The organism is Nonomuraea sp. NPDC003754, assembly GCF_053605785.1.
The window spans coordinates 113198-167934 of the sequence record NZ_JBSGJX010000017.1 but is presented as its reverse complement, the minus strand read 5'-3'; the positions used below and the strand labels follow the sequence as shown (position 1 = coordinate 167934).

56 protein-coding genes and 1 riboswitch (2 of these 57 running past the window's edge) are annotated in these 54737 nt (G+C 71.9%); of the genes, 31 read left to right on the top strand and 25 right to left on the bottom strand.

The features are described from left to right. On the top strand, positions 1–135 hold the 3' portion of the coding sequence (locus ACWEVS_RS22535; RefSeq protein ID WP_452412908.1) for a sensor histidine kinase. The gene continues 1035 nt to the left of window position 1, outside the view; only the last 135 of its 1170 coding nucleotides appear in the window; the start codon falls outside the window, past its left edge; its stop codon occupies positions 133–135. Beyond that, entirely contained in the window at positions 132–782 is a 651-nt protein-coding gene (locus ACWEVS_RS22530; protein ID WP_449921454.1) for a response regulator transcription factor, read from the top strand. The genes ACWEVS_RS22535 and ACWEVS_RS22530 overlap by 4 nt, the downstream gene beginning before the upstream one ends. Here the strand turns inward: ACWEVS_RS22530 and ACWEVS_RS22525 are convergent. Beyond that, positions 777–1805 (bottom strand): phosphotransferase family protein, encoded by a 1029-nt coding sequence (locus tag ACWEVS_RS22525; protein WP_449921328.1) that lies wholly within the window; start codon positions 1803–1805, stop codon positions 777–779. The two genes, ACWEVS_RS22530 and ACWEVS_RS22525, sit on opposite strands and share 6 nt — an antisense overlap. 123 nt (positions 1806–1928) lie before the next feature. Between ACWEVS_RS22525 and ACWEVS_RS22520 the strand changes: the two genes are divergently transcribed. Together ACWEVS_RS22520 and ACWEVS_RS22515 are read left to right on the top strand one after the other, a co-directional pair. After that, entirely contained in the window at positions 1929–3251 is a 1323-nt protein-coding gene (locus tag ACWEVS_RS22520; protein ID WP_452553116.1) for an NYN domain-containing protein, read from the top strand. 101 nt (positions 3252–3352) lie between these two features. Then, complete coding sequence (locus ACWEVS_RS22515; RefSeq protein ID WP_452412909.1) at positions 3353–4309, top strand: NlpC/P60 family protein; 957 nt, start codon at positions 3353–3355, stop codon at positions 4307–4309. Here the strand turns inward: ACWEVS_RS22515 and ACWEVS_RS22510 are convergent. Next, positions 4273–5202, bottom strand: a complete 930-nt coding sequence (locus tag ACWEVS_RS22510) for a LysR family transcriptional regulator (RefSeq protein WP_452553114.1) — start codon at positions 5200–5202, stop codon at positions 4273–4275. The two genes, ACWEVS_RS22515 and ACWEVS_RS22510, sit on opposite strands and share 37 nt — an antisense overlap. Positions 5203–5542: 340 nt before the next feature. Next, positions 5543–5685: riboswitch (cyclic di-AMP (ydaO/yuaA leader) on the top strand. Between the two features lie 73 nt (positions 5686–5758). On the opposite strand from ACWEVS_RS22510, the gene ACWEVS_RS22505 reads away from it, so the two are divergent. The 4 genes from ACWEVS_RS22505 (at position 5759) to ACWEVS_RS22490 (ending at position 9664) form a co-directional block, all read left to right on the top strand. Continuing rightward, complete coding sequence (locus ACWEVS_RS22505) at positions 5759–6319, top strand: C40 family peptidase (RefSeq protein ID WP_452553112.1); 561 nt, start codon at positions 5759–5761, stop codon at positions 6317–6319. A 117-nt stretch (positions 6320–6436) separates the two neighbouring features. Continuing rightward, the gene (locus tag ACWEVS_RS22500; RefSeq protein ID WP_452553110.1) at positions 6437–7252 is read left to right on the top strand and encodes a hypothetical protein; all 816 of its coding nucleotides are present in this window, start codon (positions 6437–6439) and stop codon (positions 7250–7252) included. Continuing rightward, on the top strand, positions 7249–8472 hold the full coding sequence (locus tag ACWEVS_RS22495; RefSeq protein ID WP_449921318.1) for a M48 family metallopeptidase: 1224 nt from the start codon (positions 7249–7251) through the stop codon (positions 8470–8472). Before ACWEVS_RS22500 ends, ACWEVS_RS22495 begins: the two co-directional genes overlap by 4 nt. A gap of 103 nt (positions 8473–8575) precedes the next feature. Next, positions 8576–9664: a glycosyltransferase family 4 protein gene (locus ACWEVS_RS22490; RefSeq protein WP_452553108.1), complete on the top strand. Its 1089-nt coding sequence runs from the start codon at positions 8576–8578 to the stop codon at positions 9662–9664. 32 nt (positions 9665–9696) lie between these two features. Here ACWEVS_RS22490 and ACWEVS_RS22485 read toward each other — a convergent pair whose 3' ends face one another. The 7 genes from ACWEVS_RS22485 to ACWEVS_RS22455 all read right to left on the bottom strand — a co-directional run bounded on the left by ACWEVS_RS22485 (position 9697) and on the right by ACWEVS_RS22455 (position 15415). After that, positions 9697–9900 (bottom strand): hypothetical protein, encoded by a 204-nt coding sequence (locus ACWEVS_RS22485; protein ID WP_449921316.1) that lies wholly within the window; start codon positions 9898–9900, stop codon positions 9697–9699. Positions 9901–9946: 46 nt separating this feature from the next. Beyond that, positions 9947–10741, bottom strand: coding sequence for a DUF4097 family beta strand repeat-containing protein (locus ACWEVS_RS22480; protein ID WP_452553106.1), 795 nt, complete (start codon positions 10739–10741; stop codon positions 9947–9949). Positions 10742–10776: 35 nt separating this feature from the next. Next, positions 10777–11349, bottom strand: coding sequence for a toxin-antitoxin system HicB family antitoxin (locus ACWEVS_RS22475; protein ID WP_452553105.1), 573 nt, complete (start codon positions 11347–11349; stop codon positions 10777–10779). Between the two features lie 47 nt (positions 11350–11396). After that, positions 11397–12275, bottom strand: coding sequence for an NAD-dependent epimerase/dehydratase family protein (locus ACWEVS_RS22470; protein WP_452553102.1), 879 nt, complete (start codon positions 12273–12275; stop codon positions 11397–11399). Between the two features lie 73 nt (positions 12276–12348). Then, a complete protein-coding gene (locus ACWEVS_RS22465; RefSeq protein ID WP_452553100.1) occupies positions 12349–13263 on the bottom strand; it encodes a carbohydrate ABC transporter permease in 915 nt (304 codons plus the stop codon). Continuing rightward, positions 13260–14126 (bottom strand): carbohydrate ABC transporter permease, encoded by an 867-nt coding sequence (locus tag ACWEVS_RS22460; protein WP_449921309.1) that lies wholly within the window; start codon positions 14124–14126, stop codon positions 13260–13262. The genes ACWEVS_RS22465 and ACWEVS_RS22460 overlap by 4 nt, the downstream gene beginning before the upstream one ends. Next, entirely contained in the window at positions 14126–15415 is a 1290-nt protein-coding gene (locus ACWEVS_RS22455; protein WP_354919369.1) for an ABC transporter substrate-binding protein, read from the bottom strand. The genes ACWEVS_RS22460 and ACWEVS_RS22455 overlap by 1 nt, the downstream gene beginning before the upstream one ends. A gap of 168 nt (positions 15416–15583) precedes the next feature. Here ACWEVS_RS22455 and ACWEVS_RS22450 point away from each other — a divergent pair, with 168 nt between their 5' ends. Together ACWEVS_RS22450 and ACWEVS_RS22445 are read left to right on the top strand one after the other, a co-directional pair. Next, positions 15584–16189 carry a PadR family transcriptional regulator gene (locus tag ACWEVS_RS22450; protein ID WP_449921307.1) on the top strand — a complete coding sequence of 202 codons (606 nt, stop codon included), beginning with the start codon at positions 15584–15586 and terminating at the stop codon, positions 16187–16189. After that, a complete protein-coding gene (locus ACWEVS_RS22445) occupies positions 16176–17393 on the top strand; it encodes an FAD-dependent oxidoreductase (protein WP_449921304.1) in 1218 nt (405 codons plus the stop codon). The genes ACWEVS_RS22450 and ACWEVS_RS22445 overlap by 14 nt, the downstream gene beginning before the upstream one ends. Positions 17394–17403: 10 nt before the next feature. Here the strand turns inward: ACWEVS_RS22445 and ACWEVS_RS22440 are convergent, their stop codons facing one another. Continuing rightward, positions 17404–19155, bottom strand: coding sequence for an AMP-dependent synthetase/ligase (locus tag ACWEVS_RS22440; protein WP_452553098.1), 1752 nt, complete (start codon positions 19153–19155; stop codon positions 17404–17406). A gap of 168 nt (positions 19156–19323) precedes the next feature. Between ACWEVS_RS22440 and ACWEVS_RS22435 the strand changes: the two genes are divergently transcribed. The 7 genes from ACWEVS_RS22435 to ACWEVS_RS22405 are packed head-to-tail and all read left to right on the top strand — an operon-like array spanning position 19324 to position 24893. Further along, positions 19324–20091: a metallophosphoesterase family protein gene (locus ACWEVS_RS22435; RefSeq protein ID WP_354919357.1), complete on the top strand. Its 768-nt coding sequence runs from the start codon at positions 19324–19326 to the stop codon at positions 20089–20091. 21 nt (positions 20092–20112) lie between these two features. Further along, positions 20113–20550 carry an SRPBCC family protein gene (locus tag ACWEVS_RS22430; RefSeq protein WP_354919355.1) on the top strand — a complete coding sequence of 146 codons (438 nt, stop codon included), beginning with the start codon at positions 20113–20115 and terminating at the stop codon, positions 20548–20550. Then, on the top strand, positions 20547–21710 hold the full coding sequence (locus tag ACWEVS_RS22425) for an ArsA family ATPase (RefSeq protein WP_452553096.1): 1164 nt from the start codon (positions 20547–20549) through the stop codon (positions 21708–21710). Before ACWEVS_RS22430 ends, ACWEVS_RS22425 begins: the two co-directional genes overlap by 4 nt. Beyond that, complete coding sequence (locus tag ACWEVS_RS22420; protein WP_449921294.1) at positions 21703–22092, top strand: DUF5304 family protein; 390 nt, start codon at positions 21703–21705, stop codon at positions 22090–22092. The genes ACWEVS_RS22425 and ACWEVS_RS22420 overlap by 8 nt, the downstream gene beginning before the upstream one ends. Before the next feature lie 29 nt (positions 22093–22121). After that, a complete protein-coding gene (locus tag ACWEVS_RS22415; RefSeq protein WP_449921293.1) occupies positions 22122–23054 on the top strand; it encodes an ROK family glucokinase in 933 nt (310 codons plus the stop codon). A 9-nt stretch (positions 23055–23063) separates the two neighbouring features. Further along, complete coding sequence (locus ACWEVS_RS22410; RefSeq protein ID WP_452412920.1) at positions 23064–23756, top strand: endonuclease/exonuclease/phosphatase family protein; 693 nt, start codon at positions 23064–23066, stop codon at positions 23754–23756. A gap of 36 nt (positions 23757–23792) precedes the next feature. Beyond that, complete coding sequence (locus tag ACWEVS_RS22405; protein WP_449921289.1) at positions 23793–24893, top strand: hypothetical protein; 1101 nt, start codon at positions 23793–23795, stop codon at positions 24891–24893. A gap of 31 nt (positions 24894–24924) precedes the next feature. On the opposite strand, the gene ACWEVS_RS22400 is transcribed toward ACWEVS_RS22405, so the two are convergent. After that, positions 24925–25368, bottom strand: coding sequence for a hypothetical protein (locus ACWEVS_RS22400; RefSeq protein WP_449921287.1), 444 nt, complete (start codon positions 25366–25368; stop codon positions 24925–24927). 42 nt (positions 25369–25410) lie between these two features. After that, complete coding sequence (locus ACWEVS_RS22395) at positions 25411–26169, bottom strand: alpha/beta hydrolase (protein ID WP_354919334.1); 759 nt, start codon at positions 26167–26169, stop codon at positions 25411–25413. 166 nt (positions 26170–26335) lie between these two features. On the opposite strand from ACWEVS_RS22395, the gene ACWEVS_RS22390 reads away from it, so the two are divergent. Together ACWEVS_RS22390 and ACWEVS_RS22385 are read left to right on the top strand one after the other, a co-directional pair. Continuing rightward, a complete protein-coding gene (locus ACWEVS_RS22390) occupies positions 26336–27037 on the top strand; it encodes a lysophospholipid acyltransferase family protein (protein WP_354919331.1) in 702 nt (233 codons plus the stop codon). Positions 27038–27105: 68 nt separating this feature from the next. Beyond that, positions 27106–27888, top strand: coding sequence for a hypothetical protein (locus tag ACWEVS_RS22385; protein WP_452553094.1), 783 nt, complete (start codon positions 27106–27108; stop codon positions 27886–27888). Here ACWEVS_RS22385 and mmuM read toward each other — a convergent pair. Then, complete coding sequence (gene mmuM / locus ACWEVS_RS22380; RefSeq protein WP_452553093.1) at positions 27821–28687, bottom strand: homocysteine S-methyltransferase; 867 nt, start codon at positions 28685–28687, stop codon at positions 27821–27823. The two genes, ACWEVS_RS22385 and mmuM, sit on opposite strands and share 68 nt — an antisense overlap. Positions 28688–29143: 456 nt before the next feature. Further along, positions 29144–29656: a fasciclin domain-containing protein gene (locus ACWEVS_RS22375; protein WP_452553137.1), complete on the bottom strand. Its 513-nt coding sequence runs from the start codon at positions 29654–29656 to the stop codon at positions 29144–29146. Positions 29657–29869: 213 nt separating this feature from the next. Between ACWEVS_RS22375 and ACWEVS_RS22370 the strand changes: the two genes are divergently transcribed. Continuing rightward, positions 29870–31381 (top strand): SDR family oxidoreductase, encoded by a 1512-nt coding sequence (locus ACWEVS_RS22370; protein ID WP_452553092.1) that lies wholly within the window; start codon positions 29870–29872, stop codon positions 31379–31381. Positions 31382–31618: 237 nt separating this feature from the next. On the opposite strand, the gene ACWEVS_RS22365 is transcribed toward ACWEVS_RS22370, so the two are convergent. Then, positions 31619–34339: a VIT domain-containing protein gene (locus ACWEVS_RS22365; protein ID WP_452553090.1), complete on the bottom strand. Its 2721-nt coding sequence runs from the start codon at positions 34337–34339 to the stop codon at positions 31619–31621. Then, positions 34336–35460 (bottom strand): MerR family transcriptional regulator, encoded by a 1125-nt coding sequence (locus ACWEVS_RS22360; RefSeq protein WP_452553089.1) that lies wholly within the window; start codon positions 35458–35460, stop codon positions 34336–34338. Before ACWEVS_RS22360 ends, ACWEVS_RS22365 begins: the two co-directional genes overlap by 4 nt. 110 nt (positions 35461–35570) lie before the next feature. On the opposite strand from ACWEVS_RS22360, the gene ACWEVS_RS22355 reads away from it, so the two are divergent. Continuing rightward, complete coding sequence (locus ACWEVS_RS22355) at positions 35571–36038, top strand: Dps family protein (RefSeq protein ID WP_354919314.1); 468 nt, start codon at positions 35571–35573, stop codon at positions 36036–36038. Between the two features lie 132 nt (positions 36039–36170). On the opposite strand, the gene ACWEVS_RS22350 is transcribed toward ACWEVS_RS22355, so the two are convergent. Beyond that, on the bottom strand, positions 36171–38870 hold the full coding sequence (locus ACWEVS_RS22350) for a KAP family P-loop NTPase fold protein (protein ID WP_452553088.1): 2700 nt from the start codon (positions 38868–38870) through the stop codon (positions 36171–36173). A 142-nt stretch (positions 38871–39012) separates the two neighbouring features. Here ACWEVS_RS22350 and ACWEVS_RS22345 point away from each other — a divergent pair, with 142 nt between their 5' ends. After that, on the top strand, positions 39013–40110 hold the full coding sequence (locus ACWEVS_RS22345) for an alkaline phosphatase PhoX (RefSeq protein ID WP_452553086.1): 1098 nt from the start codon (positions 39013–39015) through the stop codon (positions 40108–40110). Here the strand turns inward: ACWEVS_RS22345 and ACWEVS_RS22340 are convergent. From ACWEVS_RS22340 to ACWEVS_RS22330, 3 genes are all read right to left on the bottom strand, one after another. Further along, positions 40092–40670 (bottom strand): TetR/AcrR family transcriptional regulator, encoded by a 579-nt coding sequence (locus tag ACWEVS_RS22340; RefSeq protein ID WP_452553084.1) that lies wholly within the window; start codon positions 40668–40670, stop codon positions 40092–40094. The two genes, ACWEVS_RS22345 and ACWEVS_RS22340, sit on opposite strands and share 19 nt — an antisense overlap. Positions 40671–40679: 9 nt before the next feature. Then, a complete protein-coding gene (locus tag ACWEVS_RS22335) occupies positions 40680–41309 on the bottom strand; it encodes an N-acetyltransferase family protein (protein ID WP_452553082.1) in 630 nt (209 codons plus the stop codon). Positions 41310–41390: 81 nt separating this feature from the next. After that, positions 41391–42314: a bifunctional helix-turn-helix transcriptional regulator/GNAT family N-acetyltransferase gene (locus tag ACWEVS_RS22330; protein WP_452553080.1), complete on the bottom strand. Its 924-nt coding sequence runs from the start codon at positions 42312–42314 to the stop codon at positions 41391–41393. A gap of 22 nt (positions 42315–42336) precedes the next feature. On the opposite strand from ACWEVS_RS22330, the gene ACWEVS_RS22325 reads away from it, so the two are divergent. Beyond that, positions 42337–43272: a lactonase family protein gene (locus ACWEVS_RS22325; RefSeq protein ID WP_452553079.1), complete on the top strand. Its 936-nt coding sequence runs from the start codon at positions 42337–42339 to the stop codon at positions 43270–43272. On the opposite strand, the gene ACWEVS_RS22320 is transcribed toward ACWEVS_RS22325, so the two are convergent. Continuing rightward, entirely contained in the window at positions 43269–43979 is a 711-nt protein-coding gene (locus tag ACWEVS_RS22320; RefSeq protein ID WP_449921246.1) for a Clp protease N-terminal domain-containing protein, read from the bottom strand. The two genes, ACWEVS_RS22325 and ACWEVS_RS22320, sit on opposite strands and share 4 nt — an antisense overlap. Positions 43980–44363: 384 nt before the next feature. Between ACWEVS_RS22320 and ACWEVS_RS22315 the strand changes: the two genes are divergently transcribed. Beyond that, on the top strand, positions 44364–45389 hold the full coding sequence (locus tag ACWEVS_RS22315) for a 6-phosphofructokinase (RefSeq protein ID WP_354910081.1): 1026 nt from the start codon (positions 44364–44366) through the stop codon (positions 45387–45389). A 232-nt stretch (positions 45390–45621) separates the two neighbouring features. On the opposite strand, the gene ACWEVS_RS22310 is transcribed toward ACWEVS_RS22315, so the two are convergent. Further along, positions 45622–46677: an MHYT domain-containing protein gene (locus ACWEVS_RS22310; protein ID WP_449921243.1), complete on the bottom strand. Its 1056-nt coding sequence runs from the start codon at positions 46675–46677 to the stop codon at positions 45622–45624. Positions 46678–46792: 115 nt separating this feature from the next. Here ACWEVS_RS22310 and macS point away from each other — a divergent pair, with 115 nt between their 5' ends. The 3 genes from macS (at position 46793) to thiI (ending at position 49871) form a co-directional block, all read left to right on the top strand. After that, a complete protein-coding gene (macS, locus tag ACWEVS_RS22305; RefSeq protein WP_452412931.1) occupies positions 46793–47902 on the top strand; it encodes a MacS family sensor histidine kinase in 1110 nt (369 codons plus the stop codon). A 25-nt stretch (positions 47903–47927) separates the two neighbouring features. Beyond that, the gene (locus ACWEVS_RS22300) at positions 47928–48563 is read left to right on the top strand and encodes a response regulator transcription factor (protein ID WP_354910087.1); all 636 of its coding nucleotides are present in this window, start codon (positions 47928–47930) and stop codon (positions 48561–48563) included. A gap of 111 nt (positions 48564–48674) precedes the next feature. After that, positions 48675–49871 carry a tRNA uracil 4-sulfurtransferase ThiI gene (gene thiI / locus ACWEVS_RS22295; protein ID WP_449921237.1) on the top strand — a complete coding sequence of 399 codons (1197 nt, stop codon included), beginning with the start codon at positions 48675–48677 and terminating at the stop codon, positions 49869–49871. A gap of 409 nt (positions 49872–50280) precedes the next feature. Here the strand turns inward: thiI and ACWEVS_RS22290 are convergent, their stop codons facing one another. Next, positions 50281–50568, bottom strand: a complete 288-nt coding sequence (locus ACWEVS_RS22290) for a cytosine permease (protein ID WP_452553077.1) — start codon at positions 50566–50568, stop codon at positions 50281–50283. Here ACWEVS_RS22290 and ACWEVS_RS22285 point away from each other — a divergent pair. After that, positions 50456–50812, top strand: a complete 357-nt coding sequence (locus ACWEVS_RS22285; RefSeq protein ID WP_452553075.1) for an amidohydrolase family protein — start codon at positions 50456–50458, stop codon at positions 50810–50812. The genes ACWEVS_RS22290 and ACWEVS_RS22285 overlap by 113 nt on opposite strands. A 60-nt stretch (positions 50813–50872) precedes the next feature. On the opposite strand, the gene ACWEVS_RS22280 is transcribed toward ACWEVS_RS22285, so the two are convergent. Together ACWEVS_RS22280 and aroF are read right to left on the bottom strand one after the other, a co-directional pair. After that, complete coding sequence (locus ACWEVS_RS22280) at positions 50873–51163, bottom strand: YiaA/YiaB family inner membrane protein (protein ID WP_452553073.1); 291 nt, start codon at positions 51161–51163, stop codon at positions 50873–50875. Between the two features lie 118 nt (positions 51164–51281). Continuing rightward, positions 51282–52316 (bottom strand): 3-deoxy-7-phosphoheptulonate synthase, encoded by a 1035-nt coding sequence (gene aroF, locus ACWEVS_RS22275; RefSeq protein ID WP_452553071.1) that lies wholly within the window; start codon positions 52314–52316, stop codon positions 51282–51284. 217 nt (positions 52317–52533) lie between these two features. Between aroF and ACWEVS_RS22270 the strand changes: the two genes are divergently transcribed. From ACWEVS_RS22270 to ACWEVS_RS22260, 3 genes are all read left to right on the top strand, one after another. Next, a complete protein-coding gene (locus tag ACWEVS_RS22270; RefSeq protein WP_449921224.1) occupies positions 52534–53166 on the top strand; it encodes a molybdopterin-dependent oxidoreductase in 633 nt (210 codons plus the stop codon). Between the two features lie 53 nt (positions 53167–53219). Further along, positions 53220–54356 carry a sensor histidine kinase gene (locus ACWEVS_RS22265; RefSeq protein ID WP_449921222.1) on the top strand — a complete coding sequence of 379 codons (1137 nt, stop codon included), beginning with the start codon at positions 53220–53222 and terminating at the stop codon, positions 54354–54356. Positions 54357–54422: 66 nt separating this feature from the next. Continuing rightward, positions 54423–54737, top strand: partial view of a LytR/AlgR family response regulator transcription factor gene (locus ACWEVS_RS22260; RefSeq protein WP_354910099.1) — the start only. 423 nt of this gene lie beyond the right edge of the window; only the first 315 of its 738 coding nucleotides appear in the window; the start codon lies at positions 54423–54425; the stop codon falls past the right edge of the window.

The following is a 54737-nucleotide window of genomic DNA, read 5'->3' as shown; positions in this document are numbered from 1 at the left end:
TCCAGCATCCCCGGCACCGGCACGGGGCTGATCGGGCTGGCCGAGCGGGCGGAGCTGGCCGGTGGCAGGCTGGCCCACCGGCGCGCCGCCGAGGGGGATTTCGTTCTGGAAGCATGGCTGCCGTGGGAGAAATGAAGATCCGGGTACTGATCGTCGACGACGACGCGCTGGTCCGAGCGGGGCTGTCGATGATCCTCGGCGGCACCGGCGACATCGAGGTGGTGGGCGAGGCCGCCGACGGCGACCAGGTGCCGAGGCTGGTCGCCGAGCACCGGCCCGACGTGGTGCTCATGGACATCCGCATGCCGCGCGTCGACGGGCTGTCCGCGACCGAGGCGCTGCGCGGCACGGCGAGCCCGCCGGAGGTGGTCGTGCTCACCACCTTCCACGCCGACGCCCAGGTGCTCAGGGCGCTGCGGGCGGGGGCGGCCGGGTTCCTGCTGAAGGACATCCCGCCGGCCGACCTGGTCGCCGCCATCCGCCGGGTGGCCGCGGGGGAGCCGATCCTGTCGCCCGCGGTCACCAGGCAGCTCATCTCCCACGTGGCCGACGGCGGCGCGGGCACCCGCAGGGACCGGGCGCGGGCGATGCTCGACCGGCTGAGCGAGCGCGAGCGCGAGGTGGCGGTCTCGGTGGGGCGGGGGCGGTCCAACGCCGAGATCGGCGGCGAGCTCTACATGAGCGTCGCGACCGTCAAGGCCCATGTCTCGCGTATCCTCACCAAGCTGGCGCTCAACAACAGGGTGCAGATCGCGCTGCTGGTCCACGACGCGGAGTCATGACAGCATCCGCTCCAGCCGGGCGCGGTGCAGCACCATGTCGTCGGGGTCGTCGGGAGCGGGCTGCTCGCCGAAGTGGATCCGGCGCTGCCAGACGCGGGCCATGACGATGCCGTGCCGCAGCGCCGCGTACACCTCGTAGAAGTCCATGTCCCTGGGCGTGTGGCCGGACAGGTCGCGGTAGGTGGCGCAGACGTCGGCGCGGCGCATGAAGCCGGGCAGGCCGGGCAGCTCGAAGACCTCGGCCAGGTCCTGGAAGAACCGGTGCAGGAAGATCATCCAGGCCAGGTCGAGCTCGCGCGGCCCCACCGCCGCCATCTCCCAGTCGAGCACCGCCACGGGGGTGAAGTCGCGGTACATCACGTTGCCGATCCTGGCGTCTCCCCAGGTCAGCACGTCGGGGCCGGGCTCGGCGGGCCAGTGGTCCTCCAGCCAGTCGAAGGCCCGTTCCAGCAGCGGGATGCGCGAGGGCCCGCGCATCCACTCGTAGTAGGCGCGCTGCGCGTCGACGTGTGCCCGCAGCCCGCGCCGGCCGAGCGGAGCCAGTTCGGCGTCGCTGAAGCGGGTGCCGTGCAGCCGGGCGGCCACGGCGACCGTGGCGTCCTGCAGCCGCCGCCGGTCGTCGGGCGCCGCCTCCAGCAGCCAGCCCTCGAAGGTGTACGGCGGGACGTCGGGCGGCACCTCGCCCTCCTCCCGCTCCATCACGAAGAACGGCGTGCCGAGCGGTCCGGCCGACGGCTCGAACCGCAGCGCCCTCGGCGCGAGCACCCCGGCCCGTTCCCTGGCCAGCCGCATCACCTCGAACTGCGTGCCGAGGTCGTAGGTGGGGAAGACCGGCACCGCCTCCCGCGCGGGCGCCAGCCGGGCCACGCACCTGGTCGTGCCCGCGGTGAAGAACAGCGTCTCGCTGGACATCCCGTTGGCCGAGGGTCGCGAGAGCTGCGAGACCTCCTGCCCGAGCCAGGCGCTCAGCCGCTCGCGCAGCTCGTCGAGGTCCCTGGTGGAGGTGCGCATCTGCTCGGTCACGACCCTGTCGTACGTCTCCAACCAAGCGCTTGTCCATATACGAGTCACGACACGGACATGTGTGTGACACCCTTACCCTTGGTGAGTAGGACAATCGCGAAGGGTCAGTCGAGAGGCAGTGGGATGAGCTCAGCCGGTGATGGCCTGTCTCGTCCGCTTCCCGAGCAGGTGAGGCTCAACGTGGTGGACCTGGCGGCCCAGCTGCTCGGCGCCATGCCGCCCACGTCCGTGCCGGCGCCGCTGCGCGGCATCGCGAAGTTCGACCCCCGTAAACGCGCCAAGCTGGGCGGCGCGCCCATCGCCGCCCAGCTGGAGAACGACAAGACCTTCCGCGAGGCCGTCGCCGAGTCGATCGAGAAGGGCTGGCCCGAGCTGGTCGCCTCGCTGGCCGAGGGGCACGTGCCGCCCGCCGCCGACCCCGTGCTGGTCGCGGCCGCTGCGTACCTGACCAGGCCGCCCGGCTGGGCGGACATGGTGGAGATGGCCAGGGCCGACCTGGAGCAGTCGGCTGTCGCCGCCGAGGGATCGGCGCAGGAGGCGACCGTCACCCGGCTGCGCGAGCAGCTGGCCACCCAGAAGACCGCCGCCAAGGAGGAGTCCGAACGGCTGCGCGAGCAGCTCAAGGCGGCCAGGGCCGAGAACTCCGACCTGCGCCGCAAGCTCCACGACGCCAGGGAGCGGCTCAAGACCGCCGAGCAGCGGGCCGCCGAGCTGGCCCAGACCGCCGAGGATGCCAGGGTGGCGGCGTCCACGGCCGGCAGCGCGGGGGAGGCCGAGCTCCGGCGGACGCGCGAGCGCCTGGTCGACGTCGAGCGGCAGCTCGAGGCCTCGCGCAGGGCGGCCCGTGAGGGCCGCAGCATCGAGGACACCAGGATCAGGGTGCTGCTGGACGCGCTCCAGGACGCCTCCGCCGGGCTGCGCAGGGAGCTCGCCCTGCCCACGACGATCAGCAGGCCCGCCGACTCGGTCGCGGCCGTCGCCCCCGGCGCGCCCACCGTGCGGGGAGTGCCCGCCAGGGCGCTGGCCGACGACGATCCGCAGCTGCTCGACCAGTTGCTCGCGCTGCCCCAGGTGCACCTGATCATCGACGGCTACAACGTCACCAAGACCGGGTACGGCACGCTCACCCTCGCCGACCAGCGCAACCGGCTGATGACGGGCCTCGGCGGCCTGGTCGCGCAGACCAGGGTCGAGGTCACGGTCGTCTTCGACGGCGCGGAGCTCAACGCGCCCGTGCAGGTCGTCGCGCCGCGCGGGGTCCGGGTGATGTTCAGCGCGCCCGGCGAGATCGCCGACGATCTGATCCGCCAGCTGGTGCGGGCCGAACCGCAGGGCAGGGCGATCGCGGTGGTCTCCTCCGACCGCGAGGTGGCCGAGTCGGTGCGCAGGATGGGGGCGCGCCCCGTGCAGTCGGCGCTGCTCCTGCGCCGTCTTGGCCGAGCCTAGGTCACAAATTGGGTGACTTTTTGAGCTGCTAGGCACCGCTTCTGTACTATTTCGCCCCAGGCGTGATCACTGGGAGGCGTGTCGTCGTGAGGTTTGGCCGGGTGCCGGTGGCTGTGGGTCTCGCGCTCGGAGCGCTTTTCCTGCCCTTGGACGGCGCGCTCGCCGATCCCCGCCCCTCGATCTCTCAGGCCAAGGCCAAGCTCGAGAAGCTCAACGACAAGGCCGACAAGGTCGTCGACAGGTACAACACGGCCACCGAGAAGTACAAGAAGGCCAAGAAGACCTACGACGGGCTCAACACCAGGTACAAGAGCAAGCTGGCCAGGGTGGCGGGCCTGCGTGCCGAGGTCGTCGGCATGGCGGTCAACGCCTACCAGGGCGTCGACGCCACCACCTGGTCCTCGCTGATGGGTGACGCCGACCCCACGGCGACCCTCGGCAGCATGGCGCTGATGGGCCAGATGACGGCCGAGCGGGCGCAGACCCTCGCCGCCTTCGACGAGGAGAACCGGCAGCTCAAGGCCGACAAGGAGGAGGCGCAGGGCGCGCTCACCGAGGCCGACAAGCTGCGCGACGACGTCAAGTCGGAGCGGGACAAGATCCTCGAGCTGGTCGAGCAGCAGAAGAAGCTGCTGCGCAGGCTCGGCGCCTACCGGGTGGGCAACCCCAACAGCACCGGCCTCAAGTACACCGGCTCGGCCTCCGGCAACGCCGCCGCCGTGCTGAGCTTCGCCTACGCGCAGATCGGCAAGCCGTACCAGTACGGCGGGACGGGCCCGGGCGGCTGGGACTGCTCGGGACTGACCCAGGCCTCGTGGCGGGCCGCCGGCGTGTCGCTGCCGCGCACCACCTGGGAGCAGTGGGCCTGGGGTGCCAAGCGCAGGGTCTCTCTCGACAAGCTGCAGCCCGGCGACCTCATCTTCAGCTCAGGGCTCGGGCACGTGAGCATCTACGCCGGCGGCGGCAAGATCGTGCACGCCCCCCAGACGGGTGACGTGGTGAAGGTCGCCAGCCTGTCCTCCTACGGCGGGCGGCTGGTCGGCGCCATCCGGCCGTAGCTCTCGCTCATCTCGCGCAGCACCCGCAGGTAGGCGCTCACCGCGGGCGGGCGGCCCGGCGCCGGCAGGACGGCGGCGCTGATCCGCCTGGCGGGCAGTCGCGGCGCGGGCTCGACCAGCCGGATGCCGGAGCGCACGGCCATGCCCGCGATCGACGGGTGGAGCATCACGCCCACGCCCGCCGCCACCAGGCCCTGGCGGCCGTTCCAGTCGTCGCACAGGTGGGCGATCCTCGGCGCGCGTCCCATCGCGGCCCGCAACTGCGCGACGGGGGCCAGGCCGTCGGGGTGCGTGCCGTCGATCCAGGGCTCGGCGGCGAGGTCGGCCAGCCGTACCCGCTCTCCGGCCGCCAGCGGATGCCCGGCCGGCAGGGCGACCAGCAGCTCGTCGTCGAACAGGTCGAGCACTTCCAGCTCCGGGTCGGGGACGGGATCCCACGAGGTCAGCAGGGCGACGTCGGTGGCGCCCTCCACCAGGCCGGCGGTGACGGGGCACGCGACGTCAGGGCCGCCGACCTTGAGGGAGAGCTCGACGCCCGGGTGGTCGGCGGCGAAGCGGCGGAAGCTCTCGGGCACGAACCTGGTGGCCGCGCTCGGGAAGGCGGTGACCCTGACCCGGCCGGTGTCCGCCGTGGCGAAGGCGCGCAGCCTGGTCTCGAACAGGCTCATGCCGTCGAGCACGGCCATGGCCTGCTCGATCGCCGCCCGGCCCGCCTCCGTCGGCTGGACGCCCCTCGGGCGGCGGTGGAAGAGCGTGACGCCGGTGTGGCGTTCGAGCATGGCGATCTGCCGCGAGACGGCGGGCTGCGTCATGGAGAGCACCTCGGCCGCTCCGGAGAACGAGCCGCGCCGTCCGACCTCCACCAGGACGCGTAGCGACCACCCATCAAGCATGCGCCGAGTGTATGTCGCAGGGATTAAGCCTTAATTCTCCTTATACCGGGAGTGTGAGGAAAGTAACGGATGCGATCTGACAGGTCGCCACAGAAGCAACTGTGAGCAGGGTCACATTCGGATAACGAAACCCGGTGTAGAGCAGCGACTCCTCTTCTGACAAGAACCAGTCGGTGATCTTGACAGCTTTGCCCGGCCTTTGCCTGGCCTTGGGGCGCCGGGTACGTTCTCGCATCGCGGCGACCAAGCCATGGCGCCGGAACCGCTCACCGGCCCCCCAACGGCCGGTGCACGCATAAAGATCCGCTGGTCGCCGCGCCGTAACCCCAGACAGGCGTGCGCGGTCGACCCGCCGAGTCCGTGCGGCATGGAGCACGGAGCCGGGGACCCACGTTCCTGGGGTGAATCCGGCCTGCGGGCCGGAAGGGCGACTTCCCCGCCCGAACCCGTCAGCTAACCCGGTAGGCATTGGTGGAAGTCCCAAGGAGACATTCTGTCTACCCCCTCTAGCACAACCCGTCTGTCCTGCCTTGCCCTCAGCGGCGTCGTGGTGGCGATGGGAGGGATCGTCCTCCACGCACCCGCGGCGCAGGCGACAGTGACCCCGGCGACAGCGGCCCCCGCGACCACCACCCTGGTGACCCCGGTGACCACCACCCTGGCGACGACGACGACCGTGAAGACGGCGCCGGCCGTACAGGCGGGCGCGGCGTCAACGGCCGCGGCGACACGGCAGGCCAAGGCGGCTCGACAGCGGCTGAAGGCGGCCAAGGCCGTCGCCACCGCCAAGAAGCAGATCGGCGACCCCTACCGCTTCGGCGGCACAGGACCCGGCGCCTTCGACTGCTCGGGACTGGTCCAGTACTCCTGGGCCAAGGCCGGCATCAAGATCCCCCGCGTCACGTACAGCCAGTACGCGCGCATCAGGAAGAAGGTCAGGTGGAGCGATCTCAAGCCTGGTGACCTGATGTTCTTCCGCGGGAAGGGTCACGTCGGCATGTACGTCGGCAAGGGCCGGATGGTCCACTCGCCGAGCACGGGCAAGACCGTGCGGATCGAGAAGCTCGGCGGCTGGCGCAAGGCGTCCTTCGCCGGCGCGGTCCGCCCCGGCGCGTAACCCCCGGCCGCCGGACGCCCGAAGCCCCGGCGCGTAGCCCCCGGCCGCCGGACAGGCCTAAGCCCCGTCCATCCCCCTCGGACGGGGCTTCGGCCTGTCCGGGCTAGCATCACAGCCGTGGTGACCCGCAGAACCCTGCTGGCGGCCGCGCTGGCCGGACCGGCGATCTGCACGGTGGCCGGGTCCGCGGGACGCCGCCTGCCGCCCGAGGCCCGCGCGCTCGGCGAGTCAGGCGTCGTCGTCGCCTACGGCGCGCGCTCGCTCGTCGTCGGGCACCACACCGCCGCCGCCCTCCTGCGCGACCTGGCCACGCGGGCCGACGCGGCGGCCCTCACCGTCTCGGCGGTCCTGCGGCGCGCCGTACGGCCACGGGTCGTGGTGCCCAGGACCACCGCGGAGGCGGCCGCCCTCGCGGGCACGGGCCCCGTCGACGGGCTGGCCGCGCTGGCCTCGGCGGAACAGGTGATCGTCCTGCCCGGCGCCTTCGCGCGCCTCACACCCGTGGGCCGCGACGTCGTCCTCACCCACGAGCTGACCCACGTGGCCGCCGGAACGGAAGGGCGGCCCGTGTGGCTGCGGGAAGGGTTCGCCGACTACGTCGGCTACCTGCGCTCGGGACTCGCGACGCGGGTGGCGGCGGCGGAACTGGCGGCCGAGGCACGCGCGGGACGGCTGCCCGGCGCGCTGCCCGCCGACGCCGCCTTCGCGCCGGGCACGCCCCGGCTCGCGCAGGTCTACCAGGAGTCATGGCTGGCCTGCCGCCTGATCGCCGCCAGGTACGGCGAGCGGGCGCTGGCCGACCTCTACCAGCGGGCCGCCGGAATGCGGCTCGGCCAGGCGCTCGAGCCGCTGGGCCTGTCGGTCCGCGCGCTCGTCGCGCACTGGCGGGAGTATGTCCGCAACGAGCTGACAGGCGCGGAGGGAGACGGATGAGGCGGCTGGACCGGCAGGCGGGCATCGCGTTGACGGTGCTCGGGGTGGCCATCCTGGTGGTCGTGGTGCTCACCACGCCGTGGGACGTCATGGCGGGGGCGCCCACGGTGCCGCCCGACCCCGCACAGGACTTCACCTCCGCCCAGATCGCCCGCTCCCGCGCCTTCGACGCGGCCACGAGCGTGCCCTCCTACCTGTCGCTCGGCCTGACCGTCGTGTTCGCCGGCCTGCTCGTGGCCACCCCCCTCGGCGCGCGGCTGCTGCGCGGGCTGAGGGGGCCGTGGTGGCTGCGGGTCGTCCTCGGCGTCGTCGTGCTGACCGCCGTCGTCGAGGTGCTGCGCTGGCCGCTGGGCATGTGGTTCGAGACCGAGCTGCGCGCCTTCGGGCTGTCCACCCAGAACTGGTGGAGCTGGACGGGCGACCGGCTCAAGTCCATCGGCGTGCGGGTCGCGCTGCTGTCGGTCATGGTGCTCGCGATCGTCGGCCTGGCCAGGCGCTTCAGGCGGTGGTGGGTGCCCGTGGCGGCCGGCGCGTTCGTGCTGACGGTGGGCGCCTCCTTCGTCTACCCCGTCGTGTTCGAGCCGATCTTCAACGACTTCGCCCCGATGCCCGCGGGAGAGCTGCGTACCGACCTGCTCGATCTGGCCAGGCGGGCCGACGTGCCGGTCGAGGACGTGCTCGTCGCCGACGCCTCCCGCCGGACCACCGCGCTCAACGCCTACGTCTCCGGGTTCGGCGCCACGCGCAGGATCGTCGTCTACGACACGCTGCTGAAGGCGCCGGACAAGGAGGTGGAGCTGATCATCGCGCACGAGCTGGGGCACGCCACGTACGACGACGTGCTCCACGGCACGCTCGTGGGCGGGCTCGGCGCGGCCTTCGGGGCGGTGCTGCTGTTCTGCGTGGCCCCGCTGTGGCGCCGGCCGTTGTCGGACCCGCTGGCGGTGGGGGCCGTCATGGGGTTCCTGTCGCTGGTGACGGTGTTGTCGGGGCCCGCGCAGAACCTCGTCAGCCGTCACGTCGAGGCGAGGGCCGACCTGCACGCGCTGGACCTGACCCGGGACCCGGGGACGTTCATCGCGATGCAAAAACGGCTTGCTGTTACCAACATTTCGGACTTGTCGCCTGATGCTGTGGAATATGTGCTCTATGCCTCGCATCCGACCGCGCCGCAGCGCATCTCCATGGCCCGCTCATGGGAGCTCATGAACGCCCCGTGAGCAGGGCGCTTCTCATGACCTCCGCCCCTGCCGCGCCCCGGCCCCGCCCCGCCTCCCGGCGGACGCGCCGTGCCGGCCGGCCGGATGTGGGCGGGGTGGCGGCGTGACCAGGGTGCTCATCGTCACCAACGACTTCCCGCCCAGGCCGGGCGGTATCCAGTCGTTCGTCCACGGGCTGGCCCTGCGCACCCCCTCCGTGATCGTCCATGCCTCGCGGTGGCGCGGCTGGGAGGAGTTCGACGGGCGCCAGCCGTACCCGGTCGTCCGGCATCCCACCTCCCTCATGCTGCCCACGGCCGCGGTGGCGCGCGCGGCGGCCAGGCTGGTGACCGCGCACGGCGTCGACACCGTCGTCTTCGGCGCGGCCGCCCCGCTCGGCCTTCTCGCCCCCCGCCTGCGCGCCGCGGGGGCGCGCAGGATCGTCATGCTCACCCACGGGCACGAGTCCTCGCCGCTGTTCCGCCCCCTCATGCGGCGGATCGGCGCCCACGCGGACGTGGTCACCTACCTCGGGTCCTACACCCACGCCCGGCTCGTCGGGGTGGTGCCCGCCGCCAAGCTCGTCCGGCTCACGCCGGGCGTCGACCCGGCGCTCTTCCACCCGTCGGTGGAGGCGGCGGCGCTGCGCCGGTCACTCGGGCTCGACGGCAGGCCCGTCGCGGTCTGCGTGTCCAGGCTCGTGCCGCGCAAGGGACAGGACACGCTGATCACGGCATGGCCGCTGGTGCTGCGGGCGGTCCCGTCGGCGGTGCTGCTCGTCGTGGGCGGCGGGCCGTACCACCGGCGGCTGGCCCGCATGGCGGCACCCCTCGGCGGGTCCGTACGGTTCACCGGCGTCGTGCCCCCCGCCGAGCTGCCCTCGTACTACGCGGTGGGCGACGTGTTCGCCATGCCGTGCAGGACCCGGCTGGGCGGGATCGACGTCGAGGGGCTGGGGATCGTGTTCCTCGAGGCGTCGGCGACCGGCCTGCCGGTGGTGGCGGGCGCCTCCGGCGGAGCCCCCGACGCCGTACGGCACGGCGAGACGGGGTTGGTGGTGGACGGCAGGTCGGTGGACGAGGTGGCGGGCGCGCTGATCGACCTGCTGGGCGATCCCGGAAGGGCGCGCAAGATGGGGGAGCGGGGCAGGGAGTGGGTGTCGGGCGAGTGGGACTGGGAGCACGTCGCCGCCCGTTTCCACACCCTCCTGTGACACGGGCCTGTGACGTGTGCCCCGGGCGGGGGTCAGGCCGAGGGGGCGGGATGGACGCCGGTCTGGCGGGACGGGTCGATGGAGTCGGCCAGGCGGTGCAGGCCGAGCGCGAGCGTGTGACGCAGCCCGCCGTCCCGGCCGGCCCGCCACGGTCGTAAGGCGGCCAGGCGCTCCGCCGCGGCGACGCGGTCCCGGTGCGCCGACCGGGTGTACAGGTAGCTCAGCTGGTCGTTCATCGAGCGTCCTCCGTTTTCACTGCCGCCGGCCGGTCGATCCGGTCGTTCATCGTGCGCCCGCGGCTCTGACGATCGCGATGTCGCCGCTCAGCGTGCGTGCCCGCACCTCGACCTTGTCGACGCCCTCGGCGGGCTGCTCCGACTGCCGCAGCTCGGACCGGACGCGCCCGGACAGCGACGACACCTCGAGCCAGGCGGCCGACCCCTCGGCGATCGCGATCCTGATGTCTCCCGAGGCGCTCTCGGCGCCGACCCTGCCGCGCGCGACGCTCTCCACGACCAGGTCGCCGGAGGCCGAGCGGCTGCCGACGTCGCCGCCCGCATGGCCGATGACGGTGTCACCGGAGGCGGTGACGACGGAGATCCCGCCGCCGACGGTGCCGAGCCGCACGTTGCCTGAGGTGGCGTCGACGATCGCGTCGCTTTCGATGACGTCACATCTGACGTCGCCGGAGGCGCTTTTGACGCCGAGTTCGACCGCGTGCGCCACCGTGACGTCACCGGAGGCGCAGTCGACAGCCACTTCCCGCAGTTCGCCCGTGGCGATGACGTCGGCGGAGGCGGTCGTGGCGCGCAGGTTGGAGCGTGAGGGCAGCGCGATGGAGACGTGGAGTGCGGGCGCCCTCCTGAACCGCTGCCGGTCGGGGGCCTTGACGGTGATCACCCCGTCGGCGTGCTCGACGACGACGTCCTGCGCGTACTCGATGTCGGTGGGGCTGCCGGGGTCGGCCGGCCGTATCTCGACGTGGGTGTCGTCGCGGTCGCTCGCGCTGATCCTGATCTGGCCGGCCGGGATGTCGACGTGGGCGGTGACGGGCTCGGGTGTGGAGAAGACGGGCATGACGGAACTCCAAACGTGTGAGAGAAGGACGGCGGTCAGCTCACCCAGCCGCTGATGCGGCGGCCGATCGTGGGGGGCGGCGTGCCGGGCGCGGGCTCGGCGACGGCGCCGGACAGCGCCCTGACCAGCCAGGCGTTGACCGAGACGCCCGAGGCGGCGGCGGCCCGTTCGATGCGGGCCTTCAGCGCCTCCGGCAGCCGGAGCGTCATCCGGGCGGTGCCCTGGTCGGCTTCGCCGGGCGGCGTCGGCGGCTCGGCGGCCTCCGGCGGGAACCCCGGAGCGGCCGGGAAGGGCGGCAGCGGGGCAGCCCCCGGGGCGGGCGGGAAGGGCGGCTGCGGAGCGGCGGGCGTGCCCGCGTGCCAGGCGGGCGGCACGGTGACCACGAACTCCGGCTGCCTGCCGCGGATGCGCACGTCGACGACGCCGGGCTCGATCTCCCGCGTCAGCTCGTCGGCGGCCTCGGAGAGCACCTCGATGAGCGTGAGCCGCAGAGAAGAGTCGAGCAGCCCGGTGAGCCGGTCGGCCATCGCCCGCGCCTCTGGCCCCGCGGCGTCGGCCGCGTCGCCGAACTCGCGGCGCAGGTTCTCGATGTAGTGCGTCAGATCCATGACGTCATCATGGCATCACCATGACGTCAACACAAGAGGGGGTGACGTCAGTGGGCGCGGCCGTCCTCGTCGAGGTAGTCGCGCCACGACCGCTTCGGCCTCCAGCCGAGCATCCTGACCGCCTTCTCGCACGAGATCGCCGAGGCGTCCACCCGGTCGTGCGGGCGCACCTCGACCGCGTCGCCGTACAGCCGGGCGGCCAGCGCGCGCAGGTCGTGGCCGCCGGCGTTGTCGGGGGAGGCGATGTAGAAGATCTCGTGCCCCGGCAGCGAGCACTCCACGGCCAGCACGATCGCGTCGGCCAGGTCGTGGACGTCGACGTAGCCGCCCAGGCTGACGCCGGCCGCCGCGGCGTCCCTGACGACGGGGCCGAGATTGCGCTCGTAGTTGCCCTCGTGCTGCACCCAGCTCGGCCTGATCGGGACGCAGCGCAGGTCGCAGCGGCGCACCGCGGCGTCCATGAGCTGCTCGCCGAAGTGCTTGGCCAGCGCGTAGGGGTCCTGCGGGCGGGCGGGATGCTCCTCGTCGACGGGGACGTAGTCGGGCAGGAAGGGCCGGTCGGGGAAGAAGAAGCCCGGCACGGTCTCGCTGGAGATGTTCACGAACCGTCCGGCGCCGCAGGCGATCGCCGCCTCCAGCACGTTGAACAGCGCCATGAGGTTGTTGTGGAAGACCACGTGCGGCGGGTTGGACAGCGGATCGGGGATGGCGGCGGCGTGCACGACCGCCTCGACGCCCCTGACGGCGGCGAACGCCTGGCCGGCGTCGGTGAGGTCGGCCTGCTGGTAGGCGGGCGCACCGGGCTCGGCGCGCTCGTGGACGGGACGGGTGAGGTCGATCGCCGTCACCTCGTGTCCGGCCGCCTGGAGGGCGCGCACGGTGGCGCGCCCCACCTTGCCGTGGGCTCCTGTGACTGCGACGCGCACGTCGTTCCTTTCGTACGGCCCGGCCGGGCGGGCGGCGCGCCTCCCCCTGGGAAAGACGGGGGGAGGAGGCGCGTCAGCCCTTCGTGGAGCCGAGCGTGAGCCCGGAGATGAACTGCTTGTGCGCCAGCTGGAAGACGATCAGCGTCGGCAGCGCCACCAGCAGCGACCCGGCCGCCAGCAGGTTGTAGTCGGTGAAGAACTGCCCGCGCAGGTTGTTCAGCGCCGACGTCACCGGCAGCTTGTCGCCCGACGACATCAGCACCAGCGCCCACAGGAAGTCGTTGTACATCCACGTGAACTCCAGCGTGGCCAGCGCCGCCAGCGCGGGACGGCACAGCGGCAACGTCAGCTGCCAGTAGCGCCGCCACACGCTCGCCCCGTCCACCAGCGCCGCCTCGGAGATCTCCTCGGGGATCGTCCGCATGAAGTTGGCCAGCACGAACACGCAGAAACCGAACTGGAAGGCCACGTGGACGAGGATCAGCCCGAGGTAGGAGTCGTACAGCGACAGCGAGTCCGACAGCCACCACGGCAGCGGGACCAGCGTGTACAGCGTGTACAGCGGCGTGATCAGCACCTGCGGCGGCAGCAGGTTGCCCGCCGTGAACACCACCAGCAGCACCTTGCGCCCCGGGATGCGCAGCCGGGCGATCACGAAGGCGGCGAAGGAGGCCAGCAGCAGGGTGAGGATCACGCCGGGCACGACGACGATGAGCGTGTTGAGGTAGTACTTGGGCAGCTCGGCCTGGGCCCAGGCCTGGGTGTAGTAGTCGAGGGTGAGCGTGCGGGGCAGCGAGAAGTAGCCCAGCTCGGCCGTCTCCTCGTACGGCCGCAGCGAGGCGTAGACGGCCAGCAGCAGCGGCAGCAGCCAGCCCAGCGACACGACCACGAGGAAGGCGTGCAGCACCACGCGCGACGGCCGGAAGGGGCGTCTGGCCGGCGGCCGGGCCGGCTGGACGGCGGTGGGGCGGGAGGCGGTCAGCGTCACCTGCGGTCCTCCTTGAACATCTGCGTCAGGTAGGTGACGATGAACCCCATCGAGATCACCAGCAGGATCACCGCGATCGCCGAGCCGAACCCGATCCTGCTCGCCTCGCCCACGATGTTCTCGGTGACCAGCACCGACAGCAGTTCGAGCCCGTTCCTGCCCTTGTTGATGGCGTAGACGATGTCGAAGGCGCGCAGCGCCTCGATGACCGTGATCACCAGCACGATGATGTTGATCGGCCGCAGGGTGGGGAAGACCACGCGGAAGAACGACTGCGCCTCGTTGGCCCCGTCGATCGCCGCGGCCTCCTTCAGCGCGGGGTCGACCGCCTTCAGCCCGGCCAGGTAGATGATCATCACGTAGCCGACGTGCCGCCAGGCGGCGGCCACCATGACGACCCAGATGTTGATGTCGCTGTCGCCGAGCCAGTCGGTGGTGAGCCCGGTCACCGCGTTCAGCACGCCGTAGTCGGAGGAGTAGACGAGCTGGGCGATGAAGCCGACGACGGCGAGGGACAGGACGACGGGCAGGTAGAGCGCGCTCTGGTAGGCCCGCGACAGCCGCAGCCGCCGGTCGAGCAGCACCGCGCAGAACAGCCCGAAGGGGGTGGCGACCAGGCCGAGGAAGCCCAGCCACAGCACGTTGTTGCGGACCGCGGACCAGAACGGCGGGTACTCGCCCGCCAGGTCTCCGTAGTTGCGCGTCCCGATCCAGCGCAGCTCGGAGATGCCGTTCCAGTCGGTGCCCGACAGCGCGATCGAGGCCAGCGTGGGTCCCCAGATGAGAGCCACGTTGACCAGGACGGCCGTCCCGAGCCCCAGGCTCAGGACAGCGAGGTCCCTGGGGGAGTATCGGCGGGTCATCAACGGAAGATGTTGAGCTTCTGCGCCTCGATGTCCTTCAGCAAGGAGTCGATGTCGTCGGGTTTGCCGACGAACCGTTGCAGCGCCGGGATCATCACGGTCGAGGCGAAGTCGGGCCGGGTGTCGCGGTCGAGGAACTGGGCGATGTGCTTGGCCTGCGAGACCAGCTCGGCACCCCGTTTCTGCAGCGCGCTGTAGCCGCCGGTGTCGGCCTTGGAGCTGGCCGCCAGTGTGCCGGGGTCGAGCTTGGTGGCCGCGTTCTGCGAGGTGGCCTGCGCGAAGTGCTTGAGCAGCGTCTTGGCGCCGTCCACGTTCTTGGCCTTGGCCGAGATCATGTAGCCGTCGATCGGCGCGTCGATGGAGTCGGTGCCGAACTGCGGGTTGATCTCGGGGAAGGTGAAGAAGTCGATGTCGTCGCGGTCGGCCTCGGGGAACTGCTGGGCGACGAACATGCCCAGCAGGTACATGCCGGTCTTCTTCTGGGCGAGCGACTGCCCGGCCTCCTGCCAGGTACGGCCCAGCGCCGCGGGCTGGTGGAACTCCATCAGGCCCCGCCAGGTGTCGAAGACCTGCCTGACCTTCGGGTCGGTCCACGTCTCCTTGCCGGCCATCAGGGAGATGTGGAAGTCGTAGCCGTTGGTCCGCATGTTGAGGATGTCGAAGGTGCCCATCGCGGGCCAGCCGTCCTTGTCGGCGAAGGCGATGGGGATGAGCCCGTCGGCCTTCATCTTCCTGGCCAGCGCGGTTAACTCGTCCAGCGTCTTGGGTGGCTGGTAGCCCTTCTCCTCCCACAGGCTCTTGCGGTAGAAGACCGCCCACGGGTAGTAGGTGAACGGGACGAAGTACTGCTTGCCGTCCGAGCCTGTCGAGGCCGCCTTGAAGGCGGGGGTGTAGTCGGCGCCGATCTCCTGCCACACGTCGGAGATGTCGGTGGCCAGCCCCTGCTCGGCGAAGAACTGCATGCGGTAGCCCGCGAACCACGTGAACACGTCGTCGGGCGTGCCCTTGAGGTAGCGGTTGATGTTCTCCTGGAAGGTGTTGTGGTCGACCGTGTTGATTCTGACGTCGGCCTGCGTGAAGGCCTTGATCACGGTTTCCAGTGACTTCTTGGGGATTTCGTCGGAGGCGTTGGAGCCGATGGTGACGGTGCCGCGCGCCGCCGAACCGCTCGCGCCGGGGGCGCGCTGATCGCTGGGGTTTCCACCGCATCCCGCGAGGATCGCGGGGACTCCGAAGGCCGCTGCGCCGAGCAGCAGGTTCCGGCGGGTGATCGGCAGACGTTGGGTCATGGTGAGTTCCTCCTTGGCCGACCCTCAGATTCCCCCGATATTCCGCAAATTCCCACAGAATCAGCACGAATGTCAACGTAGGTTTCCTAACGATCGGAGGGCTTCCCAGAGGCGACTTCCGCGCCTATAGTTGATGTCAACTAGTTGATGTCAACTATGGAGATGTGCGTGGAGAACCGGCGCAAGGTGTCCAACCCGCTCGCCCTGGCGGTGCTGGCGTTCCTGCTGATGGAGCCGATGCATCCGTACGAACTCGGGCGGCGGCTGCAGGAGACCCACAAGGACCGCAGCTTCAAGTACAACAGGGGCTCGCTCTACATGGTGGTCAAGCAGCTGGCGAAGGCGGGTCTCATCGTCGAGCGGGAGACCGTGCGCGACACCGAACGCCCCGAGCGCACGCTCTACGCGCTCACCGACCCCGGCCGGCGCGAGCTCTACGACTGGCTGCGTGAGCTGGTCGCCCAGCCGGCGGAGGAGTACCCGCACTTCGGGGTCGCGCTCTCCCTGCTGAGCGTCCTCGATCCGGCCGAGGCGGCCGGCCTGCTGCGCCGGCGCGCCACCGCGATCGAGGCGCAGGCCGGCGAGATCCGCGAGAGCGTGCGCGCCGCCACCGAGAGCGGCGTCGCGTGGGTGTTCCTCGTCGAGGAGGACTACCGGCTCGCCGTGATCGAGGCCGAGCTCCGCTTCGTCGACCGGCTCGTCGAGGCGCTCCAGCAACCCGACTACGTCACCACCTGGCACACGATCTTCGGGAGTCATCATGGCAGCGGTTAGCACGGCACTGGTGATCGGCGGCGGCATCGCGGGCCCCGTGACCGCGATGGCACTGCGCCGCGCGGGCATCGAGGCGACCGTCCACGAGGCCTACGCGGGCACCGCGGACGGCATCGGCGGCACGCTCACCATCGCGCCGAACGGGCTGGACGCCTTACGGGCCGTCGGCGCGGACACGCCGGTCAAGGCCACCGGGCAGCCCGTGAAGGACACGGTGATCACCGACGGCGCGGGCAGGCTCATCGGCGAGTTCCGTGGCCTGGCCGACCTCGAGCCCGGCCAGGCGATGTGGCGCGGCGACCTGTACCGGGCGGTGCACGCCCACGCCGTCGCCTCCGGCGTCCCCTTCGCCTACGGCAGGCGCCTGGTCGGCGCCGACGAGAGCGCCACGGGCGTCACCGCGCACTTCGCCGACGGAACGAGCGCGAGCGCCGACATCCTCGTCGGCGCGGACGGCATCCGCTCCGTCGTCCGCACGCTCATCGACCCCGCCGCGCCCGAGCCGCGCCACGTCCCCCTGCTGAACTTCGGCGGCCTGGCCGACGTCGCGCCACCGGCCCGGCCCGACGCCGCGTACTTCGTCTTCGGCGGGCGCGGCTTCCTCGGCTACTGGGTCCAGCCCGACGGCAGGACCGCCTGGTTCGCCAACGTCCCCCACGACAGGCCGATGACCACCGCCCAGGCGCGGGCCGTGCCCGCGGACGAGTGGCTGCGCCGGCTGCGCGAGATCTACGCGGGCGACGTGCCCGGCCCGGAGCTGCTGCGGCACACCAGGCCCGAGGACCTGGTCACGCTGGGCACGGTCGAGATCATGCCGAGCGTGCCGCGCTGGCACAGCGACAGGATGGTGCTGGTCGGCGACTCCGTCCACGCGCCGTCGCCCAGCTCGGGACAGGGCGCGTCACTGGCGGCGGAGAGCGCGGTCGAGCTCGCCCGCTGCCTGCGCGACCTGCCCGACCCCGCCCGCGCCTTCGCGGCCTACGAACGGCTGCGCCGCGAGCGCGTCGAGAAGGTCGCCAGGCGGGCCGCCAGGACCAACAACAGCAAGGCGCTCGGGCCGTTCGCCATCACGATGATGAGGCTGATGATGCCGCTGGCGACGCGGACGTTCCTGAAGCCGGAGCGGACGCTCGGCGTCGAGCAACGCCACCACGTCGAGTGGGACGCCCCCGTCGGCGCCCCCTCGGCCACCTCGGCGCGATGAGCCCCCGTCGCTAGGCGTACAGGCCGTCGATCTCGGCGGCGAAGTCCTTCATCACCAGGTTCCGCTTGACCTTGAGCGTCGGCGTCAGGTGCCCGCTCTCCTCGGTCAGGTCCGCGTCCAGGATGACGAACTTCTTGATCTGCTCCGCCCGCGACACGCTTCTGTTGGCCGCGTCGACCGCCGACTGCACCTCCGCCAGCACCGCGGCGTCCTGCCCGGCCTGCCCGGCCGGCAGCCCGCGCTGCGCCAGCGCCTCGGGGTCGAGCGTGACGAGGGCGGCGGCGAACGGCCTGCCGTCGCCGACGACCATCGCCTGGGAGATCAGCGGGTGCGACCTGATGGCGTCCTCGAGCGGCGCGGGCGCGATGTTCTTGCCCGCGGCCGTGACCAGGATCTCTTTCTTGCGCCCGGTGATGCGTAGGTACCCGTCGCCGTCGAGCTCGCCGACGTCGCCGGTGTGGTACCAGCCGTCGGCGTCGACCGCCGCCGCGGTGGCCTCGTCGTTGTTCCAGTAGCCGTGGAAGACGTGGCGGCCCTTGGTGAGGATCTCGCCGTCCTCGTCGATCCTGACACTGGCGCCCGGGATCGGCTTGCCCACAGTGCCGATCTTGTTGGCGCCGGGCATGTTGACCGAGACGGGCGCGGTCGTCTCGGTCAGGCCGTACCCCTCGAAGACCTCGATGCCGACACCGGTGAAGAAGTGACCGAGCCGCTCGCCGAGCGCGCCGCCGCCGGAGACGGCCGCCGACAGCCGGCCGCCCGTGGCCTGGCGGAGCTTGCCGTACACCAGCCTGTCGAACAGCAGGTGCCGCAGGCGCAGGCCGAGCGGCGCGCCGCCGGCGGACCGGGCCTTGCTGTAGGCGATGGCGACGTCGGCGGCGCGGGCGAAGATCCTGCCCTTGCCGCTCGCGATGGCCTTCTGCTCGGCGCCGTTGTAGACCTTCTCGAACACCCTGGGCACGCCGAGCAGGAACGTCGGCTGGAAGGCCGCCAGGTCGGGCGCGACGTTCTTCATGTTCGGCGTGTGGGCCAGCACGGTGCCGGTCTCGACGAGCACGATCTGGATCACCCTGGCGAACACGTGCGCCAGCGGCAGGAACAGCAGCGCCGCCCGGCCCGGCACGTCGAAGAGCGGCTCCAGCGGCCCCCTGGCCACGTTGATCGAGGTGAACAGCAGGTTGTCGTGGGTGAGCCGGCAGCCCTTCGGCCTGCCCGTGGTGCCGGAGGTGTAGATGATCGTCGCCAGGTCGCCGCCCCGCCGGGAGGTACGGCGCGCCTCCAGCTCCTCGTCGGAGACGCCGGGACCGGTCAGGTCGCCGATCTCCGTCACCCGCCAGATGTTCTCCAGCGCCGGCTGGGCCGCCTTGACCGTCTCCTCGTGGGCGTCGAGCTCGACGAAGGCGGCCTTGGCGCCGCTGTCGGACAGGATCCACGCGACCTGGTCGGTGGCGGAGGTCTCGTACACGGGCACGCTGACCGCGCCGGCCGCCCAGATGGCGTAGTCGATGACGGTCCACTCGTACCGGGTGCGCGACATCAGCGCGATGCGGTCGCCGGGCTCGACGCCCGCGGCGATGAGGCCCTTGGCCAGCGCGGCGACCTCGTCACGGAACTCGCCCGCGGTGACGGCCGGCCAGCTCTCGCCGGCCTTCCTGCGCATCACGACCGCCCCAGGCTCCTGCTCGCCGCGCCTGAAGACCGTGTCGGTGCAGTTGGCGGTTAGCGGAACATCCACCAGGACGGGGACGCTGTACTCGCGCACGGATCACTCCTCCGGGTGCACGCTTCTGGGACGACCGAGGACGCTACCGCGTTAAGTTACGCGTGGGTAGCCTCGTCACATAGGCGTTATCAAGGGCGTTCATCACGCTAGCAGCCGTTGGGCGCAGTGCCGCACCAGCCGCGAAGGGGCGCCACTAGGGTGTCCCGTATGCGGGTGCATGTCGTGAGCGATGTCCACGGAAGCGTCGACGCGCTGGCCCGCGCGGGCGACGGCGCCGACGCCCTGATCTGCCTGGGCGACCTGATCCTCTTCATCGACTACGCCGACCACGCCCAGGGCATCTTCCCCGAGCTGTTCGGCGCGGAGATGGCCGCCGAGTTCATCGCGCTGCGCACCGCCAAGCGGTTCGACGAGGCCAGGCAGCTGTCAGGACGGCTGTGGGCGAGCCTCGACGGCGATCCGCGCGATCACATCGAGCGGATCGTCAGGGACCAGTACGCGCGGCTGTTCGCGGCCATGCCGACGCCGGCCTACCTGACCTACGGCAACGTCGACCTGCCCCGGCTGTGGGGCGACTACCTCAGGCCGGGGCTGACCGTGCTCGACGGGCAGACCGTGGAGATCGGCGGGCTCACGTTCGGCTTCGTCGGGGGAGGGCTGCGCACGCCCTACCGCACGCCGTACGAGATCAGCGACGAGGAGTTCGCCGCCAAGGTGGCCGCGGTCGGCGAGGTGGACGTCCTGTGCTGCCACATCCCGCCCGCGGTGCCCGAGCTGCTCTACGACGTGGTGGCCAGGCGCTACGAGAGGGGCAGCGAGGCGACGCTGGAGGCGATCAGGCGCACCCAGCCGCGCTACGCGCTGTTCGGGCACGTGCACCAGCCGCTCTACGCGCGCACCAGGATCGGCAGGACCGAATGCGTGAACGTCGGCCACTTCCGTGGAAACGGCGTCCCTTACGTCCTCGAATGGTGACCTGACCGGTACCTTGGTCGCATGGCTGACCGCACCACGTCGAGCATCACCATCGACGCCGACCGCTCCAGCGTGATGACCGTCGTCGCCGACTTCCCCGCCTACCCCGAATGGGCGGGTCAGGTGAAGTCGGCCGAGGTCCTGACCACGGACGGCGACGGACGCCCGCAGACCGTGCGCTTCGTGCTCGACGCGGGGGTGATCAGCGACACCTACACCCTCGGCTACGAGTGGAACGACGACGACAGCGTCAGCTGGCGGGTCGTCGAGTCCGGCACGATGGTGCGCGAGCTGAGGGGGAGTTACACCCTCGCCGATCGGGGCAGTGGCACCGAGGTGACCTACGATCTCGCGGTCGACCTGAAGGTCCCGATGATCGGCATGATCAAGCGCAAGGCGGAGAAGGTCATCGTCGACACGGCGCTCAAGGGTCTGAAGAGGCGTGTCGAGGGCCGATGAGAGTCCTGCTCTTCACCGGTAAGGGCGGCGTCGGCAAGACGACGGTGGCCGCGGCCACCGCGACGCTCGCCGCGCGGCGCGGGCTGAAGACCCTGGTCGTCTCCACCGACACCGCCCACTCGCTGGCCGACGCGCTCGCCGTCACCGTGGCCGACCAGCCGGTGGAGATCGAGCCCGGCCTGCACCTCCACCAGGTCGACACCCAGAAGTCGCTCGAACGCCACTGGGGAGAGCTGCAGGACTACGCCAGGGGCCTGTTCACCGAGCTCGGCCTCGACGAGATCACCGCCGAGGAGATCACCGTCCTGCCGGGCGCCGAGGAGGTCATCGCGCTGCTCGAGCTGCGCGAGCAGGCCCGGTCGGGACGCTGGGACGTCATCGTCGTCGACTGCGCGCCGACCGCCGAGACGCTGCGCCTGCTGTCCCTGCCCGAGGCGCTCGACTGGCACGTCTCGCGGCTGCTGCCCGTCGGACGCAGGCTGATGAAGGTCGTCGCGCCGTTCGTGCGCGGTCTCGCCCACGTCAGCACCCCCGGCGACGAGGTCGTCGGCGCGGCCGAGCGCCTGCACCGCAGCCTCATGGACGTGCGCGGGCTGCTCACCGGCCCCTCCGCCTCCGTCCGCCTCGTGCTGACGCCCGAGTCGGTGGTGCTGGCCGAGGCCAGGCGCACCCTCACCTCGCTCAACCTGTACGGCTACCGCGTCGACGCGGTGATCGCCAACCGCGTCTTCCCCGCCGAGGACGCCGACGAGTGGCGCACCCAGTGGGTGATCGCCCAGTCGAAGCTCCTGGCGGAGGCCGAGGAGTCGTTCGCCCCGCTGCCCGTCCACGTCGTCCCCTACCTGCCGGGCGAGCCCGTCGGCGCCGACGCGCTGGCCGAGGTGGGCGCGTCCGTTTACGCCGGCAGCGATCCGTTCGCCGATCCCGGCGTCGAGCCGCCGCTCGCCTTCGACGGCGACGAGCTGTCCCTCGCCCTGCCGGGAGCCGACAGGAGCGAGATCGACCTGGCCCGCAAGGGCGACGAGCTGATCGTCACGGCCGGGCCGTACCGGAGGATCCTGGCGCTGCCCGCCGCGCTGGCGCGCAGGAAGATCGGCGGCGCCGTGCTCCGCGACGGCCGCCTGCGGGTACGGTTCCTGGCAGGAGGGCGAGATGACTGAGAGCAACGACAGAGATCCCATCGGCACGGTCGCCGAGGAAGCGCGCAAGCTGTTCGACGCGCTGCAGGGGAGAGCCACCCGCCAGGTCGGCAAGACGGTGATCAACTCGTTCACCGGCGGCGGCAGCCGGGACAGGGACGTGTGGGGTGAGGCGGTCGCCGAACACCCCGAGGGCGAGTACATCTGCCGCGCGTGCCCGTTCTGCCGGGCCATCGCCGCGCAGCGGGAGTCGGGGTCGGACGTGACAGGGCATCTGATGGCCGCCGGTGGCGAGCTGTTCGCCGCCTTCCGCCAGGCCGTCGACGCGCTGAGCCGTCCGAGCACCGCCCGCAGGCCCCGTGAGGAGCGACGCGACGACGTGGAGCACATCGACCTGGGCTGAGGAGCTCCGGAGGAAAGGTTGGGACGGACATGCTGACGATCGGCGTGGACATCGGCGGGACGAAGGTCGCCGCGGGCGTGGTGGACGAGAACGGCACCATCATCGACAACGCCTTGCGGCCCACCGCGGCAGACCGGCCCGACCTGCTCGCCGTGACAGTCGCCGACGTGGTCAAGGAGCTGTCGAAGGGCAAGGAGATCGAGGCGGTCGGCGTGGGCGCGGCGGGCTTCGTCGACGAGACCCGCTCCATCGTCCGCTTCGCGCCGAACCTGGCCTGGCGCGAGGAGCCGCTCCAGAAGAAGATCACCGAGCTCGTCGGCCTGCCCGTCGTCGTGGAGAACGACGCCAACGCCATGGCGTGGGGCGAGGCCCGCTTCGGCGCGGGCAGGGGCGAGAGCCACATCGTGTGCGTCACCGTCGGCACCGGCATCGGCGGCGGCATCGTCATCGACGGCCAGCTCTACCGCGGCCGGTGGGGCATGGGCGCCGAGCTCGGCCACATGCAGGTGGTGCCCGAGGGCAGGCTCTGCGGGTGCGGCAACCTCGGCTGCTGGGAGCAGTACGCCAGCGGCAACGCGCTCGTCCGCGAGACCCGCGAGATCGTCGCCAACCAGCCGGAGCGGGCCTCGATCCTGCTCGGCATGGTAGGCGACACGATCGAGGGCGAGGAGATCACCGAGGCCGCCCGGCAGGGTGACGAGGCCTCGCTGGCCGCCTTCGCCAGCATGGCCGACTGGCTGGCGCAGGGCATGGCCGACCTCGCGGCCGTGCTCGACCCCGGGCTCTTCATCGTCGGCGGCGGCGTGTCGCGGGCGGCCGACCTGTTCATCGACAGGACACGCGAGACGTTCGCCCGCGCGCTGACCGGCAGGGGCCACCGGCCGGTCGCCGAGATCAAGCTCGCCCGGCTCGGCGCGTCGGCCGGGCTCGTGGGCGCTGCGGATCTGGCCCGCAGGAGGTAAATTCACGGGGTGACCATCACGGTCGGCACCTACAACGTGCGCGGCATGAAGGATGACGTCGCCGCGCTTGCCAGGGTCATCAAGGCGATGAGTCCTGACGTGCTGTGCGTGCAGGAGGCGCCGCGGCTGCTGTGCTGGCGGCGCCGGCGCGCGGAACTGGCCGAGTCGGCGGGGTTGCGCGTCGCCGCGGGCGGCAGGCTCGGCGGGGTGGCCATCCTCACCGCTCCCGGGGTACGGCTGCTGCACACCGAGAGCCACGTGTTAAAGATCTTCTTAGGCTTGGAGATCAGAGCCGTCGCCATCGCCGTCGTCGAGGTGGAGGGCGCGCGCTTCGCCGTCGGCTCGATCCACCTCGACCTCGACGAGGCGGCCAGGCTCCACCACGCCACGGAGGCCGTCACCATGATCGAGCAGGTCGCGGCCAGGTTCGGCGCCGCGATCGTCCTCGCGGGCGACATCAACGAGCAGGACGACAAGGCCACCTGGCGCTACATCGCGGCCAGGCTGAGCGACTGCTATCCGAGGGCGCCGCGAGGTAATGGTTTCACCTTCACGGCCAGGCGCCCCGGCAAGCGCATCGACGCGATCTTCGCCGCTCAGGGCCTCGAGGTCGCCTGGTGCGGTGGCGTCGACGCCGATCCCGGCGACCTCATGGCGGCCACCGACCATCTGCCAGTGGCCGCCAGGCTTGTGCGGACCTAGGCCGCGACGCGGCGCCGCTGGCCGTACCATTTGCTCATGACCCGTCGCCTTCGGCGGCGTGCGCTGTTCCTGTGCGTGGCAACCATCGTCTCCGGACTGCCCGTCGTGGGCGCCGCGCACGCCGAGCCCGCCAGCACGCCGATCGAGGCGTGGCAGCGCTCGACGAGCGTGCACCTGCGGGCCGACAGCACGCTGACCGACGTGGACGCGGTCTCCGCGACCGAGGTGTGGGCGGTCGGCCAGCAGCAGATCTGGGACGTGTGGGAGAACCGCGGCTCCATCAGCCGGTGGAACGGCAAGACGTGGAGCGAGGTGCCCATCCGCGACACGACGGGCACAGGGCAACTGCGCAGCGTGTCGGCCGTCTCCGCGGGCCAGGTCTGGACGGTGGGCGACGGCCACGACGGCCTGCCGTACCTGGGCAGGGGTGACGCCGGCGGCTTCGACAGGGTCAGGGTGCCCGGCGTGCGGGCGGGCGACTGGTTCGGCGGCATCGACGCCCGCGCCGGCCGGGTCGTCGCCGCGGGCAGCCGCGACGGCAAGGCGCTGCTGCTGACCGGGCAGGACGGCAGGTGGACGCTGCACCAGAGCGAGGAGGACGGCACCCTCTACGCGGTCGCCGGCACCTTCGCCGTCGGCGACACCGGCAAGGCGCCGCTGATCATGCGCTACGCCGAGGGCAAGTGGACCCGGATGCCGCTGCCCTCCGTCCCCGGCGGCTACCTGCGCGACGTCTACGTCGACAGCGCCAAGCGGGCGGTGGCGGTGGGCGGCGTCTACGGTGAGCTGGGCGTGTCCGAGCCGCTCGCGCTGGTCTGGAACGGCAAGCGCTGGAGCCGCGCCGACCTGCCGGAGTCACGCGCCAGGCTGTACGGCGTCACCGGGGACGGCAAGGGCCGTTTCTGGGTCTCCGGCTACGACCCCGACCACGACGACGAGGCGTACCTGCTGCGCAGGGAGAAGAAGCGGTGGGAGGTCATCCGCGGCGGCCCCGAGAAGGTCAGGGGCAGCGTCAGGCTGCAGGCGGTGACCTACCTGCCGGGCAAGGGCGCGGTCTGGGCCGTCGGCCACGTCGTCGACGCGGCCGAACGCTACACCGACATCGTGGAGTCCTTCGCGCGCTCGGCGGACCGCTGACCGCGACCGCCGCGGCGCGTGCTCCCGGCGGTCAGACGACCGCGCCGTCGTCCCAGCCGGAGTCGTTGGGCGGGCCGTCACCCATGCGCACCACGAGCGCCACGAAGCCGCCGATGAAGGCGGCCACCGCGGTGAACAGCGCCCACCCCTGCATGTCCCAGCCGCTCATGGCCGCCACCAGCAGGTAGGCGGGGCCGCCGAACAGGGCCACCCACGCGAGCTTGGTGGCCAGGTCGATCTTGGGCAGCGGAGGGGGCGGCTCGGGCACGAAGTGGCCCTCGTCGTCGTCCTCCTCCAGGGGCGTCTGGTCGTCGTCCGGCTCGGAGGCCTTGATCACCCTGCGGGTGGGCTCGGGCTCGTGATCGGCGGGGGACAGGTTCTCGCTGTCGGGCCACGGCTGCTCGGCCGAGTCCGGCTCGTTGTAGGACGCGACGATCTGACGCCAGACCTCGTCCTCGTCACTCTGCGGCGTCACGTCACATCCTTCACGAAGATCGCACTTGTCCCCCGGTGGCGATCAGTCTCTCTGCAAGGGTACCGAGGCATGTGTCCTGATGAAGTCCAGGCTCCCGGCAAAGATCTTGTCGGCATCGTTGTCGAGGGTCGCAACATGGTAGCTATCGGGGAGCTCCTCCACCGTCACTCCGGCGACCCGCTCGCGCAGGATCGCCACGCTCGTCGGTTTGACCACGTGGTCCTCGGGGCTGTGGAAGACCAGCACCGGCGCCTCGAGCGTCGCCAGGTCGGCCTGCACGAGCGACCACAGCCACGGCAGCGACGCCGCCGCCTTGACCGGTGTGCGCGTGTAGGCCAGCTCGGCCGCTCCCGGCTTCTTGATGTCGCCCGCCACTCCGGGAACCGACGCGATGAACCACTTCAGCAGCGGCGCGAGACGCAGCAGCGGCACGTCGTTGGCGATCGACGGGTTGACCACGATCACGCCCTTGACGCCAGGGCCGTGCACCTCCGCCAGCCTTAACGCCATGCAGCCGCCCAGCGAGAGCCCGGCCACGAACACCTCCGCGCACCTGCCCTGCAGGTCCTCGAAGGCCTTCTCCAGCTCGGCGAACCAGTCCTCCCAGCGGGTGTGGCTCATCTCCTGCCAGGTGGTCCCGTGCCCGGGCAGCCGCGGCAGGGCCACGGTGAGGCCGTGCGCCGCCAGGTACTCGCCCCAGGGCCGCAACGACTGTGGTGTGCCGGTGAAGCCGTGACACAGCAGGACACCCACCTGTCCGGCCTCGTGGTGGTACGGCTCCGCGCCTGGCATGACCGGCATAACCGCTCCTCGCCGGGAAATCATCCCTGCACAATTTCGTCGGTAATTGATCCCCGATTTGCCCGATCGTCGCATGATATGGGGGAGTTGCGCGAGTGGTGGTGTAGGAGCTTGGCCACCGAGATGCGAAGATGATTACCGACTGTTCCGAGGGAGAGGTGGCCAGGTGTTCTATTGGGTGGTCAAGGCCATCTTGGCGCCGTTCCTGCATCTGATCTTCCGGCCGTGGGCCGAGGGCCTCGACAACGTGCCGCGTCAGGGGCCCGTCATCCTCGCGGGCAACCACCTGTCCTTCGCCGACCATTTCTTCGGCGCCCTCCACCTGCCGCGCAAGGTGATCTCGCTCGGCAAATCCGACTACTTCACCGGCCGCGGCGTCAAGGGCTTCTTCACCCGGCTGTTCTTCAGCGGCGTCGGCACCGTGCCGATCGACCGTTCGGGCGGCAAGGCCAGCGAGGCGGCGCTGCGCACCGGCAAGCGGATCCTCGCCGAAGGCAGCGTGCTCGGCATCTACCCCGAGGGCACCCGCTCGCCCGACGGCCGCCTCTACAAGGGCAAGACCGGCGTGGCCAGGCTGGCGCTGGAGTCGCGGGCCCCGGTCATCCCCTGGGCCATGGTCAACACCTTCGAGATGATGCCGCCGGGACGGCCGCTGCCCAAGCTCGGCATCAGGCCGGGCGTGCGCTTCGGCAAGCCGCTCGACTTCTCCCGCTACTACGGCATGGAGGACGACCGCCTGGTGCTTCGCGCGGTCACCGACGAGATCATGTACGCGCTGATGGAGCTGTCGGGCCAGGAGTACGTCGACAAGTACGCCGCCAGCGCCAAGGTCGAGATGGAGCGCGCCGCCAGGGCGGCACGCGCCTAACCCTCCTCGGCCACCTGGCGCCGCCCGCTGTCCTCGACCACCCGCCTGACGGTGGCGCGCAGCCACGCGTGCGCCGCGTCGGCGTCGTGGCGCGGATGCCAGGCCTGCGCCTGCCGTGGCAGGCGCTGTTCCTCATCCCCGTCCCGATCGCCGGGCTGCTCGCCCTGCTCACCGCCAGGCTCGCGCCCCGGCTGCCCCGCCACCACGCCGACCTCGACCTGCCCGGCGCCGCGCTGCTGATCGCCGGATCCGTCGCGCTGCTGTTCGGCGTCATCGAAGGACCCTCGCACGGCTGGCTCAGCGCCGCCGTGCTCGGCGCTTTCGCCGTCGCCGCCGCGCTCCTCGCCGGATTCGTCGCCCACCAGTTCCGTACGGCGGGGCCGCTGCTCGACCCCCGCCTGTTCGCCAGGCCGGGACTGCGCGCGGGCACGCTCGGCGTCGCCGTGCTCTTCTTCGGGCTGTTCGCGCTGTTCTTCGTCAACGCCCGCTACCTGCAGGACGTCATGGGCCTGTCGCCGCTGCTCACCGGCCTGGCGATCCTGCCCCTCACCATCCCGATGATCGTGCTGTCCCGGCTGTCGGCGCGCTTCGACCCGCGCGTCGCGGTGCCGTCCGGGCTCGCGCTGGTCGTGGCCGGGCTGGTGACGCTGTCGTTCGTGGGCGCCGGCACGCCGTACCTGGTCTACGCCGTCGGGCCCACGCTCATGGGCACCGCCCTGGCCACCCATGGCATGTCGGCGGGCTACCTCGTGATCGCGGCCGTCGTCCTCGCCGGGGCGCTGCTCACCCTGCGGTGGCTTCGCGCACCCGCCGCACGTGCTCAGGCGTCGTACGGCAGCAGCCCCCGATGAGAGCGGCGCCCAGCTCCTTCCACTCCCTGGCGGCCTCGCCGAACTCGGCCGGGTCGGCGGTCCCCAGCCAGCGCCGGTTGTCCGCGTCCCACGTCTCGCCCGAGTTCGGGTAGACGACGATCGTGAACCCGGCCAGCTGCCGGATCAGGCCCGGGATGTGGGCCGGCGAGGTGCAGTTCACGCCGACCGCCACCACCTGCGGGCTGTCGGCGAACAGGGCCGCGGCGAGCCTGATCGGGGTGCCGTCGTTGAGATGCTTGTCGTCGCGGCAGGAGAAGGCGAGCCAGGCCTTCGCCTCGGGCGTCTCCTTGAGGAGGCGGCCGATCGCCTTGGCCTCCGCGAACGACGGGATGGTCTCACAGGCCAGCAGGTCAGCGCCCGAACCCGCCAGGATCTCCCACCTCGGACGGTGCCAGGCGACCAGGCCGTCCTCGTCGAGGTCGTAGTCACCGGTGTATTCCGCGCCGTTGGCCAGGTACGCGCCGTAGGGGCCGACGCTCGCCGCGACCAGACCGCCGCCCGCCTCGTCCCTGGCCTGGACGGCGAGCTCGACGGACAGGGCGATCAGGTCGGCGGCCTCGCGCTCGGACATCCCCCGCTTGACGAAGCCGGGGACGGAGGCCTGGTAGCTGGCGGTCGTGGCCACCTGCGCGCCGGCGGCGAAGTAGTCGGCGTGGACGCGGCGGATCAGGGCGGGGTCCTCCACCAACAGCCGGGCCGACCACAGGTCGTCGCTCAGGTCGGCACCCAGGGCTTCGAGGTGGGTGGCAAGACCGCCATCCAGGACAAGTGTGCTCACACCATCACCTTATGCGCTGCTGCCTGGGCGTTCTTCCCGTAGGACGGGCGCCTCCCGCGCTCGTTCGTCCGGATGTGGTCGGTGCGAGCACACCCGTGGAGGCTCGCGCCCGCATTCGGCCCCGAGAAATTCCTGCCCCGGCGGCAGGAAGACTCCCGCCCGGCCCGCTCGCCATGGGGGCCGGCCGCCCCCCACTACCGCGTGCGCCTCCACTCGCTCCTCGTGCGCCTCCGCCCGCTTCCCGTGTGCTTCCCTCCCTTCCGTGACCGTCATCGGACGGCGCCTCGCTTGCCTGCGGTACTCGACGCAAGGGTGGGTGATGCACCCCGACCCCCGGGAGGTGCCGGGCCTTCCGAACTCGCGACGGTGAGAACCCCCGCCCGCTCTGGCGGACGGTGGGCCCTCGCCCGGTCTGGCGGACGGTGGAGGCCCCGCCCGCGAGAGCCGCCGTGTCGGTTAGTCGGGCATGAGGACCCTGTCGATGACGTACACGGTCGCGTTGGCCGTGCGAACGTCGCCGCAGACCACCTTGGCGTCATTCACCCGATAGCTCTCTCCCGAGCCCGAGGTGGTCAGCCGGCCGCCCTCGAGAGTGGTGAGTGTGGCGTCGGTCAGGTCGGTGGGCGTCTGCTCACCCTTGACCACGTGATAGGCGAGGACCTTGGTGAGCATCTCCTTGTCGGCCAGTACCCGATCCCGCGTCTGTTGCGGGATCGCGGCGAAGGCGGCGTTCGTCGGCGCGAACAGGGTGATGTCCTTGGCGGAGTTGAGCGTGTCCACGAGCCCGGCCTTCGCCACGGCGGCGGTCAGCGTGGACAGCGCGGGGGTGGTGGACGCCGCCGTCGCCACGGGCTGCTCGGCCATCGCGCTGAAGCTGCCGGTGCCCGAGTCGGGGACGGCCGAGCACGCGGGACCGAACGGCTCCTCGGCCGCCCCGGACATGGCGGTGGCCATCGTGCTGACCGCCATGGTGGCGGCCAGGGTCAGGGCCGCCGGAAAAAGGAAGATGCGTCTCATGGTGCTTCCTTGTCTGGGATTGTGTCGTCAGCCCGGTATTCGGGCTTTCCTGCGGCCCGGAGGCGACAGGCGGCCCAAGAAACGGCAAAGCATGACAATTCCATTGAGCTGTCAAGAAAGGTCAAAGCGTGACGAGCCCGCCGTTCTGCCGGGCAAGCGTGCTGTATGGCTCGATGTCTGGTGACCGGGGCGAGCGGGTACATCGGCGGACGGCTCGTACCCGAACTGCTCGCCGCCGGGCACGACGTGCGCTGCATGGTGCGCTCGGCGGGACGGCTGCGCGACCTGCCCTGGGCAGGACGAACCGAGATCGCCGAGACCGACGCGCGCGACCTTGACCGGACCGCCGACGCCCTGCGCGGCATCGACGTCGCCTACTACCTCATCCACTCCATGAGCGGCGGCCGGGACTTCGCCGCCGCCGACCGGGAGGCGGCGCGCACGTTCGCCGCCGCGGCACGGCGTGCCGGGGTCCGGCGGATCGTCTACCTCGGCGGCCTCACACCGGAGCCGGGCGAGGGCCGGGCCGTCTCGACACACATGGGCTCCCGCGCCGAGGTCGGCGAGATCTTCCTGTCGTCCGGGGTGCCGACCGTGGTCCTCCGCGCCGCGGTGATCATCGGGTCCGGGTCGGCCTCCTTCGAGATGCTGCGGTACCTGACCGAGCGGCTGCCGGTGATGACGACGCCGCGCTGGGTGCGCAGCCGTACCCAGCCCATCGCCGTCCGGGACGTGCTGCGCTACCTCGTGGCGTGGGCGGCGATCGACGAGGAGGTCAACAGGGACTTCGACATCGGCGGGCCCGACGTGCTGACCTACGCCGAGATGATGAACCGCTACGCGGCCGTGGCCGGCCTGCCCCCGCGACTGATCATCCCCGTGCCGCTGCTGACACCCAGGCTGTCGAGCCTGTGGGTGGGGCTCGTCACGCCGGTCCCCGCCTCGATCGCCCGCCCCCTGGTGGAGTCGCTGCGCACCCAGGCCGTGTGCCGCGAGCACGACATCGCCCGGTACGTCGGCGACCCGCCGGACGGCCTGATCCGCTTCGACCGGGCCGTATCGCTCGCGCTCCAGAAGATCAAGGAAGTCGACGTGGCGACCCGATGGTCCTCGGCGGCCGTACCGGGCGCGCCGAGCGACCCTCTCCCCACCGACCCGGACTGGGCGGGCGGCAGCCTCTACATCGACCAGCGCAGCGCGGTCGTCAGCGCCGCCCCCGAAGAGCTGTGGGGGGTCATCGAGGGCATCGGCGGCGAGAACGGCTGGTACTCCCTCCCCGTCGCATGGAAGATCCGCGGCGTCCTCGACCGGCTGGTCGGCGGGGTGGGCCTGCGCCGAGGCCGCCGCGACCCGCTGCGACTCCGGGTCGGCGACTCCATCGACTTCTGGCGGGTCGAGGAGATCGAACACGGACACCTGCTACGGCTGCGCGCCGAGATGCGGCTGCCCGGGCTGGCCTGGCTCGAGCTGAGCCAGCGCCTCGAGAACGGGCGCACCGTCTACCACCAGCGAGCCGTCTTCCATCCCCACGGTCTGCTCGGGCACCTCTACTGGTGGACGATCCTCCCCTTCCACGGGCTGATCTTCGGCCGGATGCCGAGGAACGTGGCGGCCGCGGCCCGCGACACCGCACGCCGAGGACCGGATGGCGGGCCACGGGTGAGCCCCGGAGGGTGAGAGATGACGGCGGGCCGCGGCCCGCGACACCGCCCGCGGAGGACGGGGTGACGGGCCACGGGTGAGCCCCGGAGGGTGAGAGATGACGGCGGGACCCAGGGGCGGGCACGCTGACGACAGGGCAGCGTCCTCCGCCGCCGGGTCACTGGGCTGCTGGATGGAGGCCGCGCGGCGGTGAATCCACGCGGCCATGGGCTGTCGGACCCTCCATCCTGTCTCCGAACGCCGGACCTGTCCTCAGCCTCCTCGTTTCCAGAACGGGCGGGAGCGGCGGGTGGCGGAGTCGGTGGAGGACTCGCCCACCAGCAGAGTGAGGACCTCCACCGCGCGTGCCCACAGCGCGTCCGTGTCGGCGCCGGGGTGTTCGGCCGCTTCGAGTTCGGTGGCCAGTGCCGACAGCTCGGCATGACCGCCGAGATGGGCGGCGAGGGCGGCCAGCCTGCTGCCTAGATCGGCCAGGTAGAGCCGGCGGTCGACGTGGACCGTCTTCAGCCGCTCGAGTTCGGCCACCAGTTGCGGTCTGACCAGGTCGAGCGACTGCCCGGCCGCCGGACGCGGCGGGGTGGCCTTCCCGCGGCCGAGCCTGGCGCTGAGCCCGCGGGACGGCCTGCCACGCATGACGCGTGCCGCGTCCTCGCTCGCTTCGCGCGAGGGTCCTTCAGGCAACCAGCGCACCCCGCCGGACCCGCCGGGTCCACCACGGTCGCCGCCTCCGCCGGGCAAACCGGAGACACCGGACCCTCCAGAGCCAGCAGGCTCTCCAGCCCCGGGCTCTCCAGCTCCGCCGGGCTCTCCGGGCCCACCAGGGCTGCCGTGCTGTCCGGTGTCTGACGGTCCTGCTGGTGCTGCCGGTCCAGGCGCGGACTCCGCGACGTGGGCCGTGCCGAAGCCGCCCGAGAAGCCGCCCGAGAAGTCGCCGGAGGCCGGAGCGCCGGGCTCGGGCAGGCCCCCGGGGGCCGGCGAGCCGGTACGCCTGGGGGCGGCCGGCCTGGGCGGGGTGACGGGAGCGGCGGCCGCCATCGCGGTGAACATCATGCCGGACGCGGCGGGTGGCGCCATGGGTGGCTCCCACCCGCTGGGCGGTTCGACGGGCTGGATCACGTGGTGTTCGGGGGCGCCGTCGGTGACCTGGCGGGTGTCGACGGCGACGTATGCGGTGAAGCGGCACAGCACGCCGTAGATGAGGGAGGTCTCCACGATCCTGGACTCCAGGTCGTGCTCGCCCATGGCGTAGCGGTCCTCCAGGTCGCGCAGGTGCGCGCGGGCCCAGACGGCGCGGATGGCGGGATTGTCTACCACGGTGCCGGGAACGGTCTGCTCCCACGGCGCGCCGCCCGCGAGACCGTGGACGGTGACGGAGGAGCCGTCGCGGTAGCGTCCCGACACGGTCAGCGGGACGCCAGGGAAGATCGCGCCCAGGTGGGTGACGGTGCCGGCCTCGACGTCGAGGCCCTTCAACGACAGGTCGGTGACCAGCGGGGCGCCGATCCTGCGGTGGATGTGGTCCATGGCGGCGTCGAGGCGGTCCTCCGACTCGACCAGCTCGCAGCGGCCGGCGCCGAGGCTGGCGAGCCTGCCGAGGAAGCCCGCGTTGACGGCCCTGTCGATGCCGACGACGTGCACGCGCATGGCCGACAGGGCGCCTCCCGTCTGCTCCAGGATCTGGTCCTCGTTGCCGACCTGGCCGTCGGTGACCAGCACGACGATCCGGTCGCGAGGCCCGTCCTCGACCGGCTCGCCCGGCACGGTGGCGGGCTCGCCGACGGGCCCGCCAGGCGGGGCGGCGACGCCGTCCTGGGCGATGGCATCCGTGCCGGCCGCCCGGGGCTGGGCGAGCAGGGTGATGGCCCGCCGGAGCGGGGCGAGCAGTTCGGTGCCGCCGCGGGCGTCGACCCTCGACAGGTGTTCGACCGCGCGGTAGCGGTTGCGGTCGGAGGCCGCCCGCAGCCCCTCGAACGCCGGCTCCACCACCGAGTCGAACGTCAGCACCGCGAACCTGTCGTCGCCGGTGAGCGTGTCGACGATGCGGGCGGCGGCACGCCGGGCCGCCACCATCTTCCAGCCGGTCATGCTGCCCGAGCGGTCGAGCAGCAACACCACGTCGCGGGGGGTACGCCGCTCCGGGAGCGCGGGCGGCAGCACGGTCAGGTCGAAGGTGCCCTCGCCGTCGAGCAGCAGCGCCGTCGAGGCGTCGAAGCCCAGGCGCAGGATGAAGTCGCGGTCGAGGCGCTCGCCGGGGCGTACCTCGACGGTCGTGCCCTCGCGCTGGACGACGTGCAGGCTCGAGGCCAGCTCGCGCAGCTCGAGGCCCGCCGGATCGACGTCGGCGCGCAGCGACAGCCGTACCGGATGGGGGAAGCCCGGCAGCAGCACGGGCGGGGTGACGCGGGAGGCGTCGGGAACGGCGTCGGTGTCGGGGGCCACGCCGCCGCCCGCGGGGGCGCCGTCGACGGGCGCGCCGGGGATGTAGCGGGGCGCGACCACGAGGGGGAAGCGGAAGGTGGCCGCACCGTCCTCGTACGGCAGCGGCTGGCTCAGCGTGAGGCGCACGGTGACGCTCTCGCCCGGCAGGATGTTGCCCACCGTGATCGTGAAGACGTCGGGCCTGTCCTCCTCGGCGAGCGCGGCCCGCCTGCCCTCGCTGAGCGCCCTGTCGTAGTCGGCTCTGGCCTGGCCGCGCTCCTTGAGCACCCCCTCGATCACCCGGCCGTCGGCCTCCATCGTGAACGCGGTCACGGCCGCCCTGTCCGGCAGCGGGAAGACGTACGTGGCCTCCAACGTCACGTCGAACGGGTTGCGGAAGCCCTGGGCCACCTCCACGCCCGCGATCAGCCCGCTGATGCGCGCGACGACGTCGACGCTCTCCAGCGGGAGGTTGCCGCGCTCGGTCCGCAGCGCGCCCATGCCGGCCTCGGGGAGCGGCAGGCACTCTGTCGGGTCCAGCGAGATGATCTTCATGTCGCGCTCCCTTCGTGGAGGCGGCGCTCTTCGAGCACCGCGAGAAGCGGTCCGGCGGCGGCGAGGACTGCCTCGATGTCGGCTTCTGAGGGGGTACGGCCGGCGCCGTCGATGAGCAGCGTCACGCCCTCGGCCAGCCGTACGCCGTGGACGGGCCATGACCGCGGGCCGTGCTGGGGCCGGCGCGCCCAGAACCTCGGCCGTGCGCCTTCACCCGGCCACACGGTGTCGGGGCCGCCCGGCGCGCCGAGGAGCGGGGCCGGAGCCATCCAGGACCCTCCGTCGGGCGGCCAGGCGGATCCGGGTCCCGCGGCGGGGGCGGACGGCGACGGCGGGCTGGGGGACGAGCCGCCGGGAACCGCCGAGGGCCATGACGGCGGCGCTGGGTCGGCGGTGAGAGACGCCTCGGGCCCGGCGCCGGCGGCAGGGGCGTGGTCCCGGTGGGGAGCGAGGTCGTGGATCGGATCGGGGACCCGTGAAGGGTCGCGGGGTGGCGCCTGGTATGGCGCCGGGCCGGGGGCGGCTTCGGGACGGAGCGCAGCGGTCGCGGGCGGTCGGGAGGCGTTCGGTGGAGCGGACGCCGAAGGTGTGGCATGAGGCTGCGGGGGAGTCGGCCCCGGCGCGGCGGGGGCGGCCTGGGCAGGCGCGGCTGAGACCGGCGGGGACGTGGCTGTGCGCTCCTGGGCGGACGATGCGGTGGGGGAGGGCTGAGAAGGCGCGGCCGGAACCGGCGGGGGAGCGACTGTGCGCTCCTGGGCAGACGGCTCGGCGGGGTCGCGCGGGGGGTGCGGGGGAGAGGTCTCGGTGGGCGGGGTGAGATGGGCGGCCCGGGCGAGCATCGTGTCGGTGGCGCCCGCGAGAGCGACCTGGATCTCGGCGATGGACGATCCGTCGGCCTGCATCCGCTTGATCGCCACCAGTTGCAGCAGGTGCCGCCGCCCATAGAGAGCCACCCTGCCGCGCCTGGTGAGCGGCGGGTCGAGGAGCCCGATCGTGGCATACCACCGGATCAGCCGCTCGCTCGGCACCTCGCGCACCCGGCCGTTGACCTGCTGGCCCGAGGCGCGCAGATGCTCGGCGGCGCGCTCCGCCAGCTCGCTGATCGTCCAGGTCTCGCTCATGATGCAACAATGACACTGTCATCGTTGCAGTGTCAAGATGGGGAAGATTCGGCTGGTGGCCGGGGTTGTTACGGGGGAGACCAGATTGTCGAGCGACGAGAGGAAACCTCATGGCTACGATCACCGGACCGCTGTCGGGCGACGCGCGCAAGGTTGTCGCGGAGGCTCTGCAGGGGGCGCTGGTCGACCTGATCGATCTGTCTCTGGTGGGCAAGCAGGCCCACTGGAACGTGATCGGTCCCCACTTCCGTCCGCTGCACCTGCAGCTGGACGAGCTGGTGACGGTCGCGCGTGAGCACGCCGACACCGTCGCGGAGCGTGCCGTCGCGCTGGGGATCAACCCCGACGGGCGCTCGGCCACGATCGCGGCGTCGACGAAGCTGCCGCAGCCGGAACACGGCTGGATCGAGGACGGCAAGGTCGTCGCGACCTTCACCGACATCCTCGAAGGCGTCATCAGGCGGATGCGGGAGCGGGTCGCCGCCACCGACGAGCCGGACCCCGTGACGCAGGACCTGCTGATCGCCGTCACGCAGGACGTCGAGAAGCAGCACTGGATGTTCCAGGCCCAGCGCTGACGTCACGGCCCTGCGCCGGACACGGCACCCGCACGGCACGCCCATGCGCACGGCCCTGCGCCGCGCCGGGCGACGGCCCCGGGCGGAGGGACCGCGGGAAGCCGGGCGCAGGGCGGCAGGAAGGGCGGAGGGCTACAGGAAGAAGGCGGCCAGCGTGGCGATCGGGGGGCGGGTGGCCAGGAGCAGGCGCAGCCCCTCCTCCGTCCCGTGGGTGGCCACCTCGGCCTCCACCAGCGCCCGCAGCCACGCGTCGCCGTCGCCCCGCAGCGCCGCCCCTTCCAGCCGGTCGAGCACGGTCGCCCCCGGGTGCGCCTCCCTGGTCAGCGCCGACAGCAGGTGCGGCCACCCGACCGTGAGGGCGGCCAGCTTGGCCACCGCCGCGTCGGGCGTGCGGGGCGCCCCGGCGAGCTGCCGCCGGTAGCTGACGAACGAGTAGAAGCGGAACACGTTGAGGTACCGCTTCACCTCGCGCGGGTTGCGCAGGTCGAGCCACGGGAGGGTGCCCCCGATGGCGTGGAAGGCGTTCTCGTCGCTGTAGAGGTCGCCGAAGACGCGGTCGGCGGCCCGCCGTACCTCTTCGGGGCGGGCGCCGAGGGCGTGCTGCGCGTGGCGGACGCTGTGCTCCAGGGTCGCCGACGTGGGCGACAGGCGCCTGATGGCGGCCTCCACCTTGTCGATCTCCTCCTCCCGTACGGGTTCGGCGGACGGCGGCGCGTCGTCGGCCTGCAGGCCGAGCAGGCCGCGCAGGTAGTGGGGCAGGCGGTCCTCGTCGAGCTGCGGCACGCTCAGCGGCAGCTGCACGATCTTCTCCAGGAACCGCCAGCCGACGCCTTCGGGCAGCCGCAGCCCCCGGTAGGCGTTCTCGACGTGCGCGGCCACCACGTCGGGCTCCATCGCCAGCACGAAGACGCAGTTGGGGAACTCGCCCGCCAGGAACAGGTTGATCGCCTCGATGACGTGCGCGACCGTGCCGGCGGAGCAGCGGTCGAGGTCGTCGACGAACACCACCAGCGGGCGTTCGGGGGTGGCCACCAGGTCCAGCACGTTGCGCATGTCGGTCTGCACCAGGTGCAGGAAGCCCGCCTTGCCGCGGTAGCCGTGCTCGCCGGCGAGACCGAGCGGGTCGGCCGGGCGCATCAGGTCGCTGAAGCTGCCGCTCGCCGCCTCGCCGAAGAACCTGGCCATCCGCAGCGTCCCGGTGATCATCGAGGCCAGGGCGCCCGACGAGCCGATCGCGGCGGCCGCGCCCTTCAGCCACGGCAGCAGCTGTTCGGCCGCCAGCGCCGCGCCGGACAGCAGCAGCGTGCCGGCCAGCGCGATCCCGACGGGCGCGAGCCTGGTGAGGGCCAGCCGGTAGGCCTGGCGGCGGACGGACTCCCTGTCGACCCGGGTGAGGTTCAGCTCCAGCCAGAACCGTTCCCGCTCGGCGGGCGGCAGGCGCCGGGTGACCTGCGTGATGATCTCGTGGGCGAGACCGGCCCACACCTGCTCGCCGTCCTGGTACATCCACGGGTTGAACCAGACTGTCGGCCGCCAGTCGCCCCCGGCCTCCGGTACGGCCCGGCCGGCGCGCGGGGCGACCGCCCGCCGTACCCGATCGAGAATCTCGGCGTTGGTCACCTGGCCGCGCTCGCGGCGCGGAACGCGCAGCCCGACCGGGTTCTCGCCGCTGGCTCCCGGGTCGAGCAGTTCCTGCACCATCCGCATGAGTGAGGTCTTGCCGACGCCCCACGGCCCTTTCACGCCGATCGTCAGCGGCGGCTGGGTGTCGGGGTGGCGGATGAAGGCGGCCATCGCCTCGGCGTAGACGCGGTGCCCGAGCCGGTCGTCGAGCGTCCACCGGTCCGGGGTCAGGCGGGCTCTCGGCCGTACGGCGGTCCGGCCCGCGCGCAGCCGCCGCAGGTTCCACGCCAGCCGGTCGGCCTCCTCGAGCGTCAGCAGCGATCCGCCGAACTCGCGTACCGCCTGGTGCGGAACCGGGGCCAGACCCCAGCGGACCAGCTCGTCCAGGCCTTCGCGGGCGTCCAGCAGGGCGGCGTGGTCGGCCGTCAGCTGCTCGGCGGGCCCGAGCAGCGAGGCCACGGGCAGCAGCCGCCGCGCGGCCTCGCTCAGGTGCAGGTCGTGGACGCGGGCGACGATCTCGGCCGCCGATTCGGGCACCTCCCGCTCGCCCGCCGCTCTCAGCATGGCCGCCGTGTGCGCCAGCGCCACCTCTCCCGGGGTACGGCCCGCGCTGACGGTCACGTCCTCGATGTCGCCGTGGCCGAACATGATCGCGCGCAGGTCGGAGCCGCGTTCCTCGTAGGCTTGCCGCGCCATGCCGTACAGGTCGGCGACCGTGACCGCGTCGCGCCGGGACAGCAGGCCGTCGGCCAGCAGCCCGGTGAGGGAGGGGGCGGGGCCGGGCCGCTCGGTGCCGCGGCCGAGCGCGGCCGTCAGGGCGGCGGCGGCCACGGGCGGGTCGCCCGGCACGTTGAGCCGCGCGTGGCCGGGCTGCTCGGTGCCGGTGTGCAGCACCCAGCCGAAGTCGACCACCAGCAGCAGCGCCGCCGCGCAGGAGTCGCCGAGCCGCCGCGAGAACTCGGCGATCAGTCCCGTGAACGCGCTCGGCACCCACGCCGATCCGGCGGGCCAGCGGACCAGCAGCAGCTCGCCGGGCTCGGCCGACTGGAGGAAGGCCGCCAGGTCGGGGAAGGGGGTTTCAGGGCCGCAGGTGCGCACGCCGAACGCGCACTGCCGGAGGGCGTGCGCGAACCTGCGGGAGGGCTCACCGTCCAGGAAGACCAGGGCCCTGCGGGCCTTGATCCGGGGTGCCGGCCGCATGGGTGTCATGTCCAGGATGCTGGGACCCAGGATCGGCGGTGGCGCAGGGTTTGCGCAGAGTTTGACCGCGCGATCCCTTTCCATTCATGTCATTCCGATCGACTGGGCAAGGGCTTGGGCCTAGCGTGGCAACCGACAGGGAGGGCCCCACATGTTGCGCAGAACTCTGCTCCGCACGGGCGCCGTCGTGGTCGGCTCCCTGTGGCTCGGCTCGCCGGAGGCCCACGCCGCCGCCGGCCCCTACGGGCCGCTCGGCAAGCCCAACGCCGACGGACTGGCGCTCCCCAAGGGCTTCACGGGCCGGGTGGTGGCCCGTTCGGGGCGCAAGGTGGCGGGCCTGAGGTGGCACGCCGCCCCGGACGGCGGTGCCTGCTTCCCCGACGGCGACGGCTGGATCTACGTGTCCAACTCCGAGATCCCGCTGCTCGGCGGCGCGTCGGCGCTGCGGTTCGGGCCTGACGGCGCCGTCCGCGACGCCTACCGCATCCTGTCGGGCACCGACCTCAACTGCGCCGGCGGCGCCACCCCGTGGAACACCTGGCTGTCGTGCGAGGAGGTCACCAGGGGCCGCGTCTTCGAGTGCGACCCGTACGGCTCCCGCGCCGCCCGCCCCCGCCTGGCCATGGGCCGCTTCAAGCACGAGGCCGCCGCCTGCGACCCCGACCGGCAGGTCGTCTACCTGACCGAGGACGAGCCTGACGGGTGCTTCTACCGGTTCAGGCCGCGCGACTGGGGCGACCTGACGGAGGGCACGCTGGAGGTGCTGACCACGTCGGGCGCCTGGCGGCGTGTCCCCTCGCCGGCCGCGCTCACCAGGGCCACCCGCCACCAGGTCGACGACGCCAGGCACTTCGACGGCGGTGAGGGCTGCCACTACATGGGCGGCGTCTGCTACTTCACCACCAAGGGCGACGGCAAGGTGTGGGCCTACGACGCCGTCAAAGGCAGCCTGGAGCCGCTGTCGAGGGTGCGGGGCGCCGACAACATCACCGGTTCGGAGGCGGGCGAGCTGTTCGTCGCCGAGGACGGCGGCAACATGGAGATCAGCCTGGTCGGCCGCTCGGGAGAGGTTTCCCCGTTCCTGCGGCTGGCGGGCCACGACCGGTCGGAGCTGACCGGGCCCGCCTTCTCCCCCGACGGCAGGCGGCTCTACTTCTCCTCGCAGCGGGGCAGGAAGGGCGACGCGGGCGGGCTCGACGGCCACACCTTCGAGGTGACGGGGCCTTTCGCTCAGGCGTTGCTCAAGTAGCCGGTCAGCGCCGCCTTCAGCTCCTCGGTCAGCGCGGGCGAGTGGTGCGGGATCACGGCCTTGACCATGGAGACCGCCATCGTGCCCATCAGCAGGGCCCGGTCGGGGTCGAGGCCGGGGGAGCGGCGCAGGAGCAGCGCGGCGACCTGCTCGGCGATCGCCGCGTGCAGCCGTTGCGAGGCGGCCGCCAGCCGGTCGCCCGTGGCCGAGCCGTACAGCAGGGCCCAGTAGGCGGGCGAGCGGCTCTTGAAGGCCACGCTCTCGTCGACGAACGCCGCCACCAGGGCCTCCAGCGGCACCTCGGGGGTGACGGCGGCCAGCCGCTCGGCCCAGTACTCGCCGCGCTCGTCGGTGTAGCGGGCCACCAGGCCGTCGAGGATCTCGTCCTTGTTGCGGAAGAACTGGTACAGCGAGCCGGGCGACATGCCCGCCCGCGCCGCCACCTGGTTCGTCGTGAGGTCGGGGTAGCCCACCTCGGCGATGACCAGCTCCGCCGCGTCGAGGATCTCGGCCATGCGCTTGAGGCCCCGCGCCTGGCGGCGTACCGGACGGTCGGACATGCGAGCAGTTTACCGAGTTTCGTCGGCGACCAGCAGCGCCTCGGCGCCCACGGGCGTGAACCCCGCCGCCAGGAAGGCGCGCAGGCTGGCCGCGTTGCCAGGGGCGACCTGCGCCCACAGCGGCTCGTCGCACAGCGCGCGGGCCGCCGCGGCCAGCTTCCTGCCCACGCCGCGCCCCCGGTGGGCGGGATCGACCTCCACCGCGACCTCCCACCGCCCCGCCACGCCCCTGCCGATCACCAGCACGCCCTCCTCGCCGGCCCACACGCGTACGGCGTCGCGGTGCCGCATGGCGCGCGCCACGCGGGGATGGCCGTCGTCGGTGATCTCGGTGAGCCCGGCGGGCGGCGGCCCTGCCAGCGGCCGGGCGAGCAGGAGCGCGTCGAGGTTGTCGACCGTCCTGCCGGTCTCCAGCTCCAGCGCCCGCAGGAACGGCGGGTTCAGCGGCGCGGACAGGTCGTCGTCGGGCAGCCTGTCGCGCAGCCAGCCGTGGTCGAGGTCGGCGAAGACCACGCTGTGCGCGGTGAAGGCGATCACGCCCATGTCGCGGTGGCTGGGTTGCGGCACGATCGTCACCGTGCCGTCGGCGGGGGGAAGCCTGCCCGCCGCCACGTCGGACAGCAGCTCGGCCAGTGTCATCAAGGGTCTCTCCTGTCGTCGGGGACGCGGCATCCCCTCCTGATCTACCGCAATCCGCGGGCCGGGGAGTGCGGGCCCGCTTCAGAGGTCGAGGGACCAGACCTGCTCGACGACGTCCACCCCGTTCTCGACCGACGTCTCCTCCGAGTCCAGGCTGAAGCCCGCCGCCTGGTAGATCCTGCGCGCGCTCACCAGCGAGTCCCTGGTCCACAGCACGATCCGCTTGTACCCCGACTCCCGCGCGTGCCGCAGGCACTCCTCCACCAGCCGCCGCCCCAGGCCGAGCCCGCGCGCCGCGGGCTCCACCAGCAGCATCCGCAGCTGCGCGGTGGTGTCGTCCTTGTGCACGCAGAACACCGAGCCGACCGGCTCCCCGTCGATCTCGGCGATCCAGCCCGTGTCCCTGGCCGGGTCGTACTCGCTGACGATGCGCGCGACGACCTTCTCGAACTCGAGGCCCCAGCCGTACTCCTTGCCGTACAGCGCCGCGTGCCGCCAGACGGCCCATCCGAGGTCGCCCGTGCGCGGCGGCCTGATGACGTACGGCACGCGCGAGGCGGCCGCCTCCCGGCCGAGCGTCTTCCTGATCGACGACATCGCCGCGACGAGCCGCGCCTGCTCCTCCTCGCCGAGCCCGTCGAGCAACTGGCTGATCCGCTCGCTCTGGCGCCGGTCGAGCCCGGCGAAGGTGGTCGTGCCGGCCTCGGTGAGCCGGACGACCTGCTTGCGGGCGTCGCTCGAGGACCGCTCCCTGACGAGCAGGCCGTCGGCCTCGAACCTGGCCAGGATCCTGCTCAGGTATCCGGCGTCGAGGTCGAGCATGCGCCGCAGCTCGCCCGCCTCCAGCGCCGGCCCCTCGGCGCTGGCGAGCTCGAACAGCACCCTCACCTCGGTCAGGGAGTAGGGCGAATCGAGCATGCCGAGCTGCAGGACGCCGATCACCTTGGTGTAGAAGCGATTGAAGGCCCTGATCTCAGCGATCCTTGCCTCGGTCAATGAGTTCATTGACACAGTCAAGCATGAGAGGATGTCTGTTGTGAAGCACCTGTTCATTGGTGGATACGGTCCCGACATCGTGGTCGCGGGCAAGGACCTGACCGTGCTCGCGCGCGCCGCGGCCCACAAGGCCTCCTTCCTTGCCTTCCATCCCGCGATGCCGGTGCTGTACGCCGTGGGCGAGGACGACCGCGGCACCGTGAGCGCCTACTCGGTGGCCGCCGACCGGCCGGCCCCGCTCGGCGAGCGCTCCAGCGAGGGCGGCCAGCCGTGCCATGTGGCCGTGCATCCGGGCGGGCGGCTGCTGGCGGTGGCCAACTACGGCGACGGCGTCGTGAGCCTGCACGAGCTCGACGAGAACGGCGCCTTCGCCGGTGAACCCGTCGTGCTCACCCACCGCGGTTCCGGTCCGGTGTGGGAACGGCAGGAGCGGCCCCACGCCCACCAGATCGTCTTCCATCAGGACGTGCTGCACGTGTGCGATCTCGGCACCGACGAGATCCGCCGCTACGCGCTCGACGGCCGCGCGCTGGAGTTCGTGAAGCTGCCCGCCGGGATGGGCCCCCGCCACCTGGTGTTCGACGGCGACCGCTGCCACGTGGCCGGCGAGCTCGACGCCATGGTGCGCAGCTACGACAGCCACTGGAACGAGCTGGCGGCCGCCCCCGCCAGCCAGGCGCCGGGCACGAACTATCCCTCGCACATCGAGGCGGCCGACGACTACGTCTATGTCGCCAACCGCGGCCCCGACACGATCGCGGTCCTGCGCAGGACCGATCTGGCGCCGGTGACGGAGGTGTCCAGCGGCGGCGCCTGGCCCCGGCACTTCGCCATCGACGGCGCCGCCATGTACGTGGCCAACCAGACCGACGACGCGGTCTCCGTGCTGTCACTGCACGGCGGCCTGCCCCGGCCGACGGGCGGGCGCATCGAGGTGGTCGCGCCCGCCTGCGTGCTGCCCCGCTAGTCAGGCCTGGCCGCGAGGATCGCGCTCAGCAGCCGCCTGATCTCCGGCTCCACCGCCTCCTTGGTCACGCCCAGGCCGGTCAGCGCCGCCGTCGCGGGGCCCTCCTCCAGCGACAGGACGCCCAGGAGGATGTGCTCGGTGCCCACGTAGTTGTGGCCGAGCCGTAGCGCCTCACGCAGGGTGAGTTCGAGCGCCTTGGTGGCCTGGGCGGAGAAGGCGATCATGTCGGGCGCGCCTGACCCGGCCGGCGGCGTCACCGCCTCCCGCACGGCCGTGGGGCTCGCCCCGAGCGTGACCATGATCTTGGCGGCGATGCCCTCGGGCTCGTGCAGGAGGCCGAGCACGAGGTGGCCCACCTCGATCTGGTCGTGCCCGCCGTCGCGCGCCTCCGCCTGGGCCTGGACGACCACGTGGCGGGCGCGCTCGGTGAAGCGGGCGTAGTTGCGCAGGTCCTCGGCCAGGGTGGGGCCGTCCTTCGACACGAACCGCTTCTGCGCGGCCTGCTTGCTCACGCCCATGCTGCGGCCGATCTCCGTCCAGGAGGCGCCCGAATGCCGCGCCTGGTCCACGAAGTGGCCGATGAGGTGGTCGGCGACGTCGCCGAGGTGTTCGCCGAGCGTGACCGCGTCGGACAGCTGGTCGAGCGGATCGCCGCCGCGGGTCTTGATCGCTGAGATCAGGTCGTCGAGCCTGACGGTGTTCTCCATTCGTCAACCATAGGTTGACGATAAAGGGTCGTCAACCGTTGGTTGACGCTCGGTCCGCCGCTCGCCGGTGAGTCCGTCGATACCCCGTCCTGGAGCGGTACGCCGCGCCGCGGGCGCCGCCGGATGATCTCCTCCGGCGCGTGTTCGATCCGGCCAGGATGGGCAGGGAACTCCTCGTGACCACGCGACCCGATCCGCCCCTCCCCGGTGTCGGCCGGCGCGGTCACGCCTGTCGTGCCCGCGTCCGGCGTCGGACCGCGCACGGCACCCGCCTTTTGGTCTAGACCATTGCCGGTACCAAGGGGCACAATGCGTTGCATCGGCGATACGTCGAAGGCACCGCCCCAGCAGTTTGGCCGTGAACCCCATCGGGAGGAACCCGCCATGCGTATTGGAGTGCTCACCGGAGGCGGCGACTGCCCCGGTCTCAATGCTGTGATCAGGGCTGTTGTTCGCAAGGGTGTCAGCGTTTACGGGCACGAGTTCGTCGGCTTCAGGGACGGCTGGCGCGGCCCCCTCGAGGGCGACACCATGCCGCTCGACATCCAGGCCGTGCGAGGGATCCTGCCGCGGGGTGGCACGATTCTGGGTTCGTCCCGCACGAACCCGATCAAGATCGAGGGTGGCGTCGACCGGATCAAGGACAACCTCACCGCGAGCGGGATCGACGCCTTGATCGCCATCGGCGGCGAGGACACCCTCGGTGTCGCCCGCCAGTTGTCCGACCGTGAGGTCAAGGTGGTCGGCGTGCCCAAGACCATCGACAACGACCTGTCCGGCACCGACTACACCTTCGGCTTCGACACCGCCGTCAACATCGCCACCGAGGCCATCGACCGGCTCCACACCACCGCCGAGTCCCACCACAGGGCGCTGATCTGCGAAGTCATGGGCCGTCACGCGGGCTGGATCGCGCTGCACGCGGGCATGGCAGGCGGTGCCAACGTCATCCTCATCCCCGAGAAGCCGTTCGACATCGACCGTGTCTGCGAGTACGTCGAGTCGCGCTTCCGCACGCGCTACTCACCGATCATCGTGGTCGCCGAGGGCGCCCACCCCCTCGAGGGCCAGATGACACTGCAGGCGAGCGAGCTCGACGCCTTCGGCCACGTACGGCTCGGCGGCATCGGCGAGATGCTGGCCAAGGAGATCGAGAAGCGCACCGGCAAGGAGGCCCGCACGACCGTGCTCGGCCACATCCAGCGCGGCGGCACGCCGACCGCCTTCGACAGGGTGCTGGCCACCAGGTTCGGGCTGCAGGCCATCGACGCGGTCCACGCCGGCGACTTCGGCACGATGGTGGCGCTGCGCGGCACCGACATCGTGCGCGTGGGGCTCGACGAGGCCACCTCGGAGCTGAAGACCGTCCCGGTCGAGCGCTACGAGGAGGCCGAGGTCTTCTTCGGTTAAGCGGATTGCAAGTGGCGGGCCGTACCGTGAGGGCAGAGCGGGAGACCGCTCCATTCCCTCCGGGTACGGCTCGCCCCTGATTGTCGCGGCCCATGATGAAGGGGGCGAGCCGTACCCGCCGGATGCTGTCGCTCTCGCCGTCCCCGCAGGCCGGAGGGCCGGGAGAAACGCCGCGAGGGCCGCGGCGGATCCGGGATCGCCCCGGCCGCCGCGGCCCTCGCGTGCGGATGTCTCAACCCCGTGGGTGCTGCTGGGGCCGGCCGTAGGGCGCCTGCGTCCTTCTAGGGAGGGGGCCGCCCGCCTGTGGGGCGGCGCCGTACTCGGGTCTGCCGTACTCCGGCCGTCCCTGCTCGCCCAGCCCCTGCGCGGCACGGCCGCGCTCCTGCCGCCCGTGCACGGGCCGCCCCTGCTCGGGCAGGCCCTGCGGGGGCAGGCCCTGCGGGGGGCGGCCGCGCTGCGACCGGCCCTGCGCGGGCGGGCCCGCGGGCACGGGCGCGCGAAGGGTCTGGGCGCTCTCGGCCGCCTGGCGGCGCCTCTCGAGGCGGGCCATCAGCTCGGCGTCCTCCTGCATCTCCGCCTGCGACGGAGACAGGATGACCATCAGCAGCATGGTCAGCGTGATGAGGCTGACCACCGTCATCAACGGCACGAGAAAGGACAGCGCGTCCGCGCCGGCCACGTGCCCGGATGCGGTGTGGAGCTGGACGCTCATCCCGAACATGCCCGTGTAGTGCATGCCGGCGACGGCGACACCCATGATCAGCGCGGCGCCGGTGATCGCCAGGGCCCGCCTGACGCGCAGGGTGAACCATAGAGCGACCGTCGCGGCGACGACCGCGATGACGACGGAGGCGCCCACGAACGTCGGGTCGTAGGTGACGTGGGCCGACATGTTCATGGCGTACATGCCCATGTAGTGCATGGCGGCCACGCCGAGCCCGGTCAGCAGGCCGCCGCCGAGCAGGGCGAGCACCTTGGCGCGGCCGAAGGAGACCAGGAACAGTCCCGCGCCGACCACGACGACGGCCACCAGCGCCGAGGCGACGGTGAGCGGGACGTCGTACCTGATCTCGGTGCCCTCGACGTCGAAGCCCATCATGGCGATGAAGTGCATGACCCAGATGCCGGTGCCGCCGATGGAGATGGCCGCGCCGATGAGCCATCGCGCACGCGAGGAGCCGGTCGAGGCGTTGGCCTGAGCGGTGAGCCGTAGGCCGAGCATCGAGCCCATACACGACATCACGTACGCGAGGATCGGCGTGAGCGGACCCTGGGTGAAATGATTCATGTTGTGACAATCCTTGCCATAGGGATCTTCCGGATTGTCGCAGCGCGTCTATCCCATTTGCATGGATAGCTCAACTATCTGTCAATCTCCTCTGTCGGAAACGTGAGAACCTCTCATGGGCGATGCCTTCTGGCGGGCGATCGCGGTCTTCAGGGTCGCGTCGCTGATCTACGCGGCGGTGCTGATGCTCCAGCACGAGGGCTTCGCCCACCCGGTCGCCGGCTGGACGGTCATCGCGATCATGGCGCTGTGGACCGCGGCCGCCACCGTCTGCTACTCCGTCGAGGCCCTGCGCGGCTGGCCGCTGCTGACCGTCGACATGCTGGTGGCGCTGGGCTGCCTGCTGGCCACGCCGTACGTGCAGGGTTCCTTCCAGGGGCAGCTCGGCAGCATGCCGGTCCCCGCGATCTGGATCGCCGGCCCCGTCCTGGCCTGGGCCGTGTACGGCGGGCGCCGCCTGGGCGGGGTGGCGGCGGCGATCGTGGCGGGCACCGACCTCTGGGTGCGGATGGCGGGGCCCGGCTCCCCGATCCTGATCAACGGGGCGGTCCTGCTGTTCATGGCGGGAGTCGTCGTCGGGCACGTGGCGCGCCTCGCGGTACGGGCCGAGGAACGCATGCAGCGCGCCGTCGAGATGGAGGCCGCCCAGCGCGAACGCGAACGGCTGGCCCGCGGCATCCACGACTCGGTGCTGCAGGTGCTGGCGCTGGTCAAGCGCCGTGGTCAGGAGCTCGGCGGCGAGGCGGCCGAGCTGGGCAGGCTGGCCGGGGAGCAGGAGGCCGCGCTGCGCGAGCTGGTCGCGGTGCGGACCGCGCCGACGGGGGCGGCGGATCTGCGGGCGCTGCTCATGAGGTTCGGCTCGGCCCAGGTGACGATCTCCACGCCGGCCACGCCGCTGGTCCTGCCCACCGGCGTGGCCGAGGAGACGGCGGCCGCCGTACGGGCGGCGCTGGACAACGTGCGCGCCCACTGCGGCGAGCGGGCGCGGGCCTGGGTGTTCGCCGAGGAGGGCGACGGCGAGGTGACGGTCAGCGTGCGCGACGAGGGCCCCGGCATCGCCGCAGGACGGCTGGAGCAGGCGCGCGCCGACGGGAGGCTCGGCGTCGCCCAGTCGATCAAGGGCCGGGTGGCCGATCTGGGCGGCAGGGTGTCGATCCTGTCCACGCCCGGCGAGGGCACCGAGGTGGAGATCACCGTGCCCGCGCCGCTTCGCCGGCGGTCCTGAAGGTGGCGGCCCTTAGAGTGACGGCATGGTGCGGGTGATGGTGGTCGACGACCATCCCATGTGGCGCGACGCGGTGGCCAGGGACCTGGCCGAGGCGGGGTACGAGGTGGTCGCCGCCGTGGGCGAGGGACGGCAGGCGCTCCGGGTGGCCGAGGCGGTCAGGCCCGACGTGGTCGTCCTCGACCTGCAGTTGCCCGATCTGTCGGGGGCGCAGGTGGCCAGAGGGCTGCCCGGGGTGAAGATCCTGGTGCTGTCGGCGAGCGCCGAGCAGGAGGACGTGCTGGAGGCGGTGAAAGCCGGCGCCTGCGGCTACCTGGTCAAGTCGGCCGGCCGGGAGGAGTTCCTCGACGCGGTGGCGCGGACCGCCGTGGGCGACGCGGTCTTCACGCCCGGGCTCGCGGGGCTGGTGCTGGGGGAGTACCGCCGGCTGGCCGCCGAGTCGCGCACGCGGCCGGAGGGTCCCCGGCTGACCGACCGGGAGACCGAGGTGCTGCGCCTGGTGGCCAAGGGGCTGTCCTACAGGCAGATCGCCGACCGGCTCGTGCTCAGCCATCGCACGGTGCAGAACCACGTCCAGAACACGCTCAACAAGCTCCAGCTCCACAACCGCGTCGAGCTGGTCCGTTACGCGATCGAGCAGGGGCTTGACGAGGACCTCTGACGGACGACCGCACGCCGGGCGGGTCTCGCCGCCGCGCGGCGGACTAAACTCGTAAGGTCGCGGCGTTGCAGATGGGGCCGCGTTCCCACATTCCTCCCGGAGGTTCCCGCCATGACGATGTCCGCCCTGGGCGAGCCGTGCGTGCTGCTCAAGCTGGGGGAGATCGTCCTGAAAGGCAAGAACCGCGAGCTGTTCGAGCGCAGGCTCGTCGGCAACATCCGCGCCGCCCTGAAGGACTTCGACCTCAAGACCGACGTGCGCCAGCGCCACGGCGTCATCGCGATCTTCCTGCCCGAGGGCACCGGCGTCGAGGTCGCCGACCAGGTGGCCCAGCGCGTGACCGACGTGCCGGGCCTGGTGTGGATCCACCGCGCGTGGCGGGTCGCCAAGGACCCCGACACGGTCGTCAAGGCCGCGCTGGAGCTGATCAGGGACCGCGAGGAGGTCAGGCGGGGCGCCAAGTTCGCGGTGCGCTCGCGCCGCCGCGACAAGCGCTTCCCGCTGCGCTCCAACGAGCTCGACCGGCTGGTCGGCGGCACCATCAACGACACCTACGGCCTGCCCGTCGACCTGAAGAACCCCGAGCTGACCGTCTACATCGAGGTCGACCGCGACGAGGTCTTCGTCTTCACCGACGGGCTGCCCGGGCAGGGCGGCCTGCCGGTGGGCAGCAGCGGCAGGGCCCTGGTGCTGATGTCCGGCGGCATCGACTCGCCCGTGGCCGCCTACCGCATGATGCGCCGCGGGCTCCACGTCGACTTCCTGCACTTCTCCGGCATCCCCTTCACCACCTCCGAGTCGATCTACAAGGCGTACGCGCTGGTGCGCAGGCTCGACCGCTTCCAGGGCAAGTCGCGGCTGTGGGTCGTGCCGTTCGGCAAGGCACAGCAGTCGATCAGGACCTCAGGGCAGGACCGGCTGGCCGTGATCGCCCAGCGCCGGCTCATGCTGAAGACGGCCGAGGAGGTCGCCCACCGCATCAGGGCGGGCGCGCTCGTCACCGGCGACGCGCTCGGCCAGGTCTCCTCCCAGACGCTGCAGAACATCACCGCCCAGGACAACGCGGTCGACTTGCCGATCCTGCGACCGCTGATCGGCTGGGACAAGACCGAGATCATGGCCGAGGCCCGGCGGATCGGCACGCTGGAGATCTCCGAGCTGCCCGACGAGGACTGCTGCAGCCTGCTGGCGCCCAAGCGCGCCGAGACCCGTGCCAAGATCGAGGACCTCAAGCTGATCGAGAAGCGCCTCGACGCGGAGGAGCTCGTGGTGCAGCTCGCCGACTCGATCCAGGAATACACCCTCTGACGGGCCACGGCGTCCCATGCCCGGCAGTCCCATGCCAGAGGAGCGGGGGGATTATCAGGCCCGGTGAGCGGGCGGGGTCTCCTCCCGGCCCGGCCCGAGGCCGTCGCGGATCGGTCGCCGCATGAGGAGCGCGTAGAGCGCCGCGGCGACGACCATGCCCACGGGTCAGCTGCAGGACGTCGCTGACGGTGCCGAGGAAGTCGGAGACGAGCAGCGCGTACAGGGTCAGGGCGACGGCGACGGCTCCGTCGACGATCACGCTGAGGGAGCGGCGGACGCGGACGCCGACGGCCTGCAGGGCCATGCCGGCGCTGTAGGCGGTCAGGGCGTTGATGGCGATCGTGCCGAGGACCAGCGCAAGCAGGAAGGCGGGCGTGAACCAGCCGGGCAGGATCTTCTCCAGCGCGGTCTACGGGTCGGTCATGTCGACCGCGGTCGCGGCGAACGCGCCCAGGGAACAGACGATGACGCTGGGCAGGAAGCTGCCCAGGGCGGTCCATCCCACGATCGCCTTCGGTGACGAGGCGCGGGGCAGGTAGCGGGAGAAGTCGGCGCTGGTGGTGTACGACAGCGGGCCGGAGGCGATGAGGGTGACACCGGCGACGAGGGCCGGCCCACCGGCCTGCTCCTGGAGGACGCCGCCTGCGAGCTGGTCGAGCGCGGGTGCCCGCCACCGCCGGCCCAGCCGCGACCTCACCCAGCCCCCGCACGGCCCCGGCCAGGCGCTCACCGCTCTGGAGGCGCTGCGGGGCATGACGGTCAACGCCGCCTACGCGGCGGGCGAGGAGCGCCAGGCAGGCCGGATCGGGCTCGGCCACCGCGCCGACCTCACCGTCCTCGCCGGCGACCCGCTCACCACCGCCGCCACCGGCCTGCCCGACCTGCCCGTGCTGCTCACCGTCCTCGACGGGCGTCTCACCCACCGCGACGCGAGCCTGTGAGCCGTCCCGTCAAGGGGTCCGTCCCGTCAGAGGTCCGTCCCATCAGGGGGGCCGTCGCGCTCAGGGGGTGTCGACCTTGAAGGGATCGTGCTCGGCGAGGAGCTTGTCGAGGCGCGCCTGGTCGACCCGGTTGGTCATCGCGCTCAGCTCCTGCCGGTCGCGTACCACCTTGGCCAGCGTGAACGCCGACGTGATCACGTAAAGGACGCCGACGGTCAGGAAAGCCCTGATCCATCCGGAGACCGGCAGGTAGGCCACGCCGATCGCCACGGCGGCGAGCGACACGCCGAAGGACAGGACCGCCTGCACGTAGTAGGCGGTGGTCTGGGAGGGCTGGATCGGTTTGCTCATGGCTCGATGATGAGACGCCACGAGTGCCCGACACATGCGGAGAAATACTTAGTTACTCATGAGTACGGCAGGCGGTTCGTGGCGCGCCGGCCGTACCAGCCCTGAGCCCCCTGCCTGGTCAGACCGCGACCGTGTCGCCGGTCAGGCCCTTGCCCAGCAGGGCGGGGAAGGTCCGCATGGTCGTGGCCAGCTCGCGCAGGTCACCGTCGACCAGGGCCTGCGGGCCGTCGCACAGCGCCTGCTCGGGGTGCGGGTGCACGTCCACGATGACGCCGTCGGCGCCGACCGCGATCGCCGCGCGGGTCAGCGGCAGCACCAGGTCGCGGCGGCCGCCCGAGTGGGACGGGTCGATGATGACCGGCAGGTGCGAGAGCCGCTGGGCGACCGGGACGGCGGAGACGTCCAGGGTGTTGCGGGTGGCGGTCTCGAAGGTGCGGATGCCGCGCTCGCACAGCACGATGTCGAGGTTGCCGCGCTGGGCGATGTACTCGGCGGCCATGAGCCACTCCTCGATGGTGGCGTTCATGCCGCGCTTCAGCATGACCGGCTTGCCCGCCGCGCCGACCGCCTGCAGCAGCGCGAAGTTCTGCGCGTTGCGCGTGCCGACCTGCAGCATGTCGGCGTAGGAGGCGACGAGGTCGACGTCGTGGGCGTCCACGACCTCGGTCACGACCGGCAGCCCCGTCTCCTCGCGCACGTCGGCGAGGATGCGCAACCCCTTCTCCCCGAGCCCCTGGAAGGCGTACGGGGAGGTGCGCGGCTTGTAGGCGCCGCCCCGCAGCAGTGTCGCGCCCGCGGCCTTGGCCATCTGGGCGGCCTCGAGCGTCTGCTGCGGCGTCTCCACCGCGCAGGGCCCCGCGATGAGCGTCACGGTGTCGGGGCCGATCGGCACCCCGCCGACGTGCACGGTGGACCTGTCCGGGTGGTTCTCCCTGCTCACCAGCTTGTACGGCGTCGACACCCGCATGACGTCGCGCACCCCGCTCATGCCGCGTAGGTTGACGGCGCTGAGCTGCGTGACGTCGCCTACCAGCCCGATGATCGTGCGCTGCACCCCCCTGCTGACGAACGCCTCCACGCCTGCCGCCTGCACGAGGCCGACCACCGCCTCGACGTCGCCCTGCGTCGCCTCGGAGCCCATCACGATGACCATGTTCTCTCCTCGAAAATGACGAAGGCCCCGGGTCCTCATGGACCCGGGGCCTTCGTTCGCCTGTGTGCTAGCGCATCACCAGATGGCGAACGGTCCGATCGGGTCCGTCGCCATACCAAAACAGGAAGGTGATCCGCATAGTCCGGCAATAGTAGCGCATGCCGGAGACCTGACAAGCCAGGCACCGCGTCCGCGACGCCGCACCCGGGATGGGAGGATGGCCTGGAACACAGTCGGTGAGGGAGTGATCGTGGAGGAGTCGCGCCTGCCCCCAGGCCAGTACATCCCACGCGGCCGACCCGTCATCCACTACGGCCGGGTGCCCCGTTTCAAGCCGGACACCTGGGACTTCCGGGTCTTCGGCGCGACGGCGTCGGGCGAGGAGCACCGCTTCACCTGGACGGACTTCGGGCGACTGCCCCGGACGTCGGTTCTGGCCGACTTCCACTGCGTGACCAAGTTCTCACTCATGGGCAACGAGTGGTCGGGCGTCACCCCGCAGACGATCATCGCGGCCGCGCCGCCGGCCGCCGGCGTCCGCCACGTGATGATCTGGGCGGAGTACGGCTACAGCGCCAACCTCAGGATGTCCGACCTGACCGCACCCGGCACGCTCTTCGCCACGGAGCTGGACGAGAAGCCGCTGGCGCCCGAGCGAGGCTTCCCGCTGCGCATCGTCGTCCCGCACCTGTACGCGTGGAAGAGCGTCAAGTGGGTGCGCGCGGTGGAGTACCTGGTCGAGGACAGGCGCGGCTTCTGGGAGGAACGCGGCTACCACAACGTGGCCGACCCGTGGAAGGAGCAGCGCTACTCCTACCAGGAGGAGCCGGGGGAGGGCCCGCCGCCCTAGCTCTCGCTCCGTTCCCGCCCGGACACAGTGCGTTGTTGGCTACCGTTACGCGCATGTCGACCACGGCTTGCGCGGTTCTGGCCGCCTTCGCGTTCGTCGCGGGGTTCGCCCTGGCCAGAAGGCGTCCCGTGCTCCCCGAGGGCCGCTGGAAGGGTGCGGCCACCTTCACCACGCTGCACGTGGCGGCGCTGGCGGCACCCGCGCTGCGGACGGGGCTGACACGGGAGTCGGCGCGCAGGGCCGTACGGCATCTGCGGGCGCTGCTCGGCACCTCGGCCGTCGCGATCACCTCCACGGACGCGGCGCTCGCCTGCGACGGGGCCTGCCCCGAGGAGGTGCTGGCGCACGCGCGCGCCTCGCTGGCCTCCGGGCGGCCGCACGTGTTCGCGGGCGAACCGAACGGCGCGGTCGTGGTCCCGCTGACGGTCGAGGGCACGGTGGTGGGCGCGCTGGCCGCCTACGACCGGCAGGTGAGCGCGGCGCTGGTGCGCACGGTCACCGAAGTGGGCAGGTGGGTGTCGGGGCAGCTGGAGCTGGCCGAGCTCGACTCCTCCAGGCGGCGGGCGATGGAGGCGGAGCTGCGCGCGCTGCGCGCCCAGATCTCCCCGCACTTCGTCTACAACGCGCTGACCACGATCGCCTCGTTCGTCAGGACCGACCCGTGCCGGGCCCGCGAGCTCATCCTCGACTTCGCCGACTTCTCCCGCTACGCGCTGCGCAGGGCCCGCGACTTCACCACCCTGGCCGACGAGCTGACCTGCGTGGACCGCTACCTGCTGCTGGAGCGGGCCCGCTTCGGCGACCGGCTGCGCTTCAGCGTGCAGGTCGCGCCCGAGGTGCTGCCGGTGCCGGTGCCGTTCCTGTGCCTGCAGCCGCTGGTGGAGAACGCCATCAAGCACGGCATGGGCGGCCGCGACGGCGTCGGCGAGGTCAGGATCGTGGTCCGCGACGCCGGCCCCGAGGCGCACATCACGGTCGAGGACGACGGCACGGGCATGGAACCCGAGACCGCCCGCCGGCTGCTGGACGACGACCCGCACCGCGGGGGCGGCGGCATCGGCCTGGCGAACGTGGACGTCAGGATGCGGCAGATCTACGGCGAGGACTACGGCCTGGTCGTGGAGACCGGCGTCGGCGCCGGCACCAAGGTGAGGCTCCGCGTGCCCAAGAGCCACCATAGCTCTTTGTAGTCAAATCTTTACGCAAAGCTGGCGTGTCACTTGTGACGTGCGCGTTCTTGAGGCAGCGTAAAGGTCATGCTACGCGTGCTGGCCGTCGACGACGAGGTCCCCGCCTTGGCGGAGCTGGCCTACCTGCTCCGTCAGGACGCCAGGGTCGAGCATGTCGCGACGGCCTCGGACGGTGTCACGGCGCTGCAGGACATGGTGCAGATGATCGGGGCGGGAGAGCGGCTCGACGGCGTCTTCCTCGACATCCGCATGCCGGGGCTCGACGGGCTCGACCTGGCCCGGCTGATCGGCGGTTTCCCCAGTCCGCCCCGGCTGGTGTTCGTGACCGCCCACGACGACTGCGCGGTGCAGGCCTTCGAGCTCGAGGCGGTCGACTACCTC

Bases quoted from the DNA above. Each gene is read 5' to 3' on its own strand.
- ACWEVS_RS22420 (WP_449921294.1), top strand. From the start codon at position 21,703: ATGACTGAGAGCAACGACAGAGATCCCATCGGCACGGTCGCCGAGGAA.
- ACWEVS_RS22330 (WP_452553080.1), bottom strand. From the start codon at position 42,314: ATGAACTCATTGACCGAGGCAAGGATCGCTGAGATCAGGGCCTTCAAT.
- ACWEVS_RS22360 (WP_452553089.1), bottom strand. From the start codon at position 35,460: ATGAGCGAGACCTGGACGATCAGCGAGCTGGCGGAGCGCGCCGCCGAG.
- macS (WP_452412931.1), top strand. From the start codon at position 46,793: ATGGGCGATGCCTTCTGGCGGGCGATCGCGGTCTTCAGGGTCGCGTCG.
- ACWEVS_RS22270 (WP_449921224.1), top strand. From the start codon at position 52,534: ATGGCCTGGAACACAGTCGGTGAGGGAGTGATCGTGGAGGAGTCGCGC.
- ACWEVS_RS22335 (WP_452553082.1), bottom strand. From the start codon at position 41,309: ATGACACTGGCCGAGCTGCTGTCCGACGTGGCGGCGGGCAGGCTTCCC.
- ACWEVS_RS22350 (WP_452553088.1), bottom strand. From the start codon at position 38,870: ATGACACCCATGCGGCCGGCACCCCGGATCAAGGCCCGCAGGGCCCTG.
- ACWEVS_RS22355 (WP_354919314.1), top strand. From the start codon at position 35,571: ATGGCTACGATCACCGGACCGCTGTCGGGCGACGCGCGCAAGGTTGTC.
- ACWEVS_RS22265 (WP_449921222.1), top strand. From the start codon at position 53,220: ATGTCGACCACGGCTTGCGCGGTTCTGGCCGCCTTCGCGTTCGTCGCG.
- ACWEVS_RS22415 (WP_449921293.1), top strand. From the start codon at position 22,122: ATGCTGACGATCGGCGTGGACATCGGCGGGACGAAGGTCGCCGCGGGC.
- ACWEVS_RS22280 (WP_452553073.1), bottom strand. From the start codon at position 51,163: ATGAGCAAACCGATCCAGCCCTCCCAGACCACCGCCTACTACGTGCAG.
- ACWEVS_RS22365 (WP_452553090.1), bottom strand. From the start codon at position 34,339: ATGAAGATCATCTCGCTGGACCCGACAGAGTGCCTGCCGCTCCCCGAG.
- ACWEVS_RS22315 (WP_354910081.1), top strand. From the start codon at position 44,364: ATGCGTATTGGAGTGCTCACCGGAGGCGGCGACTGCCCCGGTCTCAAT.
- ACWEVS_RS22395 (WP_354919334.1), bottom strand. From the start codon at position 26,169: ATGCCGGTCATGCCAGGCGCGGAGCCGTACCACCACGAGGCCGGACAG.
- ACWEVS_RS22370 (WP_452553092.1), top strand. From the start codon at position 29,870: ATGGCTCGATGTCTGGTGACCGGGGCGAGCGGGTACATCGGCGGACGG.
- ACWEVS_RS22430 (WP_354919355.1), top strand. From the start codon at position 20,113: ATGGCTGACCGCACCACGTCGAGCATCACCATCGACGCCGACCGCTCC.
- ACWEVS_RS22285 (WP_452553075.1), top strand. From the start codon at position 50,456: ATGAGGGTGACACCGGCGACGAGGGCCGGCCCACCGGCCTGCTCCTGG.
- ACWEVS_RS22435 (WP_354919357.1), top strand. From the start codon at position 19,324: ATGCGGGTGCATGTCGTGAGCGATGTCCACGGAAGCGTCGACGCGCTG.
- ACWEVS_RS22345 (WP_452553086.1), top strand. From the start codon at position 39,013: ATGTTGCGCAGAACTCTGCTCCGCACGGGCGCCGTCGTGGTCGGCTCC.
- ACWEVS_RS22460 (WP_449921309.1), bottom strand. From the start codon at position 14,126: ATGACCCGCCGATACTCCCCCAGGGACCTCGCTGTCCTGAGCCTGGGG.
- ACWEVS_RS22510 (WP_452553114.1), bottom strand. From the start codon at position 5,202: ATGCTTGATGGGTGGTCGCTACGCGTCCTGGTGGAGGTCGGACGGCGC.
- ACWEVS_RS22375 (WP_452553137.1), bottom strand. From the start codon at position 29,656: ATGGCGGTCAGCACGATGGCCACCGCCATGTCCGGGGCGGCCGAGGAG.
- thiI (WP_449921237.1), top strand. From the start codon at position 48,675: ATGACGATGTCCGCCCTGGGCGAGCCGTGCGTGCTGCTCAAGCTGGGG.
- ACWEVS_RS22520 (WP_452553116.1), top strand. From the start codon at position 1,929: ATGAGCTCAGCCGGTGATGGCCTGTCTCGTCCGCTTCCCGAGCAGGTG.
- ACWEVS_RS22445 (WP_449921304.1), top strand. From the start codon at position 16,176: ATGGCAGCGGTTAGCACGGCACTGGTGATCGGCGGCGGCATCGCGGGC.
- ACWEVS_RS22340 (WP_452553084.1), bottom strand. From the start codon at position 40,670: ATGTCCGACCGTCCGGTACGCCGCCAGGCGCGGGGCCTCAAGCGCATG.
- aroF (WP_452553071.1), bottom strand. From the start codon at position 52,316: ATGGTCATCGTGATGGGCTCCGAGGCGACGCAGGGCGACGTCGAGGCG.
- ACWEVS_RS22320 (WP_449921246.1), bottom strand. From the start codon at position 43,979: ATGGAGAACACCGTCAGGCTCGACGACCTGATCTCAGCGATCAAGACC.
- ACWEVS_RS22455 (WP_354919369.1), bottom strand. From the start codon at position 15,415: ATGACCCAACGTCTGCCGATCACCCGCCGGAACCTGCTGCTCGGCGCA.
- ACWEVS_RS22530 (WP_449921454.1), top strand. From the start codon at position 132: ATGAAGATCCGGGTACTGATCGTCGACGACGACGCGCTGGTCCGAGCG.
- ACWEVS_RS22300 (WP_354910087.1), top strand. From the start codon at position 47,928: ATGGTGCGGGTGATGGTGGTCGACGACCATCCCATGTGGCGCGACGCG.
- ACWEVS_RS22425 (WP_452553096.1), top strand. From the start codon at position 20,547: ATGAGAGTCCTGCTCTTCACCGGTAAGGGCGGCGTCGGCAAGACGACG.
- ACWEVS_RS22405 (WP_449921289.1), top strand. From the start codon at position 23,793: ATGACCCGTCGCCTTCGGCGGCGTGCGCTGTTCCTGTGCGTGGCAACC.
- ACWEVS_RS22310 (WP_449921243.1), bottom strand. From the start codon at position 46,677: ATGAATCATTTCACCCAGGGTCCGCTCACGCCGATCCTCGCGTACGTG.
- ACWEVS_RS22495 (WP_449921318.1), top strand. From the start codon at position 7,249: ATGAGGCGGCTGGACCGGCAGGCGGGCATCGCGTTGACGGTGCTCGGG.
- ACWEVS_RS22505 (WP_452553112.1), top strand. From the start codon at position 5,759: ATGGGAGGGATCGTCCTCCACGCACCCGCGGCGCAGGCGACAGTGACC.
- ACWEVS_RS22480 (WP_452553106.1), bottom strand. From the start codon at position 10,741: ATGCCCGTCTTCTCCACACCCGAGCCCGTCACCGCCCACGTCGACATC.
- ACWEVS_RS22475 (WP_452553105.1), bottom strand. From the start codon at position 11,349: ATGGATCTGACGCACTACATCGAGAACCTGCGCCGCGAGTTCGGCGAC.
- ACWEVS_RS22325 (WP_452553079.1), top strand. From the start codon at position 42,337: ATGTCTGTTGTGAAGCACCTGTTCATTGGTGGATACGGTCCCGACATC.
- ACWEVS_RS22485 (WP_449921316.1), bottom strand. From the start codon at position 9,900: ATGAACGACCAGCTGAGCTACCTGTACACCCGGTCGGCGCACCGGGAC.